Origin of the sequence: Rhodovulum sp. HP10, assembly GCF_047553435.1 — a bacterium.
GTDB lineage: Bacteria > Pseudomonadota > Alphaproteobacteria > Rhodobacterales > Rhodobacteraceae > Rhodovulum.
The window spans coordinates 453,714-510,444 of record NZ_CP180201.1; the positions used below are offsets into that span (position 1 = coordinate 453,714).

The following is a 56,731-nucleotide window of genomic DNA, read 5'->3' on the forward strand; positions in this document are numbered from 1 at the left end:
CGATCAATATCGGCACGCCCTCGCCCGGCTGGGCGACGGGGATGCGGGCCGCGGCAAGTGCGGCGCGGGCGGCGGGGCTGCCCTGGGTGCTCGACCCCGTCGCGGTCGGCGCCACCGCCTACCGGCAGGCGCTCTGCGGCGATCTCATGGCCTTCGAGCCGACGGTGATCCGGGGCAATGCCTCCGAGATCCTGGCGCTGGCCGGGGTCGAGGCACGCGGCCGGGGTGCCGACAGCGCCGACAGCGTCGAGGCGGCCGAAGCCGCGGCGCGCGCGCTCGCCGAACGAAGCTGGGCGGTGGTCGCGGTCACCGGGCCGGTCGATTACGTCACCGATGGCACCCGCGCCTGGCGCATCGCCAACGGCCATCCGCTGATGCCCAAGGTCACCGCGCTCGGCTGTTCGCTGACGGCCCTGGTCGCGGCCTTCCTCGCGGGCGGCGGCGACCGGGCCGGGGCCACCGTCGCGGCGCTGGCCTGTTTCGGGCTGGCGGGCGAACAGGCGGCCAGGGGCGCGTCCGGGCCGGGCAGCTTCGCAGTGGCGCTGATCGACGCGCTTCATGCGATGACTCCCGAGACGCTCGAGCGCGGCGCCCGGGTGAGCGCGGCATGACCCGCGACAGGCTTCCGGTCTATTTCGTGACCCCCGACGGCGCCTCGGCCGACCTGGTTCTGGCCGCGGTCCGGGGCGGCGCGACCATGGTACAGCTGCGCGACAAGCAGGCGGGGGACGCGGCGCTGATCGCGCTGGCGCGCGCGCTGAAACCCGAACTGGCGCGGCGCGGCGTTCCGTTGATCGTGAATGACCGGCTCGATGTGGTGCTGGCCTCGGGCGCGGACGGGCTCCATGTCGGCCAGTCCGATGGCAACCCGCTGGCGCTGCGCCGGGCGCTGGGGCCGGGGCGGCTTCTGGGCCTGTCGGTCGAGACCATGGCGCATCTCGGCGCGATACCTGCGGGCGTCGTCGATTATCTCGGCGTCGGGCCGGTGCGGGCGACCGCCACCAAACCCGATCACGCGGCCCCGCTTGGCTTCGGCGGACTGGCGCGGATCGCGGCGGCGAGCCCCCTGCCCTGCGTTGCCATCGGCGGCGTCGGCGCCACCGATGCGCGCGCGCTCAAGGCGGCCGGCACGGCCGGCATGGCCGTCGTCTCGGCGATCTCGGCCGCCCCCGATCCCGAGGATGCCGCCCGTGCGCTGGCCGGTGCCTGGAGAGCGGCATGAGCGCTAGCGGGGCCATTCCGGGGATGGCAGCGCCCTTCCCCCGGCATCCGGGGGGCGCAACCGGTCCGAGGCAAAGCGGGGTCGGCCTGCCGATGGTCTGAGCGTCGCCCCGGCCACGCCTTTGCCGCAAGGCGCCGTGGCGCCGCTGGCTCAGTCGAAACGACGGCGCAGCGCAGAGCCCCCGGCCGGCCAGTCGCCCGCCGCCACCACGGCGCCATCGACGAAGGCAGCATAGCTTCGGCCCGCCTGATAGCGCAGCGCTCCCAGCTCGGGCAGCAGATCTTCGGTGCGGTCGGCCGAGAGAAAACCGATCAGCCGCCCTTGGGCATCGCGCTCGACCCAGGCCCGGGCGCGACCGGCATCCATGCTCCAGGGGGCGGGCGCGGAAAGATGCGCGCGCCGCCAGGCCGCCACATCGGCACCCGAGCCGATCACGACCAGCACCGGCGCGGCCCCGGCCGCCGCCTCATCGACCAGCGGCGGTGCGCCCTGCAGAAGCCGCGCCCCAAGCGCCGTCGCCACCTCCGCAGCCCCCTCGCCCAGCGCCAGCAGCGCGGGTTCGGAACCGGCGAAGAGATCGCCCAGCATCGGCGGCACCTCGCCCGGCGCCAGCGCCCGCGCCAGCTCGAAATCGGGATCGACCGCGACCGAACGCGGCCGTGCCCCCAGCGCCAGCGTGACCTCGACCCGGCCGTCCTCGAGCGCCACCAGATGGCGCTCGGTCCCGGCCTCGGTCTCGACCATCACCGGCACGCGCAGCTGATAGGCGGGCGCGGACTGGCCCAGCACCAAATGCAGTGCGCGCTCTTCCGGTTCGACCGCCTCGATCCGCAGCGCGGGCAGACCGCTCCGGGTCAGCCACTGATCGAAGAACCAGCGCAGCTCGCGCCCGCTCGCCGCCTCGAAACCGGCGCGCAGATCGTGCCAGGCCGCCACCCGGTCGCGCCGTTCGGCATAGAATCGGCGCAGCCCCGCCTGCCAGTCCTCCTCTCCGAGCTCGGCCCGGAGCATGTGAAACAGGAAGGCCGCCTTGCCATAGCCGACCGCCTGACGCGCGCCATGCGCGGCGGCGCGGAACTCGGTCAGCGGCCGGTCTTCGGCGGCGGGCAGCATCGTGAGATCGCGCAGCCAGCCCAGCCGCATCTCGCGCGCCTCTGCAGCCCCTGCCTCCTCGGCCAGCGCGTAATCGGCCATGTAGGTGGTCAGCCCCTCGCTCCAGTTGCCGCGCCGGTAATCGACCGCCACCGCATTGCCCCACCAGGAATGCAGCACCTCATGCGCAAGCGAGCGGCCCCGCATGTAGCCATGGCCAAGGATCGCCTGGCTGACATAGGTCATCCCCGGCAGCCCGAGCCCCACCGGGATCGGCGCCGAAACCACCGAGAAGCCGTCATAGGGATAGGGACCGATCGCGGCCGAATAGCGGTCGATATAGGCTGCGGAAGCCGCGATATAGGCTGGCGAGAAGGCCGCATCGCGCGGCTCGAAATAGGTGCGCAGCCGCAGCCCGCGATGCATCGCCTCGTTCACCGCATAGCGCCCCGCGAAGACCCCGAGATCGCCGGCCCGCCCAGTGAAGACGAAATCGGCCCGGCGGCCATCGGGATGCGCCGTCTCGGCGGAAAGCGTGCCGGTCGCGGCCGGGCGCCAGCCCGTGGGCACATCGAGGCTCAGCTCGAACCGCACGCGGGGCGCCGCATCGACCGGCAGCCAGCCCGAGCCCATGAGATAACTGGCCGTCTCCCCGCGCGCCGCGGCCTCGATCCCGGGCGACAGCTCCGGCAAGGTGCCGCTCAGCCGGACCGTCACCGGACGCCCCATATGCCGCGCCGCCCGGATCACCCCCGAGGCGGGCAGCGGGCTCGGCTCGCCGCCGATCCGAAGCGTCTCGATGTTCAGCCAGTCCTGCCGCGGCAATGCCACATCGCCCTGCGGCGCGGGCAGCAGCGCCTCGAGCGTCATCGCACCGCTGGCCGGATCGAGGCTCAGCCGCACGGTCTCCGCGCCCAGCATCTCGCCATTCGGCCCGGCCAGTGCGGGGGTCCCGGACGGCCCGCTCAGCGCGGCGAGGACCGGCAGAGCGGCTAGGACAAGAGGGCGAAGACGCATCGGACAACCTCCGGACAGGGACATGCGGAAAAGACGTTAGGGCCGGTTCGGTCGCAGGGCCAGCGGATTGCGCGCCCGCCGCAGCCGGACCGCCATTCGCCCCGACCCGCAGAAACCGGGCAGGTTTCCGCACTTGCGGGCATTTCCGGAACATACGCCCAGCCATTACATCCAGACCGGAGATATGACCCTTTTCATTCGAGGTTATCGCCTTCCGCGGAGAATTTTGTTCTACTGCAGCGAAATCTTCAGGGAGTGCCCGATGCAGTTCTTCCCCATCTTCCTGCGCAGCGAGGGCGCGCGGATCGTGGTTTCCGGCGGCGGCGAGACCGCTTTGGCCAAGCTGCGGCTGCTGCTCAAGACCCGTGCCCGGATCGCGGTGCATGCGCCCGAGATCGACCCCGCCATCGCCGAATGGCAGGCCGAGGGCCGCCTCAACTGGATCGCACGGCCCGTCGCGGCGGCCGATATCGAGGGCGCGCGGCTGGTCTATGCCGCGACCGACGATGCGGCCGAGGATGCCCGCGTGGCCGGCCTCGCGCAGGCGGCGGGCGTGCTGTTCAACATCGTCGACAATCGCGAGGACAGCGCCTTCATCACCCCGGCCATGGTCGACCGCGACCCGGTGGTGGTGGCCATCGGCACCGAGGGCGCGGCCCCGGTTCTGGCCCGCAAGATCAAGGCCGGTCTCGAGGCCTCGCTTCCGGCCGCTCTCGGCGCCCGCGTGCGCGCCGCCGAGGCCTTCCGCCCCGAGGCCGAGGTCCTGCCGAAGGGCCGGGCCCGCCGCGGTTTCTGGGCGGCGGTGTTCGAGGGCGCGCTTGACGGCGGAACGCCCGAGCCGCTCGGGCAGCTGCTCGAAGCCCACAAGGCCGCCCGCCCGGCCGCGGGCGAGGTGCTGTTCGTCGGCGCCGGTCCGGGCGATCCGGACGATATGACCCTGCGCGCGCGCCGGGCGCTCGACCGCGCCGATGTGGTGATCCACGACCGGCTGGTCCCCGCGCCGATCCTGGAGCTTGCCCGCCGCGAGGCGAGGATCGTCGAGGCTGGCAAGACCGGCTTCGGCCCCTCGACACCGCAGGAGACCATCAACGGGCTGATCGTCGATCACGCCGCAGAGGGCCTCGTGGTGGTGCGGCTGAAGGCGGGCGATCCGTCGGTCTTCGGCCGGCTCGACGAGGAGATCGAGGCCTGCGAGGCCGCGGGCATCGCCTGGTCGGTGGTGCCGGGACTGACCGCCGCCTCGGCGGCTGCCGCGAGCCTCGGGCAAAGCCTGACCCGGCGCGGCCGGAATTCCGAGCTGAGGGTGCTGACCGGGCATGACGTGAAGGGGCTCGCCGATCACGACTGGGCCGCGCTGGCCCGGCCCGGCGCGGTGGCCGCGATCTACATGGGCAAGCGCGCCGCCCGCTTCCTTCAGGGGCGGCTGATGATGCATGGCGCCGAGGCCGCGACCCCGGTCAGCGTGGTCGAGAATGCCGGCCGCCCCGGCGAACGCATCCTGGCCGCGACGCTGGGCACGCTGGCGACCGAGATCGCCTCGGCCGGGCTGACCGGCCCCACCGTCATGCTGCTGGGCCTCGCGCCGCGCGCGGCCGCCAGGTCGCTTCCCCTCCTTCAGGAGGCCACCCTGTGAAACGCCGCTTCCATCCCAGCGTCGTCACCGCCAACGACCTGTTCGAGGGCCATCCGGTCTGGCGCACCGCCGAGGGCCGCTGGTCGGCCACGATCCGCGAAGCCGAGGTGCTGAACACCCCCGAGGCCGCCGAGGCCCGCCTCGCCGAGGCCGCAGCCGAGGCCGGTCAGGTCGTCGGCCCCTATCTGGCCGAGGTCGCGACCACACCCCGCGGCCCCGCGCCGCTGCATTTCCGCGAGGTTTTCCGCGTCCGCGGCCCCGCGCGCCCCCAGCCTGACAGCCACGACCAGCGCCCCGGAGACTGACCATGTACGCCTATTCCGATTTCGACGAGAGTTTCGTGCGCGACCGCGTGCGCCAGTTCCGCGACCAGGTCGCGCGCCGGATCGACGGCCGCCTTACCGAGGACGAGTTCAAGCCGCTCCGGCTGATGAACGGGCTTTATCTGCAGCTTCACGCCTACATGCTGCGCGTGGCCATTCCCTATGGCACGCTCGATGCGCGCCAGATGCGCCAGCTTGCGGCGATCTCGGAACGCTGGGACCGCGGCTATGGCCATTTCACCACCCGCCAGAACATCCAGTTCAACTGGCCCAAGCTCGGCGACGTGCCCGACATGCTCGACGCGCTGGCCGATGTCGGCATGCATGCGATCCAGACCTCGGGCAATTGCGTGCGCAACGTCACCTCGGATCATTTCGCGGGGGCTGCCGCCGACGAGATCGCCGATCCGCGCCCCTATGCCGAGCTGTTGCGGCAATGGTCGAGCGACCATCCCGAGTTCCAGTACCTGCCGCGCAAGTTCAAGATCGCGATCACCGGCGCCACCGCCGACCGCGCCGTGACGCGTGCCCATGATATCGGGCTGCGCGTCGTGGCACGCGACGGCGCCGTGGGCTTTCAGGTCAGCGTCGGCGGCGGGCTCGGCCGCACGCCGATGATCGGCCGCATCATCCGCGACTTCCTGCCCGAGGCCGATCTGGTGCCTTATGTCGAGGCGGTGCTGGGCGTCTACAACCAGCTCGGCCGGCGCGACAACAAATACAAGGCCCGGATCAAGATCGCGGTCCACGAGATGGGGGTCGACACCATCCGCGATCTGGTCGAGGCACGCTTTGCCGAGACCCGGTCCGAATTTCCCGGCGCCGAAGCCGCCCTGGCCGAAATCCGCGCGGCCTTCCGCGCGCCCGGGTTCCGCGCGGGCGGTACCGCGATCCCGTCGGGCAGCCCCGCCTTCCGGGCCTGGGCCGACACCAACCTTGCCGCCCACCGGCGCGGGGATCATGCCATCGTCACCGTCTCGCTGAAGACGCCGGGCCAGCAGCCGGGCGATGCCAGCGCCGATCAGATGCGGGTCATCGCCGATCTGGCCGAGACCTATGGCTATGACGAGATCCGGATCAGCCACCGCCAGAACGTGATCCTGCCCCATGTCCGCAAGGACGACCTGCCGGCGGTCTTCGAAGCGCTGGCGGCGGCGGGGCTGGCGGCGGCCAATGCCGGGCTGATCTCGGACATCATCGCCTGCCCCGGCATGGATTACTGCGCCCTGGCCACGGCCCGCTCGATCCCGGTCGCGCAGGAGATCGCGGTTCTGTTCGAGACCCTCGATCTGGCCCATGAGGTCGGCCCGCTCCGGCTGAACGTCTCGGGCTGCATCAATGCCTGCGGCCATCACCATGTCGCCGATATCGGCATTCTCGGGCTCGAACGCGCGGGCGCCGAGACCTATCAGATCACGCTGGGGGGCGATCCGACGGAGCGGATCGCCATCGGCGAGCGCACCGGTCCGGGCTTTGCCGCGGACGAGATCGTGGGCGCGGTGGAACGTATCGTGATGGCCTATCTGGAGCGGCGTGAAAGCCGGGACGAGACCTTTACAGACGCCTATCGGCGGCTGGGGCTCGCCCCCTTCCAGGAGGCGCTTTATACCGAGGGGAGCAAGGAAGATGCGGCCTGAGACCGGGTTCGAACGGGGGCAACCGCAACTTGCGGCGCTGAACCGCCATCTGGACGGCGCGACGCCGCAGCAGGTGCTGGCCGAGATGGCCGAAAGATATGCCGGCCGGCTGGCACTGGTCTCGTCCTTCGGGGCGGAATCGGTCGTGCTTCTGCATATGGTGGCCGAGCTCGATCCCGGCCTTCCGGTGCTGTTTCTGGAAACCGAGATGCTGTTCCCCGAGACGCTGGCCTATCAGCGTGAGGTCGCGGAGGCGCTGGGGCTGACCGGGGTGCGCGCCCTGCGGCCCGACGCCGAGGCGCTCGAGCTGCACGACCCGGCCGGCGATCTGCATCGCAGCGATCCCGATCTCTGCTGCCATCTGCGCAAGACCGAGCCGCTGGAACGCGCGCTGGCGGGCTTCGGCGCCTGGATCACCGGGCGCAAGCGCCACCAGACCCGCGAACGCCAGGCGATGCATGTCTGCGAGACCGACGAGGCGGGACGGGTCAAGATCAACCCGCTGCATGCCTGGGGCCGCGAGGATGTGGCCGCCTATATGGCGCGTCACGACCTGCCCCGGCATCCGCTGGTCTCGCGCGGCTATCCCTCGATCGGCTGCGCGCCCTGCACCAGCCGCGTCGCCCCGGGCGAGGACCCGCGCGCGGGCCGCTGGCGCGGTCAGGACAAGCAGGAATGCGGCATTCACCTGGTCAACGGCCGCTTCGTGCGGATGGGGGCGGAGGACGTGGCATGAGCACGGCAATTCTCGTCACCGATGCGGGCTTTACACCCACGGATCCCGCAGAGCACTGGCTGCCCCCGGCCGATCTCGACAGCAGCCCGGAGCTGTGCGATCCGGTCCGGGTCGTCCTGACCCCGGAGGCCGATCCGGACCTTCTGGGGCCGCATCTGACGCGAATCGCGGCGATCCGGATCGTCTTTCCGGCGGTTGCGGACGGGCGCGGCTTCACCCTCGCACGCAGGCTGCGGCGGATGGGCTTTGCCGGGCGGCTGCGTGCCGCCGGGCAGCTCATCCCCGAGCAATATCCTATGGCGCGGGCCTGCGGCTTCGACGAGGCCGAGATCGATGCCGACCGCGCCCTTCGCCAGCCCGAAGCCGACTGGCAGAAGGCCGCCGGACGGCAGGGCTATCTGGCGCGGCTCCGGCGCGCCTCGGCGGCGTAACCCGCGCGGAGGGCGGCCGCAGGAGGTTCCTGCGGAAGGATTCTACGAAGGGTTTCTGCGGCGGGCTCCATGTCTGCCGCAGCTCGCCAAGACAGAGATGACGGGCTCAGGGCTGGCGCAGCACCGCGGAAAGCGGGGCCAGCACGGCATCGGCGGGCCCCGACAACAGCGCCCAAGCATATACCGCCGCCACGGTCTCGGCACGGCTGTGCCCGACCATCACCGCATGTCCGTTCTGACGCGCCTCGGAGACCGCGCGGTCGAGCATATGCTGGATGGTCTCGGCCGTCTGTCCCGCATCGTCGAATGTCCGGAAGCCGACGGTCTCATGCAATCCGGCCCGCTCTGCCGCGCGCAGAGCCTCGTTCAGACCCTGTTCGGGGGTGACGAGCCCATAGCCGCTTTTCGCGAGCACATCCAGCACCGGCCCCGACAGATCGCGATCGTCCCGCCCCCCGCCCGGTCCGGGATCGAGCATGGCGATGCTGCCATCGATGCGGTCGAGCGCCGCGCCGACACGGGCGGCGGCGGCCCCGGGTGCCAGATCCGCAAGCCCGCTCCCCAGCACCGCCACCTCATAGCCCGCGGCGCGATAGGTCTCCATCGCCGCTTCGGCATCGGGCGCGGCGGGGTCGAGAACGAAGGTCACTGGAAAGGGAAAACTCAGAAGCGTCTGGCGGTCGAGCCCCTCCGCACCGACATCGATCAGGACCAGCGACAAGAGCGGCGACCCGGGCGGCGCCTTGAAAGGCACGGCATTGCGCGCCAGCGCTCCTGGCGCAGCAGGGCTTGCCGCATCCGGCCCGGACACCGCCGCACCCTCTGCGAGCGCCGGCGGCGGCGCCTCCGAAGCCGCCGGGCGTTCCGGGATGGCCGGGCCGTCGGGCTCCGGCGGCGGCAGAACCTCGGGCAGCACCTCAGGCAGAACCGCGGGCGCCCCGGCTGCAGCCTCAGGCTCGGTGGCAAGCTCGGCGGCAGGCTCCGTCACAGGCCCGGTCTCGGGGGCCGTCTCGGTAGCCGTCTCAGGGGCCGTCTCAGGGGCGAAGCCAGCCTCGGGAATTATCTCGGGGACCATCTCGGGGACGGATTCGGGTTCGGACTTGGGCGCGGTGTCGGGACCGGCCTCGGCGCCAGTCTCCGGGTCGAGGGCAGTCTCAGGGCCAGTCTCCGCGCCGGGCTCTGGGCCAGCGGCAGGGCTGGCGTCAGGGCCAGACTCCGGAACTGTATCGGGCACCGGACCGGCGGAGGCCGCCGGCATCTCCGGCACGGGCGGCGTTTCGTGCAGGGTTTCGGGGGCCTCAGGCTCGGGAACGGCCGCAGGAACAGCGACCGCATCCGGCGCGGAGGGGCCGCGCATGGATCGGGCGGCAGGCCGCGGCTCCTCGGCCGCAGGTGCCGCGGCCCCGCCCAGATCGAGCGCCGCATCCGATCCCATCGGCGGAGCCATCGTCTCGGGCATTGCCGAAACCGGCGCCGGCGCGGCGGCGGGCTCGGTATCGGGCAAGGGCGCCTCGGTCACGGCGACCGGCGCGGGCGCGCCCCTCACCGGGGCCTCGTCCGGCAGCTCTTGTTCGGGCGGCAGGGTCTCGGCCTCGGGCCGGGGCCGGTTGAATGCCGAACCCGGCGGCAGGTCGATATCGGTGGCGGGCCCGGCTTCGGGCGCGGCCGAGATCCCGGGACGCGAGGCCGGAGCCGCGACCCGGTCCGGGGCGCTGTCGGGTTCGGGCGCGGCCGGCGCCGCACGCTCGGGCCCCGCCGGGAAGCGCGGCGCCGGGGTCTCGCCCAGCGTCTCGCCCGGCGCTTCCCCCGACGGCTCGGTGCCGGGCGGCGTCACCACCGCCAAGGCGGCCAGCGCCAGACCGCTGGTCGCGGCCCCCCAGAGAAAGCCACCGAAAAACCCCCTGCCCATGCCTCTTACCTCCGACTTCCCGGCGGCCTGCCCGCGCCGCCCTGTCCGATGCGGGACCCTTTGCCCCGCCGCCGCCCCTTGACCGGGGCGCGTCGCTCTGGGCATGTATAGCCCGACCCGCGACCCGGTTCATCCCCTTTCGCGAAGGCGCTGACCATGCTGCTCTTGATCGACAATTACGACAGTTTCACCTATAATCTCGTGCACTATCTGGGCGAGCTCGGCGCCGAGACCAGGGTCGTGCGCAACGACAGGCTGAACGTGCAGGAGGCGATGGCGCTTCGGCCCTCGGCGATCCTGTTGTCGCCCGGCCCCTGCGATCCGGCCCAGGCCGGGATCTGCCTGCCCCTGACCCGCGCCGCGGCCGAGACCGGCACGCCGCTGATGGGCGTCTGCCTCGGGCATCAGACCATCGGCGAGGCCTTCGGCGGGAAGGTCGTGCGCGCCTCCGAGATCGTGCATGGCAAGATGGGCCGCATCGAACATGACGGCTCGGGCGTGTTTTCCGGGCTGCCCTCGCCCTTCGGGGCGACACGGTATCATTCGCTGATCGTCGAGCGCGCCAGCCTGCCCGACTGCCTGATCGCCAATGCCTGGCTGGAAGACGGAACGATCATGGGGCTGCGCCATCGCGAGCTGCCGATCCACGGGGTGCAGTTCCACCCCGAAAGCATCGCCTCGGAACACGGTCACGCCCTTCTCAGGACGTTCCTCGACAGCATGAAGGTACCCGCATGAGCGACAGCCTGAAACCTCTGATCGGCCTTGCCGCCGAGCGCCCGCTGACCCGGGAAGAGGCCGAGATCGCCTTCCAGGCACTGTTCGAGGGCGAGGCGACGCCCAGCCAGATCGGCGGCCTGCTGATGGCACTGCGCACCCGCGGCGAGACCGTCGACGAATATGCCGCCGCGGCCAAGGTCATGCGCTCGAAATGCCGCAAGGTGCGCGCGCCTGCGGACGCCATCGACATCGTCGGCACCGGCGGCGACGGCAAGGGCACGCTGAACATCTCGACCGCGACCGCCTTCGTGGTAGCCGGCGCGGGCGTGCCGGTCGCCAAGCACGGCAACCGCAACCTGTCGTCGAAATCGGGTGCGGCGGATGCCATGTCCCATATGGGCATCAACGTGATGGTCGGCGCCGATGTGGTCGAGAAGGCGCTGAAGGAGGTCGGCATCGGTTTCATGATGGCGCCCATGCACCATCCGGCCATGGCCCATGTCGGGCCGACCCGGGCCGAGCTGGGCACCCGGACGATCTTCAACATCCTCGGCCCGCTGACCAACCCCGCCGGGGTCACGCGCCAGCTGACCGGCGCCTTCTCGAAGGAACTGCTGCGGCCGATGGCCGAGACGCTCGACCGGCTGGGCAGCGAGGTCGCCTGGCTGGTGCATGGCGGCGACGGCACCGACGAGCTCTCGATTGCCGGCATCAGCCATGTCGCGATGCTGGAGGAGGGCACCATCACCGAGCGCGAGCTCCATCCCGAAGAGGCGGGCCTGCCGGTCCATCCCTTCGAGGCCATCATCGGCGGCACCCCCGAACACAATGCCCGCGCCTTCGCGGCCTTGCTCGACGGCGAGCCCTCGGCCTATCGCGACGCGGTGCTGCTGAACGCAGCCGCCGCGCTGGTGGTGGCAGGGCGCGTCACCACGCTGGCCGAGGGGGTCGAGCAGGCCCGCGCCAGCATCGACAGCGGCGCAGCCCGGGCCAAGGTCGAGGGCCTCGCCCAGATCAGTTCGGAGAAAGCGGTATGACCGAGACGATCCTGGACCGCATCAAGGCCTACAAGCTGGAGGAAGTCGCCGCCGACAAGGCCGCGCGGCCGCTCTCCGAGATCGAGGCGGCGGCCCGCGCCGCGCCGCCCGTGCGCGGCTTTGCCGAGGCACTGCACCGCGCCGCGCTGACAGGCTACGGGCTGATCGCCGAAATCAAGAAGGCCAGCCCGTCGAAAGGTCTGATCCGCCCCGATTTCGACCCGCCCGCACTGGCCCATGCCTATGAGGCGGGCGGCGCAACCTGCCTGTCGGTGCTGACCGACACCCCCTCCTTCCAGGGCGACAAGGCCTATCTCACCGAGGCCCGCGCCGCGGTGAAGCTGCCGGTCCTGCGCAAGGATTTTCTGTACGACACCTATCAGGTGGCCGAGGCGCGCGCGCTGGGCGCCGACTGCATCCTGATCATCATGGCCAGCGTCTCGGACGCCCAGGCCGCCGAGCTCGAGGAGGCGGCGACTTCCTGGGGGATGAATGCGCTGATCGAGGTGCATGATGCCGCCGAGCTCGATCGCGCCGCCCGGCTGAAATCGCCGCTGATCGGCATCAACAACCGCAACCTCAAGACCTTCGAGACCAGCCTCGAGACCACAAGGCAACTGGCCAAAAGGGTGCCCGAGGGCAGCCAGATCGTCAGCGAATCCGGGCTCAACACCCCGGCCGATCTGGCGCAGATGGCGATGTACGGGGTCCGCAGCTTCCTGATCGGCGAAAGCCTGATGCGCCAGGACGATGTCGCCGCCGCGACCCGCTCGCTGCTGGCCAACCCGGCGATGGGCGCGCATTGATGGCCGAGCTGACCCATTTCGACGCCGAAGGCCGGGCGCATATGGTCGATGTGTCCGAGAAGCCCGAAACCGCGCGGCTGGCCGTCGCGACCGGCTGGGTCCGGATGAGCCCCGAGACGCTCGCGCTTGTGGTCGCGGGCACCGCGAAGAAGGGCGACGTGATCGGCGTCGCGCGGCTGGCGGGCATCATGGGGGCCAAGAGGACATCCGACCTGATCCCGCTTTGCCATCCGCTGCCGATCACCCGGGTCGCGGTCGATCTGACCCCCGATGACAGCCTGCCGGGTCTGCGGATCGAGGCCACGGTCAAGACCGCCGGGCGCACCGGGGTCGAGATGGAGGCGCTGACCGCGGTCTCGACCGCCGCGCTGACGGTCTATGACATGCTCAAGGCCGCCGGGAAGGGCATGGAGATCGGCGGCATCCGGCTGAAGCTGAAAGAGGGTGGCAAGTCGGGCCGCTACGAGGCCGCCGAATGATCTCGGTCGAAGAGGCGCTTGGCCATGTCTTCGACCTTATAGACGCCCTGCCGGTCGAGGAGGTCCCGCTGGCCGAGGCCGCGGGCCGGGTGCTGGCCCGTCCGGTCGCCGCGCGCCGCAGCCAGCCGCCCTTCGCGGCCTCGGCGATGGACGGCTACGCAATCCGCGAGGAAGACGCGCGCCCGGGCGCAGAGCTGCGGGTCGAGGGCGAGGCCGCGGCCGGGTCTGGCTGGACCGGCAGCGTGGCGCCGGGCCAGGCGGTGCGGATCTTCACCGGCGCCCCCCTGCCCGAGGGAGCCGACCGCGTCGTCATCCAGGAGGATGTGAGCCGCGCGGGCGACCGCATCGTTCTGGGCGCGGGCTTCGATCGCGGCGCCAATATCCGCGCGGCGGGCGGCGATTTCCGCGAGGGCGAGCTTCTGTCCGCGCCGCGCCGACTGGGGCCCGCCGATCTGGCGCTGGCCGCCGCGATGAACCTGCCTGCCCTGCCCGTCCACCGTCGCCCCGAGGTTGCGCTGGTCGCGACCGGCGACGAGCTGGTGATGCCGGGCGAGACGCCGGGGCCGGACCAGATCGTGGCCGCGAACGGCTTCGGGCTGAAGGCGCTGATCGAGGCCGAGGGCGGCATCGCCCGGCTCTTGCCGATCGCCCGCGACAGCGAGGCCTCGCTGCGCAGCGTCTTCGCGCTGGCCGAGGGGGCCGATCTGGTGGTGACCATCGGCGGCGCCTCGGTCGGCGATCACGACATCGTCGGCAAGGTCGCGGCTGATCTCGGGATGGCGCCCTCGTTCTACAAGGTGGCGATGCGCCCCGGAAAGCCGGTGATGGCCGGCCGTCTCGGCGCAGCTGCGATGATCGGGCTGCCCGGCAACCCGGTCTCGGCCATGGTCTGCGGCCATATCTTCCTGCGCCCCGCGCTGCGCGCCTTCCAGGGACTGCCCAAGGCGCCGCTGCCCATTGCCCGCGCGCCGCTCGCCGCCCGTGTCGAGGCCAATGGCCCGCGCGCCCATTACCTGCGGGCCCGGATGACACCGGATGGCCTTCTGCCCTTCGAGCGGCAGGACAGCGCGCTTCTGTCGGTGCTGGCCGAGGCCGATGCGCTTCTGATCCGTCCGGCGGGCGACGGGCCGCAGCCCGCGGGCGCCCTGGCAGAGTACTTAACGTTGCGGTAACTAAAGCTTGACACAAAACGTGAACATGTGTAGAACAGGATGGAACGCGATCCTGTGGGGGGATGGACATGTTGACTCGAAAGCAACTTGATCTTCTTGAATTCATTCATAAAAGGATGCAGCGTGACGGCGTTCCTCCGTCCTTCGACGAGATGAAGGAGGCCCTGGACCTGCGCTCGAAATCGGGCATCCACCGGCTGATCACGGCGCTGGAGGAACGCGGGTTCATCCGTCGTCTGGCCCATCGCGCCCGCGCCATCGAGATCGTCAAGCTGCCCGAGGCGCTGGAGGCCAGGGGCTTCCGCCCGGTCGTCATCGAGGGCGATCGCCCCGAGACGCCTCCGCCGGCGGCGGCAATGGATGTGACGCCTGTTGATGCGCTGGAACTGCCGGTGATGGGCCGGATTGCGGCCGGCACGCCGATCGAGGCCATCTCGGAGGTCTCGCATACGGTCGCGGTGCCCGGCTCGATGCTGTCGGGGCGGGCACGGCATTACGCGCTCGAGGTCAAGGGCGACTCGATGATCGAGGCCGGGATCAACGATGGCGACGTGGTGGTCATTCGCGAACAGAACACTGCCGAGAATGGCGAGATCGTGGTGGCGCTGGTCGAGGGGTTCGAGGCCACGCTGAAACGCTTTCGCCGCAAGGGCGAGATGATCGCGCTCGAGGCGGCGAACCCGGCCTATGAGACCCGGATCCTGCGCTCGGACCAGGTCAAGGTGCAGGGCCGTCTGGTCGGTCTGATCCGCACTTACTGAGCCCAGAGCCTGTCGCCCGCCCGCGCGCGGGCGGTGACAATGCGCGGGCCATCCGCACCGGGGAAAAGCGCGAGCGCCCCGGTCCGGGCCAGCGCCGCGCGCTCGAATATCCGGCACCCCGCAGGCGGATCGTCGACATATTGCGGCACCACCACCCAGCCTTGCGCACAGGCCGACGCGATCCGGTCGGCCCAGCCGCGCCCGGTGATCAACGTCACCCGCTGTCCCGCCACCACCGCCTCTTGCGCGCCGCGCGCGCCCGTCAGCCCCGGCCGGGCGAAGGCCCCGGCCTGATCGGCTCCATCGCCGTCATTCTCGAGCCAGCTCAGCGCCACGAAGCCCTCGCCCGAGGGTTTCGACAGCGCCCGCCCCTCGGGGCCCATCGCGCCCATCAGCCCGCCGCTTTCGGCAATCAGCAGCGCCGGGCGCTCGGCCGCCGTCGTCCAAAGCGCAAAGGCCACGACGACAGGCACCAGCCCCAGCGCCCGTGCCCGCCCCGTCCAGAGCATGACGAACAGCGCCCCGAGTGCGATCAGCGGCAGCACCGCAGGCCCCGGCGCGGGCACCGGCCAGACCGCGCCGTCAAGCGCCGCGACCCGCTCGGCCACCCAGAGGATCCAGGCAATGCCCCAGCGCATCGGCTCGAGCCCCAGCCCCGCCAGCCCGAAGGGCGCGAGGCAGGCGGCGGCCACCGCGGCAGGCATGACCAGAAGCCCCATCAGCGGCACCGAGGCCAGATTGGCAAGAAGCCCGAATTGCGAGACCTGGTTGAAATGCGCCGCCCCGAAGGGCGCGGTCGCGGCCCCCGCCACCGCCGAGGAGATCACCACCGCCAGCGCCCCCTGCGCCCAGCTGGGCGGCCGCCAGCGGTCTGCTGGCCGGTCCCGGAGCGCAGCGAAGACCGCGATCAGCGCCGTCGTCGCGGCAAAGGACATCTGGAACCCCGCGCCGGTCAGGCTTTCGGGGGTCAGGACCAGCACGATCAGCGCGGCCAGCGCCACCGCGCGCAGGGTCAGCGCCCGGCGATCGGCCATCACCGCACCCAGCACGACCGCGACCATGATGAAGGCGCGCTCGGTCGCGACATTGCCGCCTGACAGCGCCAGATAGACCGCCCCGACCGCCAGCGCCCCCGCCGCCGCGATCTTCTTCGTCGGCAGCCGCAGCGCCAGCCGCGGCCAGAGCGCCAGCGCGAAGCGCAGCGCGGTGAAGACCACCCCGGTCAGCAGCCCCATATGCAGCCCCGAGATCGCCAGCAAATGCGCGAGGTTCGAATCGCGCAGCGCCTGGATCGTGTCGCGCGACATGGCCGAGCGGTCGCCGGTCAGGATCGCGGCGGCAAAGGCGCCCTGATCGCCCGGGAGGCGCGCCCGAAGCGCCCCGGACAGCGCCATCCGCATCCGGTGCACCAGAAGCGTCGCACCGCCTTCGGGCGCGCTCAGCGTCACCGCCGGGCTGTTGGCATACCCCACCGCGCCGATCTGCTGGAACCAGGCATGGCGGCGGAAATCGAAACCGCCGGGCTCGGCCGGCGCGCTTGGCGGCGACAGATGCGCCATCATCGCGATCCGGGCACCGGGCGGCGGCGCCATGACACCGCCCTCGCCATGCAGCGCCACGCGCAGCCGGCGCGGCGTCTCGCCGGGGGGGACGCGCTCGATCCAGACCCGGTCGAGCGTGATCCGCGGCGCATCCGAAATCGAGCGGTCAAGCACCAGCACCCGGCCCTCGAGCGCGCCATAGACCCGGTGATCGAGCTTGGGTGCCGCGACCAGATGGGCACGCGCGCCGGCAAGCGCAGTGCCTCCGGCCACCAGAGCCAGCGCGATCAGGACCGGCGCCCAGAGCTCCGGCACCCGCCGCGCGGCAAGGGCCAGTCCCGCCGCCGCCCCGGCACAGGCCCAGAGTGCCCAGACCGCCGGTTCCGTGGCCTGCGCGAAATAGAGGCCGATGCCCAGCGACAGGAAGACCGGCGTCCAGGGGAAGAGATGGCCGCGCCGGGCCTCGACCGCTGTCAGCAGCGCCGACATCGCCCGGGCCGGCATCCGCGCCAGCCGCGCCGGTCGCCGAAGCGTGACCGGCCCCGTCAGCAGCAGCCCCACCGCTTGTCCTCTCCGCAGCGATCTCCTAGACAGGCGGAGACGCTATCTCCATCATGGTGAACAAAAGGTTAAGGCTCATGACCGACTTGTCGGACGGCCCTGTCGTCACCCGTTTCGCGCCCTCGCCGACCGGGTTTCTGCATATCGGCGGCGCACGCACGGCGCTGTTCAACTGGCTTTACGCGCGCGGCCGGGGCGGTCGCTTCCTGCTGCGGATCGAGGATACCGACCGCGCCCGCTCGACCCCCGAGGCGACGGCCGCGATCCTGAAGGGGCTGACCTGGCTCGGTCTCGACTGGGACGGCGAGGCGGTCAGCCAGTTCGAGCGCGCGCCCCGTCATGCCGAGGTCGCACGGGAAATGCTGGCAAACGGCACCGCCTACAAGTGTTTCGCGACCCAGGACGAGATCGAGGCCTTTCGCGAGGCCGCGCGCGCCGAGGGCCGCTCGACGCTGTTCCAGAGCCCGTGGCGCGAGGCCGATCCGGCCACCCATCCCGATGCCCCCTATGTGATCCGGCTGAAGGCGCCCCGCGAGGGCGTGACGGTGATCGAGGACAAGGTGCAGGGCAATGTGAAGATCGCCAACGACCAGCTCGACGACATGGTGATGCTGCGCTCGGACGGCACGCCCACCTACATGCTGGCAGTGGTGGTCGACGATCACGACATGGGCGTGACCCATGTGATCCGGGGCGACGACCACCTCAACAACGCCGCCCGGCAGATGCAGATCTACCACGCCATGGGCTGGCCGGTACCGGTCTGGGGGCATATCCCGCTGATCCACGGGCCGGACGGAAAGAAGCTTTCGAAACGCCATGGCGCGCTCGGGGTCGAGGAATATCAGGCCATGGGCTACCCGGCCGCCGCCATGCGCAACTATCTCGCCCGGCTCGGCTGGTCGCATGGCGATGACGAGTTCTTCACCGACGACCAGGCCAGGGCCTGGTTCGCGCTGGAGGGAATCGGGCGCTCTCCGGCCCGGCTCGACTTCAAGAAGCTCGAGAACCTTTCGGGGCGGCATCTGGCGGCGTCGGAAGATGCTGCACTCCTGCAAGAAGTGGCGGATTATCTGGCCGCAACGAAACAACCGCCGCTTTCGACCACGCAGCAAGAGGGTTTTGCACGCGCCCTGCCCTGCCTCAAGCAAAGCGCGAAGACCATCCCGCAACTTCTTGAAAAGGCACATTTCGTTCTGGGAGAACGCCCCTTCGAACCGGATCAGAAAGCGGCAAAATCTCTCGATGATGTATCCCGTGGTATACTGGCAGAATTGACGCCGCAGCTGCAAAGTGCTAGCTGGACGCGTGACGCACTCGAGGCGGCCGTGACCGGAGTTGCCGAGGCCCATGGCATCGGTCTCGGCAAGTTGGCCCAACCGCTTCGCGCCGCACTTGCCGGGCGGACGGTTACGCCCAGTATCTTTGATATGATGCTTGTCATCGGCCGGGAGGAAACGCTTGCCCGGCTGGCTGACAGCCAGGGCTGAGGCATCCCCGCCGAAAGCCCTCTGCACGCCACCGACCGGCGCCGCGAACAGGGAGCGCGGCCCGGTCTCTCAAGAAGAGGGACTTTTATGGATGACAGCAAGAAATCTGCGACACTGACCCTGGGGGAAACCTCGCTCGAACTGCCGGTCCTTAGCCCGAGCTCCGGGCCCGACGTGGTCGATATCCGCAAGCTCTACGGCCAGATGGGGATCTTCACCCACGATCCGGGCTTCACCTCGACCTCGTCCTGCGAAAGCAAGATCACCTTCATCGACGGCGACAAGGGCGAACTTCTGCATCGCGGCTACCCGATCGACCAGCTCGCCGAGAAATCCCACTTCCTCGAAGTCTGCTACCTGCTGCTCTACGGCGAATTGCCGACCGCGCCCCAGCTTGAGGATTTCGAGAACCGCGTCACCCGCCACACCATGGTGCATGAACAGATGCACCGCTTCTTCACCGGGTTCCGCCGCGACGCCCACCCGATGGCGGTCATGGTGGCCGTGGTCGGCGCCATGTCGGCCTTCTATCACGACTCGACCGACATCTCGGACCCCTGGCAGCGCGAGGTCGCCTCGATCCGGCTGATCGCCAAGGTTCCGACCATCGCGGCGATGGCCTACAAGTATTCGATCGGCCAGCCCTTCATCTATCCGCGCAACGATCTCGACTATGCCTCGAACTTCCTGCGCATGTGCTTTGCCGTGCCCTGCGAGGAATACGAGGTCGACCCGATCCTGACCCGCGCGATGGACCGGATCCTGACGCTGCATGCCGATCACGAGCAGAACGCCTCGACCTCGACGGTGCGTCTGGCCTCGTCCTCGGGCGCGAACCCCTTTGCCTGCATCGCGGCCGGGATCGCGTGCCTCTGGGGCCCGGCCCATGGCGGCGCCAACCAGGCCTGTCTGGAAATGCTGCGCGAGATCGGCACCGTCGACCGCATCCCGGAATTCATCGCCCGCGCCAAGGACAAGAACGATCCGTTCCGCCTGATGGGCTTCGGCCACCGGGTCTACAAGAATTTCGACCCGCGCGCCAAGGTGATGAAGCAATCCGCCGACGAGGTGCTGGAGCTGCTGGGCATCGAGAACAACGAGACCCTGAAGGTCGCGATGGAGCTCGAGAAGATCGCTCTGGAGGACGAGTATTTCGTCTCGAAGAAGCTCTACCCGAATGTCGATTTCTACTCGGGCATCATTCTCGACGCGATGGGCTTCCCGACCTCGATGTTCACGCCGATCTTCGCGGTCAGCCGCACCGTCGGCTGGATCTCGCAATGGAAGGAAATGATCGCCGATCCGACGATGAAGATCGGCCGTCCGCGCCAGCTTTACACCGGCGCCACCCGCCGCGATTACGTCGACGTCGAAGACCGGGGCTGATCGCGCGGGGCCAGCGCCCCGCCAATCGAGAGAACGGGTCCGCAGGCAGATGCCCTGCGGACCCGTTTCAATTCAGGGCGGCGCGCGCCCGGGCCGGTCCCGTCACTTGGTCAGGATCCCGGCCCCGGCCCCGATTGCCGCGCTGGTGCCGATATCGTTGCCGGTCGCGGCACCGACGCCCGCACCAATGCCGGCCCCGGTCAGCGCGCGTTCGCCATAGCTGTCGCCGCAACCGGCCAGAAGGGCCGCGCCCAGAAGGGAAACCGCAGTGATCGTATGAAGACGGGTCATGGCTGATCCTTTCCGTTGGGTCATTCCCCATCCGAACGCATAATCCGGCGTCCTCGTTCCCTGCCCCGCGCGGTCGCCCGCACCGATCGGCAGAAACCGGCCGGGCGCGGGTCTCAGCGCCCCTCGAATTTCGCCATGCGCTTCTCGAGGAAGGCCAGCACCCCCTCCCTGAAGTCGCGCGACGCGCCGCAGCGGCCCTGAAGCTCGGCCTCGAGCGAGAGCTGGGCCGCGAAATCGTTCGAGGCCGAGCGCCGCAGCGCGGTCTTGAGATTGGCATAGGCGACGGTCGGACCGGCGGCGAGCTGCGCCGCACGGGCACGCCAATGCGCCTCGAACCCGTCCTCGGGTACGGCCTCCCAGATCATGCCCCAATCGGCAGCCTGGCGCGCCGGGACCGGCTCGGCGAAGAGGGCCGCCCCCATCGCGCGGGCAAAGCCCACCTGCCGCGGCAGCCAGTAGGTGCCGCCCGCATCGGGGATCAGCCCGATCCGGGTGAAGGCCTGCAGGAAGACCGCCGCCTCGGAGGCGATGACCACGTCTGCCGCCAGCGCCAGATTGGCCCCGGCCCCGGCCGCCGCACCGTTCACAGCCGCGATCACCGGCACCGGGCAATCGATGATCGAGCTCAGCATCGGTTCGTATTCGTCGCGCAGCATGCGCTCGATATCGATCTCGGCGATGCTGGCGCCGTCGCCCAGATCCTGCCCCGAGCAGAAGGCCCGCCCCGCCCCGGTCAGCACCACCACCCGCGCCGTTCCCGCAGCCCTGCGCATCGCATGGGTGATCTCGGCCCGCATCCGCGCGCTGAGCGCGTTCATCACCTTGGGTCGGTTCAGCGTCACAACCGCCACCCCGTCCGCGCACTCATATCCGATGGTCGTGTAATCCGTCATGCCGGCACCCTCCCTTGTCCCCGTCTCAGGCCAGACTAGCGGCCACGCGCCCGGGGAAAAGGGAGACGCGAGGTCAGCGCCCTATTTGCCGAGGATCTCTTTCAGCCGGGCCTCTTCCTCGGCGTTCAGCGGCTCCGAGCCCGTATCGCGCCCGCCCTTGCGGGCACGGATGTAGAAAAAGGCAACGCCGAGCCCCAGTACCAGCATCAGGGGACCGGCAACGTAAAGCACGAGGGTCGAGCCGGTCGCCGTCGGCTTCAGCAGCACATATTCGCCGTAACGCGCGACCAGATAGTCGACGACCTCGGTATCGCTGTCGCCCGCCTCGATCCGCTCGCGCACCAGAAGCCTGAGATCGCGCGCGAGATCGGCATTGGAATCGTCGATGCTCTCGTTCCGGCAGACAAGGCAGCGGATCTCCTTCGAGATCTCGCGGGCGCGGGCCTCCTCGGCGGGGTCGGCGAGAACCTCGTTCGGCTCGACCGCGCGCAGCGGTCCGCTCAGGACAGGGGTCAGGCTCAGGGCCAGCAGCAGGGTGGTCAGCGCGCGTCTCGGCATCGGCATCCTCATTCGGCAGGCTGCGGCATGGCGGGGACGCGCTCCTTGCGCGCGCCGGCCGCGACGCGGACGCGGCGGTCCGACAGGCTGAGAAGCCCGCCCAGAGCCATCACGATGGCGCCCATCCAGATCCAGTTGGCGAAGGGCTTGATATAGGTGCGCACCGCCCAGCCGCCATTCTCCTGCGGATCGCCGATGGCGACATAGAGATCGCGCAGCAGGCCGCCATCGATCGCGGCCTCGGTGGTGGGCATGCCCGCGACCGGATAGACCCGCTTTTCGGGACGCATCTCGGCGATCTGCTTGCCGCCGCGCCAGACGCCGACCGTGGCCGTGGTCGAAATGTAGTTCGGGCCTTCCAGCTTCTGCACCCGGTCAAGCTGGAAGCCGTAGCCGCCAAGCTCGTAGCGCTCGCCGATCTGGGCGACGCGGATGTCCTCCTGGTTCCAGGCCAGCATCGCCGAGATCCCGATCATGGTGATCCCGAGCCCGGCATGCGCGACCGCCTTGCCCCAGTCGGCCCGCGGCAGCCGCGCAAGCCGCCCGGCCCGGACCAGAAGCCCCTTGCCTCGCCCGGCGCGCATCAAAAGATCGACGAGGGCGCCTGCGATCAGCCAGATGCCAAGCGCCACGCCGACGGGACCCAGCGCGCTGCGACCGGTCTGCATCGCCCAGATCAGGGCACCAAAGGCAACCGCCAGTACCGCCGCGGGAAGCACAGTCCTGGCCGCACGGCCCAGCCGCGCCCGCTTCCAGGGCAGGATCGAGCCCAAAGGCAGCAGCAAGGCCAGCGCCACCATGAAGGGCGTGAAGGCCATGTCGAAGAAGGGCGCGCCGACCGAGAGCTTGCGGTCGAAGGCCATCTCGGCGACCAGCGGCCAGATCGTGCCGACGAATACGACCAGCGCAGCGACCGCCAGCAGGATATTGTTGAAGACCAGCGCCGATTCCCGGCTGATCGAGCCGAAGACGCCCTTGGCCTCCATCGCGCTGGCACGTACCGCAAACAGCGTCAGCGCGCCGCCCATGAAGACCAGCAGGATCATCAGCAGGAAGACGCCGCGCTCGGGGTCGTTGGCGAAGGCATGGACGCTGGTGATGATGCCCGAACGGGTGATGAAGGCCCCGACCAGCGAGAAGCCGAAGGCGACGATGGACAGAAGGATCGTCCAGCTCTTCAGCGCCTCGCGCTTCTCGACCACGATCGCGGAATGCAGCAATGCTGCGGCGATGAGCCAGGGCATGAAAGAGGCGTTCTCGACCGGGTCCCAGAACCAGAAGCCGCCCCAGCCCAGTTCGTAATAGGCCCACCAGGACCCCAGCGCGATGCCGACGGTCAGGCAGATCCAGGCCGCGAGCGTCCAGGGCCTGACCCAGCGCCCCCAGGCGGCATCGACACGGCCCTCGATCAGGGCGGCGACCGCGAAGGAGAAGCAGATCGAAAGCCCGACATAGCCGAGATAGAGGAAGGGCGGATGGAAGGCGAGGCCGGGATCCTGCAGCAGCGGGTTCAGGTCCTGGCCGTCGAAGGGCGCCTCGGGCAGGCGCTCGAACGGGTTCGAGGTGAACAGGATGAAGGCGTAGAAGGCCGCGCCGATGGCCCCCTGAACCGCCAGCACCCGCGCCTTCAGACCGGGCGGCAGGCCGCCGCCGAACCAGGCCGCGAGCGCGCCATAAAACGCCACGATCAGCACCCAGAGCAGCATCGAGCCCTCGTGATTGCCCCACACGCCCGACACCTTGTAAAGCATCGGCTTCAGCGTGTGCGAGTTATCGACCACGACCCGAAGCGAGAAATCCGAAACCACGAAAGCGTAGGTCAGCACCCCGAAGCTGAAGGCGGTCAGCAGGAACTGCGCGATGGCGGCCGGTTCGGCCATCGCCATCCAGCCGCTCCAGCCCTTGTGAGCGCCGATCAAAGGAATGATCGCCTGCACCAGGGCAATGGCGAAGGCGAGGGCGAGGGCAAAGTGGCCGAGCTCGATAACCATGCCGCTGTCTTACCCGGCCGACGCGACTGCGCCAATGGGTTTTGCGTCGCGCCCCCCGGAGCCTTACGCAATCGTGAGCCCCTGGAGGCGCGGCGCGCGGCTGAACGAGTACGATCCACACCAGCGGCGGCGCGCGCCGGACCGCCGCGAATGCCCGGATCAGACCGCAGCCGCCGACAGGACGCGCGCCTCCGGCCAATCCGGGCGCGCGCTCAAAGCCCTGCCCTCCAGTCCTCCAGCGCCGGGTTCGGCCCCTGCGACCGCGGCATCGTGCCACTGTTTTGCAGGCCGGCAGGCTCGGCCCTCCCCGCGTAGGCCCCCACATCGGACCCCGCATCGGACAAGACGCGCAACTGCTGCAGATTGCGCGCCACCACCGGCGCCATCGCCATCGTTCCGGCGATAGAGCGTTGAAACTCCTGCCCCTTGGCCTGATAGCGCGCGCCGAAATAGAAGCTGATGATCGCCCCCATCAACCACCAGAGCGGCTCTGGCACCAGCGCCATGCCCTGCATCCGCGCCGCGAACCAGACCGGATCGACCATCGCCGACACGGCCAGCCCCACCGTGCCCAGGGCCATCAGCGGGCGCGGCAGGCGGTTGGCGCCGTCGATCAGCCGGTCGAAGGTCGTCGCGCGCGGCTGCGCGAACTCATGGGAGAATTCCTCCAGAACCGCGCGCCGCAACTCGAGATCACGCCTGTCGGCCGCCTCGGCATTGACGCGGAACAGCTCGGCCGCCTCTCGGATCGCGGTCGGTCCGCCGGAAAACAGCATGCTCAGAACCCCGTTCATCATCCCCATACCGCGACCCTCTCGCGATGCTCTTCCTCGCTCAGCCGATAGCGCGGCGAGATGAATTCCTCGGCCCGGAGGATCCAGCCGCCCTTGCCGCCATCGCGGCGGCAGGCATATTTCCGACTGGCCGGGCGGCGGTCTGCCAGCGCGTAATAGTAGTTGCGCCGGGCGATGCCATAGGCATCGGCGATATGCCCCGGTGCGGCCTCGGCCGCGATGCGCGCCGCATGCACCGTCTCGGGACCGACCGACCCGTCGACCGCGCAGGGCTGGTCCATCTCGTTCAGCAGGCGCTGCAGGATCCGCACCGCATTGGCGCCCGCATTCACATACATGTCGAAGACGGACGGATGCAGCAGCTCGGGCAGCGCGTCGAGCCTGGGACGTCGGAAATAATGCTCGATGTAGATCGCGGCCGCCCGCCCGGGATCGAGCCCCCGGACATCGTCGGTATCGACCCGCCCATCGCCGGTCAGGTCGAGCCCGAGCCGCCTCAGCGTGCCGAGCGTGACCCCATGCTTGGTCGGCCCGCCCGGATCGTCGGGATCGTCGACAAAGCCCCCCTCGCGCAGGACGATCTCCTGCGCCAGCTGTTCGACTGTCTTCATGACGGAAACTCCCTCGCTTCACATCGGAACCGGGGGAGATTGGGTCACAAAGGTTAGGGTCGGGCTTAGCTGCCGCTCGCGCCCTCAACCTCCGGGTCACGATAGACGCCCTGCTCCTTCAGCGCGTCGACCACTTCCTTCGGCATGTAGCTTTCGTCATGCTTGGCAAGGATCTCGCGCGCCTCGAACACGCCGTCGACCAGGCGCCCGGTGCCGATCATGCCCTGGTTCTCCTTGAACAGATCGGGCAGCACGCCGGTATAGGTGACGGGCACGCTGGCGCCGCCATCGGTGACATTGAAGCGGATGGTCTCGCCCTGCCCGCGCTTCAGCGTCCCGGCCTCGACCAGGCCGCCGATGCGGAAGGTCTCGGTCGGCGGCGGCGGCGCCTCGGTCACCTGGCTCGGCGAGCGGAAGAAGTTGATGCCGTCGCGCATCGCATAGCCGATCAGCCCGGTCGAGAGCCCCAGTGCCACGAAGGCCAGAACGATGATCTGTATCCGCCGTCTCTTCTTCAATCCGCGCATCTTGCGTTCTCCCTCAGGGGAAGCAGGGGGCCAGCATCAGGCCGGTTTCCTCGGCGATCCCGAGCATCAGGTTGGCGTTCTGCAGCGCCTGCCCGGACGAGCCCTTGGTCAGGTTGTCGAGCGCCGCGATCACCATGGCCCGGCCCGGTCGCCGGTCCGCCACAACGCCGAGATGCACGAAGTTCGAGCCGCGGATATGCCGGGTCGAGGGATGCTCGCCGAAGGGCAGGACCTGAAGGAAGATTTCATCGCCATAGGCCTTTGCCAAGGTGGCGTGAATGTCGCGGGCCTCGCCCCTGACATAGACGGTGGCCAGAATTCCCCGGTTGGCGGGGATCAGATGCGGGGTGAACTGCACCTCGACCGGCCGCCCGGCGATCTTCGAGAATTCCTGGTCGAACTCGCCCAGATGCCTGTGAATACCGCCTGCCGAATAGGCATGGAAGCCTTCCGACAGCTCGGCATGAAGCAGGTTCTCCTTCAGCGCCCGGCCCGCCCCCGAGACCCCGGCCTTGAGATCGATCACAATCTCGTCAAGGTCGATCACGCCCGCCTCGATCAGCGGCCGCAGCGCATATTGCCCGGTCGCGGCGTTGCAGCCGGTGCCCGCCACCAGCCGGGCGCGGCGAATCTCGTCACGATAGAATTCGGTGAGGCCATAGACGGCCTCCTTCTGCAGCTCGACCGCAGAATGGGGCTTGCCATACCATTTTTCATAAGCAGCCGGGTCGCGCAGCCGGAAATCGGCCGAGAGATCGACGACCTTCAGATCGCGGGGCAGCTCCCGGATCACAGCCTGGCTGGTCGCATGCGGCAGCGCGCAGAAGGCCAGATCGACGGAGCCGAAGTCGATCTCCTCGATCTTCATCAGATCGGGCAGGTCGAGATGGCGCAGATGGGGAAACACCGACGCCATCGCCATGCCGGCCTTTCGCTCGCCCGACAAGGCGGTGATGCGAAGGTCGGGATGGGTCGCGATCAGCCGAACGAGCTCTGCCCCGGTATAGCCCGAGGCGCCGAGGATGGCGACGGATTGTGTCATGGCTTCTGCCCCTGCCGGAAAACGGACCCGCAAGATGCGGGCCCGGCGTTCTTACCTGTCGCGGGGAGCCGAACGCAAGAGAGGGACGATCCCCGCTCAGGCCGCCTTCCGCGCGCTCTGGCGGTTGCGCAGCAGCGCCGCCGCACCCAGGGCCGACAGCAGCAGCAGACCGCCCGCGGGCAGCGGAACGGGTGCGATGTCGGACCCGCCGGCACTGCCATCCTCATAGGACACCGAGCCCTTGCCATAGGTCGGGCGGATCCAGACATAGACTGTCTCGAGCGTCTTGCCGAAATCGAGTTTCAGATCGGTGCTGGTCGTGTTCGATCCGCTATAGGGATTGTAGCTCAGCGCCCAGTCGCCGCCGGCATAGCCGCATTCGAGGCAGTCGCCCCAGGCGCCATCCCAGTCCTGGCGACCGTCTTCGCGGGTGGACCACTTGATGTAGCCGCCCCAATTCGTATAGCCAGCGGCGCTGTCATCGATCAAGAAGGACAGCGAGAGATCGCTGATATCGTTCAGAGTCAGCCGGATTTCCTTACTGCCATCCAGCGTGATCGTGGCGGCGGACGCAGCCCCGCCCATAGCGAAGGTTGCCGCAAGGGCAGCCGCGGCAAGTACAGGTTTCATTCCATTCCCCAAGATATAATACAGGCTCGCCTTAGCATAATCCCAAGATTTTCCAAGCCCTTATTTCCCGGGGACCATGGAAACAAGGTGTTTCCAGGCCCTTCTGCGCACTCGTGACGCGGCAGGAAAGACCGCACCGGTTGCGAGCGCGGTTCAGGCAGACCGAAACGCGATGCGCCTGCGCAGGAACTGGGTTGCCTTGTCCGACACGAAGCCCGGATCGCCGGTGGTCAGGAACATGGTCTCGGTGCCCGGCCCTTGCATCTCGGGATGCCGGCCCAGATAGTCGGCAAGGCTCTCGGCGACCAGATTGGCCTGGGAATAGACCCTGACCCCCTCGCCCAGCGCCTCCTGGAAGACGTCCTGCAGGAGCGGATAATGGGTACAGCCGAGGATCGCGGCCTCGGGATGCGGCATCCGCCGCTTCAGCGCCTCGACATGGGAGCGCACCAGCGCCTCGGCCAGCATCTCGTCCCCCGCCTCGATCGCATCGACAAGCCCGCCGCAGGGCTGGGCCTCGACATCGACACCGATGGCGCGGAAGGCCAGTTCGCGCTGGAAGGCGCGGCTGGCCACGGTCGCGGGCGTCGCGAACAGCGCGACATGCTTGACCGCGACCTCGCGCGGCGGAGAGTTGTCGCCCCATTGCCGCTCGGTCAGCGCTTCGATCAGCGGCACGAAGACCCCCAGCACCCGCTTGTCCTTCGGCACCCAGCTTTCCTGCATCCGCCGCAGCGCGGCGGCCGAGGCCGTGTTACAGGCAAGAATCGCAAGATCGCAGCCCGCATCGAACAGACGCGAAACCGCTGCGGTGGTCAGCTTGTAGACATCCTCGGCATCGCGGATGCCATAGGGTGCATGGGCGTTGTCGCCGAAATAGACGAAGGGCATATCGGGCAGCCTGCGCGACACCGCGTCCAGAACCGTCAGACCGCCAAGTCCGGAATCAAAGACACCAACCGCCATGCTCTCATGCCCTGCGTTTCTGATCGAATTCGCAGCCGCAATCGAATGGCTTCGATGGCTGCGGAGACAACTCATAGGTCGAGTTGCAGGGAAAATCCATCATCGCTTTGACATCGCCCGAGGGCGTACAGACGCAGCCGCCCGCACGCGGCTCTCGGGCAGGCCTCTCGGACGGACCGGCGCCAGTCGCGGCCTTTGCCGGGGCGGATGGCGAAGGCTGAAACCGGCGAGATCCGCCTTCCCCACCGCCCGCCCTGACGCGGCGCCGCGCAACACGGCCCGCTCTTCCCGCCATATCCTGTGGGCGAGGCGGCGCCCGCCCGAGCCGACAAGCGAACAAAGCACAGCCGCGACCGGCCTCGGCCCGCGCCGCTACTCGGCGGCCGTGTCGAGCGCCGCCCCGCCCGCCCGGATCTCGGCAAGAAGCGCCCCCCGCCGGTCTTCGGCCAGCCGTTCGGCCTCGGCCCTGACCGGCCCGAAGCCGCGCACCGACAGCGGCAGTTCGGCCAGTGCCGTCGTCGCCGCAAGCGTCGCGGGCGAGAGCCGCGCCAGAACCTCCTCCATATCGGCCTCGTAGCGCCGGATCGCCGCGCGTTCGCGCCGCCGTTCCTCCTGCCAGCCGAACGGATCCAAGGGCGTGCCGCGCAACCGCCTGAGCGCCGCAAGCACCCGGAAGCCCCGTTCCATCCATTGCCCGAAGGCGCGTTTCTTCGGGCGGCCATCCGGGCCGCTTCCCCTGAGGAAGGGCGGCGCAAGATGCCAGGTGATCTCGAAATCGCCCTCGAATTCGGCGCGCGCCCTCGCGGCAGTGTCCAGATGCAGCCGGGCGACCTCGTATTCGTCCTTGTAGGCCAGAAGCTTGTGATAGCCCTTCGCGACGGCAGCGCGCAGGACCGGGTCCTCGAAGCGCCCGACCATCCGGCGATAGCGCCGGGCCAGCCGCTCCGACTGATAGGCCAGCAGATGCGCCTCGCGGAAGGCGATCCGTTCATGAAGCGCGCGGGGCTTCGCGACGGCCCCTGAGGCCAGCGCCCGGTCCGCGTCGGCGGGCTCGGCCGCGGCCCAGCGCCCGATCTCGAAGGCGCGCCGGTTGCCCGCGACGCCCGCCCCGTTCAGCTCGATCGCCCGGTCGATGGCCTCATGCGAGAGCGGGATCAGCCCCTGCTGCCAGGCGGCGCCGGTGACGATCATGTTGGCGTAGATCGTGTCGCCCATCAGCCGCCGTGCCAGTTCGGTCGCATCGAAAAGCTGCAGCCGGTCCTTCAGCCGCGCCTTCAGCGCCAGTTCCAGCCGGTCCGAGGGCACCCGGAATTCCGGATCGCGGGTGAAGGCGCCGGTCACGATGTCATGACTGTTGACCACGGCCCCGGTGCGGCCCGGCGTCATCAGCCCGACGGTCCTGGCCCCCGCCGTCACCACCAGATCGCCACCGATCACCGCATCGGCCTCGCCGGCCGCAACCCGGATCGCCGAGATGTCTTCGGGCCGCGCGGCGATCCGGCAGTGGATATGGACCGCGCCCCCCTTCTGGGCGAGCCCGGCCATCTCCATCATCCCCGCGCCCTTGCCGTCGACATGGGCGGCCATGGCCAGGATCGCGCCGATGGTCACGGCGCCGGTGCCGCCAACCCCGGTAATGACCAGGTTCCAGGTGCCCTCGATCGCGGGCAAGACGGGCGCGGGCAGCGCACCGATCTCGACCTCGGCCGAAGCCTGTCTGCGCGGCCGCGCGCCCTTCAGCGTCACGAAAGAGGGGCAGAAACCGTTGAGGCAGGAGAAATCCTTGTTGCAGGCCGACTGATCGATGGCGCGCTTGCGGCCCAGTTCGGTCTCGACCGGCACGATGGCCACGCAATTCGACTGCAGCCCGCAATCGCCGCAGCCCTCGCAGATATCGGTATTGATGAAGACCCGCCTGTCGGGATCGGGGAAGGCCCCCTTCTTGCGGCGCCGGCGCTTTTCGGCGGCACAGGTCTGGACATAGACCAGCGCGGTCACGCCCGCGATCCCGGACAGCCGCTTCTGCACCTCCATCAGATCCGCGCGCGGCTGGCAGGCAACCCCGGCCGGAAAGCCCTTAGGGTCGAGATCTTCCTTCTCGTCATAGACGACCTCGACCCGCGCCACCCCGGCCGCCAGCAATTCGTCGACGATCTGGCGCGCGGTCAGGCAGCCATCATTGCCCTGCCCGCCGGTCATGGCGACCGCGTCATTATAGAGGATCTTGTAGGTGATATTGACGCCCGCCGCGATGGCGGCATGGATCGCGAGCCGCCCCGAATGGTTGTAGGTGCCATCGCCCAGGTTCTGGAACACATGGTCCCGGGTCGAGAACGGCGCCTCGCCGATCCAGTTCGCCCCCTCGGCCCCCATATGGGTGAAGCCGCTGGTGTCGCGATCCATCCACAGCGCCATGATATGGCAGCCGATCCCGGCATAGGCGCGCCCGCCCTCGGGCACCCGGGTCGAGCTGTTATGCGGACAGCCCGCGCAGAAATAGGGAAGCCGGGCCGCCAGGTCCTCGGCATTGTCGCCGCGCCGCGCCGCGCGGATGCGCTCAAGCGCGGCCTGGAGCCGGTCGCTGCCGCGCCCCTCCTCGATCAGGATCCGGCCCAGCGTCTCGGCGATCATCACCGGGTCGAGCGCGTAGCGGGTCGGGAACAGCTCTTCGCCGCGATCATTCTTCCAGCCATAGATCCGGCGACCGCGTCGGTCATGGAAGATCGCCTCCTTGGCCTGCACCTCGATCAGCTTGCGCTTTTCCTCGACGGTGACGATCAGATCGAGCCCTTCCGAGAATTCGGCAAAGCCCGTCATGTCCAGCGGCCAGACCTGCCCCACCTTGTAGGTCGAAATCCCCAGCCGCTCGGCCTCGGCCTCGCCGATCCCCAGCAGATCCAGCGCATGGACCAGATCGAGCCAGGTCTTGCCCGCCGCCACCAGCCCGATCTTCGCCCCCGGCCTGCCCCAGACCCGCCGGTCGATGCGGTTGGCGCGGGCGAAGGCCTCGGCCGCAAAGCGCTTGTGATCGATCATGCGCGCCTCCTGCGGCACCCAGTGATCGTTCAGCCGGATGTTCAGCCCCCCCGGCGGCAGCGGATAATCGGGAGACACCACCTGCATCCGCCCGGGGCGGCCATCGACGACCGAGGTCACCTCGACCGTGTCCTTCATCACCTTCAGCCCGACCAGCACTCCGGCAAAGCGCGACAGGGCATAGCCGTAGATCCCGTAATCGAGGATCTCCTGCACGCCCGCAGGCGAGAGCACCGGCACATAGGCATCGACCATCGCCCAGTCGGACTGGTGGCAGGTGGTCGAGGATTCGCCGGTATGATCGTCGCCCATCGCCAGCAGCACCCCGCCCCGGGCCGAGGTTCCGGCAAGGTTGGCATGGCGGATCGCGTCGCCCGAGCGGTCGACCCCCGGCCCCTTGCCGTACCAGAGCCCGAACACCCCGTCCCGCGCCCCCTCGCCCCTCAGCTCGGCCTGCTGCGTCCCCCAAAGCGCGGTCAGCGCCAGATCCTCGTTCAGCCCGGGCTGAAACAGCACCCCCGCCGCCCCGAGCTCGGCCTGCGCCCGCATCATCTGCAGATCGACCGCACCCAGCGGCGAACCGCGATAACCGGTGACATAGCCGCCGGTGTTCAGCCCCGCGGCCCGGTCGCGCGCGGCCTGCATCAGCATCAGACGGACCAGCGCCTGCGTTCCGTTCAGCAAAATCGTGGGTTTCGACAGATCGTAACGGTCCTGAAGGCGGACATCGGCTCTGGTCATGGCGCCCCTCCCCTGGCGTCTGTTTGGACCAGCTTAGGTCAAGCTATGTGACCTACAAAATGAAATCGGCGGCACTTCCCGTTTGCAAACCCGGATCGGCGCCCTGTAGGTAATGGCCGAAACCGGAATACCGGCCTTGCGGGAATTGCATGATGGATTGGGACAAGCTCAGGATATTTTATGCGGTCGCCGACGCGGGCAGCCTGACCCATGCCGGCGAAAGCCTGCATCTGTCCCAGTCGGCCGTGTCGCGTCAGATCAGGGCTCTTGAAGAAAGCCTCGGCTCGACGCTCTTCCACCGCCATGCCCGCGGACTGATCCTGACCGAACAGGGCGAATTGCTGTTCGATGCGACCTCTGCCATGGCACGGCGTCTCGACACCGCGGTCGCGCGCATCCGCGACAGCGTCGAGGAGGTCTTCGGCGAGCTTCGGGTGACCACGACCACCGGCTTCGGCTCGCTCTGGCTCGCCAAGCGGCTGCCGATCCTCTATCAGCGCTATCCCGAGCTCAAGATCGACCTGATGCTGGAAGAGCAGGTGCTCGACCTGCCCATGCGCGAGGCCGATGTCGCGATCCGGATGAAGGAGCCGAGCCAGGCCGACCTGATCCGGCTCCGGCTGATGAACATCAAGATGCGGCTTTATGCGACCAGGTCCTATCTCGAGGCGCGCGGAACCCCCGCAACGCCCGAGGATCTCTCGGATCACCGGCTGATCTGCCAGAATACCTCCTCGGCCCAGGTCGCGGCCGGTGCGCGCCTCGTGCGCGAGCTGATGACCTACAACATCCCCTCGACGCTGACCGTGAACAACTATTTCGGCGTGCTGCAGGCGGTTCTGAACGGGCTCGGCATCGGCGTGCTGCCTGACTACGTGACCGAGGACCATCCGCATCTGGTGCGGGTGCTCGACGACATCGAATCGCACGACGTGCCGGTTTTCCTCGCCTATCCAGAGGAATTGCGCGCCTCGCGCCGGATCGCCGCCTTCCGCGAATTCATCACCGAGCAGATCATGGAGAAGCGGCAGCGCGACAAGGACATGCCGTAAATCCGAGATATGCACCATGCGCATGGCGCATATGCTACCCTGCGGCAAGTTTGGGGTTGAACCAGCGCGACAGGGTTCATACTTCCTAGGACGAAGACGGAAGCATCGCTTCTGTCTTTACCTCCCTGTTGGACTTGGGCCGAGCTTAGTGCTCGGCCTTTTTTTGCGCCTTCCGCAGTTGCCGCATTTTCGTGCAAGCTGACGCAGCGTCCGCATCCGATATCACCACGAACCGGATGGCAACAGCGGCCGATCTGCCCGGGATCCATCGCGTCACGCCCCGAATCGACGCCGCCGCCCTCCGTCAAGATCGCTCCCGGGCCCATCCGCCCTCTTCCCACCACCGCTCTCCTGTCGTAGGACGGCGACAAACTGCCCGAGGGGAACCAGACCGCCATGGACGAGCCGCAGATCACCGAGGACCTCATCGCCGCGCACGGGATCAAGCCGGACGAATACGACCGTATCCTGCAGCTTCTGGGCCGGGAGCCGAGCTTCACCGAACTCGGCATCTTCTCGGCGATGTGGAACGAACACTGCTCTTACAAGTCGTCGAAGAAATGGCTGCGTACCCTGCCCACCGAAGGGCCCCAGGTGATCTGCGGCCCCGGCGAGAATGCGGGCGTCGTCGATATCGGCGACGGTCAGGCCGTGGTGTTCAAGATGGAGAGCCACAACCACCCCTCCTATATCGAGCCCTATCAGGGCGCGGCCACCGGCATGGGCGGCATCCTGCGCGATGTCTTCACCATGGGCGCGCGGCCCGTCGCCGCGATGAACGCGCTCAGCTTCGGCCAGCTCTCCCATCCGAAGACGCGGCAGGTCGTGCATGGCGTGATCGAGGGGATCGGCGGCTACGGCAACTGCTTCGGCGTGCCGACCGTGGGCGGCGAGGTCCGCTTCCATCCCGCCTATGACGGCAACTGCCTCGTCAACGCCTTCGCCGCCGGTCTGGCCGATGCCGACAAGATCTTCTACTCGGCCGCCTCGGGCGTCGGCATGCCCGTCGTCTATCTGGGCGCCAAGACCGGCCGCGACGGCGTCGGCGGCGCCACCATGGCCTCGGCCGAATTCGACGAGGGCATCGAGGAGAAACGCCCCACCGTCCAGGTCGGCGACCCCTTCACCGAAAAGCGCCTGATGGAGGCCTGTCTGGAACTGATGGCCACGGGCGCGGTGATCTCGATCCAGGACATGGGCGCCGCCGGTCTGACCTGTTCGGCCGTCGAGATGGGCGACAAGGGCGATCTGGGGGTGCGGCTGGATCTCGACCGCGTGCCCTGCCGCGAGCCCAACATGACCGCCTATGAGATGATGCTGTCGGAATCCCAGGAACGGATGCTGATGGTGCTGCGCCCCGAGAAGGAGGCCGAGGCCAAGGCCATCTTCGACAAATGGGATCTCGACTTCGCCATCGTCGGCGAAACCATCGCCGAGGACCGTTTCCTGATCGTTCATGGCGGCGAGGTGCGGGCCGATTTGCCCCTGAAGGCGCTGTCGGGCAATGCCCCGGAATATGACCGCCCCTGGGTTGCGACGCCAGCCCCGGCACCGATGGACGACGTGCCCGGCATCGACCCGATCGACGCGCTCAAGGCGCTGATCTCGTCGGTGAACTACTGTTCCCGGCAATGGGTCTATGAACAATATGACAGCCAGGTCATGGCCGACACCGTCATCCGTCCGGGCCTCGGCGCCGGGGTGATCCGGGTGCATGGCACCGGAAAGGCGCTGGCCTTCACCTCGGACGTCACGCCCCGCTATGTGCGCGCCAACCCCGTCGAGGGCGGCAAGCAGGCCGTGGCCGAGGCGTTCCGCAATCTCTGCGCGGTGGGCGCACGGCCGCTGGCCAGCACCGACAACATGAATTTCGGCAATCCCGAAAAGCCCGAGATCATGGGCCAGTTCGTCGGGGCGATCGAGGGGATCGGCGCGGCCTGCATCGCGCTCGACATGCCGATCGTCTCGGGCAATGTCTCGCTTTACAACGAGACTGATGGCGAGCCGATCCTGCCGACGCCGACCATCGGCGCGGTCGGGCTTCTGGACAGCCTCGACGATCTGATCGCGGGCGTCCCGGCCGAGGGCCAGCTAGCCCTGCTGATCGGCGAGAGCGCGGGACATCTCGGACAATCGGCCCTGCTTTACGAGGTCTTCAACCGCGAAGACGGCGACGCGCCCGTGGTCGATCTCGAGGCAGAGCGCCGGAACGGCGACTTCGTCCGCGCCAATCGCGCCTTGATCTCGGCGGCAACCGACCTTGCCGATGGCGGGCTCGCGCTCGCGGCCTTCGAGCTGGCCGAGGCGGGCGGGATCGGCATCAGCCTCGACATGGCCGATACCCCGCTGCTCTTCGGCGAGGATCAGGGCCGCTACCTGATCGCGGTCGGCTTCGACGCGGCCGAGGCGTTGATGGTCGAGGCCGCCAGGGCCGGCGTGCCGCTGACGACTGTGGGCCGCTTCGGCGGCGATCAGGTCTCCTTCGGGGGCCAGTCGGCGCCGCTCTCCGATCTGATTGCCCTCTATCGCTCGGCCTTCGCCGAAGCGCTGGCCTGAGCCCCAGCCGGACGGGACAGGACGACTGCGCAGGGGCGCGCGGGGCCGCAAGGCGCTGCGCCCCGATGGCCGCGGCGCCCGCGCCGCGGCTGACGGCTTGCAGCCGGACGCCCTCGCCTCTACATCTTGTTCGGCAAGCAGAAAGGACGCCCGCCCATGGCGATCACGCCCGAAGAAATCGAAAGCCTGATCCGCGAGAAGTTTCCCTCCGCGAAGATCACCATCACCGACATTGCCGGCGACGGGAACCATTATGCGGCCGAGGTGATCGACGAAAGCTTCCGCGGGATGAACCGCGTTCAGCAGCACCGCGCCGTCAACGCCGCGCTCAAGGCGCAGATGGAGGGCTCCAACGGGGCGCTGCATGCGCTTGCGCTGACCACCAAGGCCCCGGACTGACCGATGCAGGGCCGAGCGGCGCAACATTGACCGCCGCAGGGCTCCGGACGCCCGCACTAGACGCAACAGGGGCCACCACCCGCCCCCCAAGCACACAGGACAGCAGATCATGACCGACGCCGCCAAGGACCGCATTCAGCAGCTGATTTCCGACAATGACGTGGTACTTTACATGAAAGGCACCAAGGCCGCGCCGCAATGCGGCTTTTCCAGCCGGGTCGCGGGCGTTCTGAACTTCATGGGCGTCGACTATGCCGATGTGAATGTGCTGGCCGACGAGGAAATCCGCCAGGGCATCAAGGATTTCTCGGACTGGCCGACGATCCCGCAGCTTTACGTCAAGGGCGAATTCGTCGGCGGCTGCGATATCGTCACCGAGATGACCCTCTCGGGCGAGCTCGACAAGCTCTTCGACGACAAGGGCGTCACCTATTCCAAGGACGCCGCCGACAAGATCCGCGCAGCGAACGCCTGAGGCCGCTGCCATGATCAGGGCGCGCCTGTGGTACGGTCCGGCCGGGGACCGGCTGCCGCCCGAGCGTATGGCGCAATATCTGCGCGGGCCGCTGGCCTGTACGCTCGGCCTGCGCGAATGCAATCTCGACGGGGCCTGGCATTCGGAGATCCAGCTGACCGCGCCGGTCCCGGCGCGGCTTTATCTCGAACGCGGCCCCGAGGTCTCGGGAGAGGCCGGCGATCTGGTCAGCCGGCTTCCGGCCAGCGCGCCGCCCGCGCTGGCGCGGCGGCTCGCCCGCTGTACCGCGAGGCTCGTCGTGTCCGACCCCGCACCGGACACGCCCTTCGCACCCGCCGCGCCGCTGTCGCGCAGCGTGCTGCTGCCGCTTGCCTTCGCGATCGACGCCATCGTCGAGGATACCGAGGCCGGACGGCTGTCATTCTTCGCGCCGCCTGCCGCGCCGCGGGTGCCGCTGACCGCGCGGATCGGACGTCTGCTGTCGGAGCTCTCCGAACTCATGCGCCCGCACCGACACCCGTCCTGACCGGCCGAATGAAAACGCCCGGCCTGCCAGGGGCCGGGCGTTTCCTTGAAGCCGCCTTGCCTGCCGGGGCGCGATCACGCCCCCGCCAGCTTGTCCTCGACCTGCGCCGCCAGGGCCTCGGCCCGCGCCGCGAGATCGGCGAGGCTCTCGCCGACAGAGGGCGGAATGACCGGCACCTCGATCCGCTCGGGCTCCGGGCGCGGCGCGGTCTCCATCGCCTCGATCCGGGCGGAGGCCTCGGCAAGCTTCGCCTCGAGCCCCTTCAGGCGTTCCTCGAGCCCGACCGTCTTGTCGGCCAGCATCAGCCCCGACATCAGCAAAAGCCGCGCCTCGGGCAAACGGCCATTCTGTTCGGACAGCACCGAGGCCTCGGCATCGAGCGTCCGGGCCGCAGCCGCCAGATAGGGCTCTTCGCCGGGCTGGCAGGCCACCTCGAAGCTGCGCCCGCCGATGATGATCTCGATATTAGGCATGCGCGCCCCCTTCCTCGGCGACGGGCATAAGTTCGGCGAGGATCGCGTCGATCTCGGCCCTGTCGCTGGCGCGCAGCGCGGTCAGCGCCTCGAGCTCGGCCAGCAGCGCGGCGTCGATCGCGGCCGGATCGCCCAGCCCCTGGGCATTGGCCTCGCGCAGCGCCACGCTGGTCTCGCGCAGCTTGGCATTCACCGCCCTCAGCCGGTCGACATCGGCCTCGGCCGCCTCGGCCCGCGCGGTCAGATCGGCCGCCCGCTGTTCAAGCCGCGCCACCTGGGTTTCCTGGCGTTCCTGGATCGCCTTGACCCGCTCGTTCAGCTGCGCATTGACACCGCGCTCGGTCTCGAGCGCCTCGCGCAGCTTGTCGAGTTCCGCGGCATCCGCACTCTCCTCGGCATCGCCGCCCGAACCAAGCGCATCGAGCCCCTGCCCGATGCGGTCAAGCGCCGCGACGATCCGGCGCTCCAGTTCCACGATATCGCTCATCTCCGCCTGCTCTCCGGCCTGTCTTGTCCGGGCCCTGTCGCAGCCGCATTCCGAATCGCGGTGGCGGGCCATTGCCGGAAGTGTATCGCAAGGCGCGGCGGAATGCGCCCCCCCGAGACGACCGCCGGGGCCCCGGATCCGGCCCGCGCCTGTCGGCGCGACCGGACGTTCAGCCGAACTTTGCGACCAGCCGGTCCCGCACCCCCGGGGTCACGAAGCTCGACACATCGCCGCCCAGCCGGGCGATTTCCTTCACGAGCTTCGAGGCAATCGCCTGACGCCTGGCGTCGGCCATCAGGAACACCGTCTCGACACTGGCATCGAGCGCCCGGTTCATGCCCACCATCTGGAATTCATATTCGAAATCGGCGACCGCCCGCAGCCCGCGCAGGATCATCGTGGCACCGACATCCCGGGCACAGTCGATCAGCAGGTTCTCGAAAGGATGAACCACGATCTCGGTCCCCGACCGCTCGCCCAGCGCCGCGCATTCGCTCTCGATCATCTCGACCCGCTCTTCCAGCGAGAACAACGGTCCCTTGTCGCGGTTGATGGCGACGCCGATCACAAGCCGGTCGACCAGCGCACAGGCCCGGGTGATGATGTCGATATGGCCAAGCGTCACCGGGTCGAAAGTCCCGGGATAGAGACCGATGCGCATCGGGAAACCTCCTCCACATTCCCGGCGCACGCAACATTATTATCGCTCATTTTGCAAGCGCAGCATGGGCTTGGCCGACGTTTTTCGGCGCATCGCGGGCCTAGTAACCCTTGATCATGCCTTCGAGCGCTTCCTTTTCCATCGACAGTTCCGAGAGCCTCGCCTTGACCACGTCGCCGATCGAGATGATCGCCACCATCCGCCCATCCTCGAGGACCGGCATGTGCCGGAACCGGCCTTCGGTCATTCGCGCCAGCACCACATCGGCCCCGTCCTCGAGCGCGCAGAACTGGATGCGGCGGGTCATGATCGTCGTCACCGGCTCTGTCAGGCATTTCGGCCCGCAGCGCCCCAGCTCGCGCACGATGTCGCGTTCCGACACGATCCCCTCTATCCGCTCACCGCTGTCGCTGCCACTGACCACAAGCGATCCGATACGGCGGGCCGACAGCTCGGCTGCGGCATCGGCCACCGAAGTCTCGGGCGGGATCGTCGCCACCCCCGGCACCAGCTTCTCGCGCAGGATCTGATGAACTTGCATGCTCTCCTCCCCAGGATGGCGGCTTTGTCTGACCCAGCGTCACCCGAGCTGCGACATCCTGTCAAGCCAAGCCTTCGAGGCGCTGCAATTCTTCGCGCAGACCGTCGAGCAGCAGCCCGGCGAACCGCGTCAGCCGCGCCTGCTTGCGGTCGTCGCCATGGCGGATCAGGTAGAAGCTGCGCCGGAGCGCCAATGCGCCCGGCAGCACCCGGACCAGCCCCGGCGCGGCCGGGAGCGCAAAGTCATGGACGATCCCCAGCCCCGCCCCGGACCGCAGCCAGTTGAGCTGCACCGAGACCGAATTCGAGCCCAGCGCCACCCGCTCGACCCCGGTTGTCGCCAGATAGTCGAGCTCGCTGTCGAAGATCATGTCGGGGATGTAGCCGACGATCCGGTGCCCGGCTAGATCGTCCAGATCGCGGATCGGCGGATGCGCTGCCAGATAGTCGCGATGGGCGGCAAGGTGCAGCTGGTAGTCGGCGATCCGCTGCACCGTCAGCCGGCCGGTCTTGGGCGGGCTGACCGCGATCGCCATGTCGGCCTCGCGGCGGCTGAGATTGAACACCCGCGCCAGCGCCACGATCTGCACCTCGAGCCCCGGATGGCGGTCGCAGATCGCAGCCGCCACCTGCGGCAGCAGATAGTTGGCAACCCCGTCCGGCGCGCCGATCCTGATCGCCCCGGTCAGTTGCCCCTCCTGCCCGCGCAGCTCCTCGATGCCCTCGGTCAGCGCCTGTTCGGCCTCGGCCGCGCGGCTCATCAGCCGCTCGCCCGCCTCGGTCAGCCCGTAGCCCCGGGGCGAGCGCGCGAACAGCGCCGCCCCGAGCCCCTCTTCCAGCCGCGCGATCCGGCGCCCCAGCGTCGCCGGGTCAAGCCGCAGGACCTTGCCCGCCCCGGTCAGGCTTTCGGCCCGCGCCACGGCCAGAAACAGCCGCATGTCATCCCAGTTCATTCGCCCATACCTGCATTTTCGCAAAACGCTTTTGGAATTCTGAGGCTTTTCGCCACAATTTTGCAAGACTAAGCTCGCCTCGAGAAGCATTCAGGGAGATGGACATGAAAGATCTCACTCATTTCGTGAACGGCCAGCAGGTTGCGGGCGGCTCGGGCCGGTTCGCCGATGTCTTCAACCCCGCGCTCGGCGAAGTGCAGTCGCGGGTGCCGCTGGCCTCGAAGGACGAGGTCGATGCCGCCATCGCCGCGGCCGCCGAAGCCCAGCCGAAATGGGCCGCCACCAATCCGCAGCGCCGCGCCCGGGTGCTGATGGAATTCGTGCGGCTCCTGAACCGCGACATGGACAAGCTGGCCGAGGCGCTGTCGGCCGAACATGGCAAGACCGTTCCCGATGCCAAGGGCGACGTGCAGCGCGGTCTCGAGGTGATCGAGTTCTGCATCGGCGCGCCGCATCTTCTGAAAGGCGAGTTCAGCGACAGCGCGGGCCCCGGCATCGACATGTATTCGATGCGCCAGCCGCTCGGCGTGGTCGCGGGCATCACGCCCTTCAACTTCCCCGCCATGATCCCGATGTGGAAGCTGGGCCCGGCGCTGGCCTGCGGCAATGCCTTCATCCTCAAGCCCTCGGAACGCGCCCCGACCGTGCCGCTGATGCTGGCCGCCCTGCTGCAGGAGGCAGGCCTGCCCGACGGCGTGCTGCAGGTGGTGAACGGCGACAAGGAGGCGGTCGACGCGATCCTCGACAACCCGGTGATCCAGGCCGTGGGCTTTGTCGGCTCGACCCCGATTGCCGAATATATCTATGGGCGCGGCTGTTCGAACGGCAAGCGGGTGCAGTGCTTCGGCGGCGCCAAGAACCACATGATCGTGATGCCCGATGCCGACATGGATCAGGCGGCCGATGCGCTGGTGGGCGCGGGCTACGGCGCGGCAGGCGAACGCTGCATGGCGATCTCGGTCGCGGTGCCGGTGGGCGAGGAGACCGCCGACCGGCTGATCGAGAAGCTGCTGCCGCGGATCGAGAAGCTGAAGGTCGGTCCCTATACTGCCGGGGCCGATGTCGATTACGGCCCGCTCGTCACCGCCGAGGCCAAGGCCCGGGTGCTGGGGCTGATCGACAAGGGTGTGGCCGAGGGCGCCGAGCTTGTGCTCGACGGCCGGAACTTCGCGCTGCAGGGCTACGAGAAAGGCTTTTTCGTCGGGCCGACGCTGTTCGACCGGGTCACCACCGATATGGAGATCTACCGGACCGAGATCTTCGGCCCCGTGCTCTCGACGGTCCGGGCGCAGACCTATGAAGAGGCTCTGGGCTATGCCATGGACCACGAATATGGCAATGGCACCGCGATCTTCACCCGCGACGGCGACACCGCGCGCGACTTCGCCAGCCGGATCAATATCGGCATGGTCGGCATCAACGTTCCGATCCCGGTGCCGCTGGCCTATCACACCTTCGGCGGCTGGAAGAAATCGGGCTTCGGCGATCTGAACCAGCACGGCCCCGATGCCTTCCGCTTCTACACCCGCACCAAGACCGTGACCTCGCGCTGGCCCTCGGGCCTGAAGGAAGGCGGCGAGTTCCACTTCAAGCAGATGGACTGATCCGCGCGCCTCGCGCCCCCGGAGAGGCGGCCACCGCGCCGCCTCTTCCCCACAGCCCTCCGGCCGCCTACATGTCAGCCATGACAGAGCAGACCGAACCTTCCGCCGATCGCCTCTGGGGCTTGCCCGACCCGGTGCTCCAGCCAGATTTCTATGCCGGCGTACCGTCCAAGCGCCTGGCCGCCTGGGTCATCGATGTCGGGCTGATCCTGCTGATCACGCTGCTGGCGCTGCCCTTCACCGCCTTCACCGCGCTGTTCGTCCTGCCGCTCTTCTTCACCATAATCGGCTTTGCCTACCGCACGGTCACGCTGGCCCGCGGCTCGGCCACATGGGGCATGCGGATCATGGCGATAGAGATCCGCAGCGCGCGGGGCGAGAAACTCGACCTGACCACGGCGGCGCTGCATACCCTGGCCTATTCGGCCTGCATCACCTTTGTCTTGCCACAGGTGGCCTCGGTGATCCTGATGCTGACCGGCGCACGTGCCCAGGGATTGCCTGATTTCCTCCTTGGAACCGCCGCCATTAACCGACCTGCAAATCCGTGACAACAATCCCTTGGCGCCTCGCGGGACGAGTGTTAGCGTATCTGTAACCAAGATACGACAGCCCCGATATGCGCCACACCCTACCGCTTGCGCCACAATTCTATGTGACGGCCCCACAGCCATGCCCCTATCTGCCCCGGCGGATGGAGCGGAAGCTGTTCACTGCGCTGCAAGGCGACACCGCCGAGACGCTGAACGATTCCCTGTCCAAGCAGGGCTTCCGGCGGTCGCAGAACGTGCTGTACCGTCCCGCCTGCGCCGAATGCACCGCCTGCCTCTCGGCCCGGATCCGGGTCGCCGATTTCCAGCCGACCCGCAGCCAGCGCAAGGCGCAGAACCGCAATTCCGATCTCAGGCGGCAGGCCAGTTCGCCCTGGGCCACCGAAGAGCAATACACGCTGTTTCGCCGCTATCTCGACAGCCGCCACGCCGATGGCGGCATGGCCGACATGGACATCTTCGAATTCGCGGCCATGATCGAGGAAACCCCGGTGCGGTCGCGGGTGGTCGAATATACGGCCGAGCCTGCCGATGGCGGACGGCATCGGCCGCTGGCCGCCGTCTGCCTGACCGATCTCCTCGATGACGGGCTGTCGATGGTCTATTCCTTCTACGAGCCCGAGCGCACCAATCGGTCGGTCGGCACCCATGTGATCCTCGATCATATCGAGATCGCGCGCGAGGCCGGGCTGCCTTACGTCTATCTCGGCTACTGGGTGCCGGGCAGCCCGAAGATGGGCTACAAATCCAACTTCTCCGCGCTCGAGATCTACAAGAACGGCCGCTGGCAGGATATCGGCTCGCCCGCCGCGCATGACTGCGAGACCCATCCGCTCTCGGTCGCGCCGATTGCCGAACAGGTCGCCCGGATCCAGCTTCCCGACAGCCGGTCTCGCCGCGACTGAGCCGCCCGCCCCCAGCCGGAGCGGGGCCGCCTGCATCCTTGCGACAGGAAAGAGCAAGCCCGCGCCATCATCGGCGCGGGCTTTTCTCCGGATCGGCCCCGGGCCATCGCCCAAGGGGCGCGATCAGCCGTTCGGCAGCAGGTTCGGCACGATGGTCACAATCCCGGGCATGAACCACAACAGCGCCAGCCCGATCACCTGGATCACCACGAAGGGCGCGACGCCGCGATAGATATGCCAGGTCGTGACCTCCTTCGGCGCCACGCCGCGCAGATAGAACAGCGCAAAGCCGAAGGGCGGCGTCAGGAACGAGGTCTGCAGGTTCACCGCGATCATGATCGTCACCCATTTCGGATCGAAGGTGCCGCCATAGATCACCGGCCCGACGATCGGGATCACGATGTAGATGATCTCGAGGAAATCCAGCACGAAGCCCAGGATGAACAGCACCAGCATCACCAGCAGGAAGACGGTCAGCTCGTTGTCGAAGCTGCGCAGGAATTGCTGGATGTAATGCTCGCCCCCGAAGGAGATCACCACGAGGTTCAGAAGCTGCGAGCCGATCAGGATGGTGAAGACCATCGAGGTGACCTTGGCCGTCTCGCGCACCACCGGCCCCAGCACGCCCGAGCGCAGCAGCACCCAGCAGGCGTAAAGGATGCCGAACATCGCGAAATGATAGGTGCCCTGCGCCACGAAGAAGGCGAGCCAGTCCTCGAGCGGGACGCTCTCGCGGCCCAGCCTCAGATCGAAATTGGTGCCGGCCAGAAGCATGATGACGATGGCATAGGCGGCCCAGAGGATCAGCTTGCCGGTCCGGTGCTCTTCCTGCAGCTTGCGATAGGCGGCCAGCATCAGCGCGCCGCCCGCGCCCAGCGCCGCGGCAGGCGTCGGGTTGGTGATGCCGCCCAGGATCGAGCCCAGCACCGCGACGATCAGCACCAGCGGCGGGAAGACCACCCGCAGCAGGTCCGAGCGCGACAGGCAGGCCACGGCATAGCGACAACCGTAAAGCGTCAGCGCGACCGGCAGCGCCAGCATCAGCAGCACCGTGCCGGGCGAGGCCAGCGGCCCGATGAAGAGCGCATCGACCAGCAGGCCCAGCACGATCCCCGCGCCCCCGATCAGAAGCGGCGCGGGCCGGGCCGTGGGTACGACGCCCCGCGCCGTGACCAGCGCCAGCCCGAGCAGGGTGAAGCCCAAAAGGACGCCCCCCGAGACAGGCGGCGCCGCGGCGAGCCTGGCGGCACGCGCTGCGGCCAGCTCTTCGTCGCTCAGCTCCTGCGTTCCGATCTGGCCGCCCGCCGCCGCGATCTCCTTCTGCTGGGCGACGGCACTGTCCCATTTCGACTGCCCGTGCAGCGCGATCATCGCGGCCTTGCACTGGCCGGACACATTGGTCCTGAGGCTCGCGGATTCGGCCGTGTTGGTATAACGCGACACGCCAACATCCTGGCTGCCTGCGATCCCCGTCGCCTCGAGCAGAAGCGCCAGTCCGATCACCCCGGCCGGCGCTGCCAGAAACCAGGTCAGCGCCGCGCCCTTGCGCCCGGCCCGCCGCGCCCCGGCCTCGATCACCGGCGGCGCCTTCGACGGGTTCAACAGCGCATAGCCGAAGGCATAGGCCGCATAGAGCAGCGCCAGGAGCACCCCCGGCAGGATCGCGGCCTGAAACAGCGTGCCGACCGAGACCACCGCCGCCTGCCCGAGATAGGTCAGCGCATCGGGACAGCCCGCCAGCTGGGCGCGCGTCTCCTGCGCGGTGGCGTAGATGTCGCCCGCCAGCGTGCCCAGAAGCACGATGATGATCGAGGGCGGGATGATCTGGCCCAGCGTGCCGCTGGCCGCGATGACCCCCGTCGCCAGCTCGGGCGAATACTTGTTGCGCAGCATCGTGGGCAGCGACAAAAGCCCCATCGTCACCACGGTCGCACCGACAATGCCCGTCGAGGCGGCGAGGAAGGCGCCCACCACCACCACCGAGACCGCCAGCCCGCCCGGCATCGGCCCGAAGACCCGCGCCATTGTGGTCAACAGGTCATTGGCGATCTTCGAGCGTTCCAGCGTGATCCCCATCAGCACGAACATAAGCACCGCCAGCAGCGTCTCGATCGACTGCCCGGCAAAGACCCGTTCATTCATCCGGTTGACGATGAAGCTGATATTGCGGTCCATCGCCGTCTCCCAGCCCTGCGGAAACAGCGCCGTGGTGACGGTGGGCAGCTCGGGATAGCGGAAATGCGAGATCGCATCGGGATGGATCCCCCGGGCCACGAGCGCGCCATAGGCCGCGCTGCCGGTATCGATGGCCTGGGCCACCAGGATACCCGCATTGTCCAGCGCCGCGATGATCCCGAAGGAGATGACCGCCGCGCCGCCGATGGCGAAAGCCACCGGAAAACCCGAGAGAATGCCTCCGAAGAGGCAGAGAATGACGATGATCAGACCGATCTCGACGCCGTCAAGTCCGAATAGCATATACCTGTCCTGCCCCTTTAATGCGTGCCTTCATAGGCTTCTTCGCCGGCGCCGAGGCTGTCCCGGTCGAGGTATTTTCCGGCGCTCTGCTCGCCTTCGACGCATTCGAGGAAGGATCGGTAGAAGAACGCGACAGCCTGCAGGAACACGAGGCCGGTAAAGGCCACCAGAAGCACCTTGAACAGGAAGTATCCGTTGAAACCGTTGGGCGAAAAGCCGATGGTCTCGACATTCCAGCGCACCGCGCGCGCTTTCATCAGAAGCCGCTCGAGCGTGTCCGAGGCCGAGGGCTTGGGCGTGATCAGATGCCGCCACATGAAGAACCAGGAATACATCCAGACCAGCACCGCGACCGGCATCATGAAGAACAGCGCGCCCAGCATGTCGATCGCCCGCTTGGCGCGGAAGCCCACCGCCGAATAGACCAGATCGACCCGCACATGGCCCGACTGCACGAAGGTATAGGTCGCGCAGAGCGCCACGATGGCGGCGTTGTACAGCTTCAACTCCTCCGACCACCACGAGAGATCCTTGGTGAAGCTGTAGCCGAACGGCCCGACACTGATTTCCGAGACCCGGAAGACCCGCTGCAGGAACACGATCATGATCTGCTGCAACACCATCAAGAGCCCGAACCAGGCGACCGTGCGCCCGATCCCGTTGGCCATCCCCTCCAGCAGCCGCACCGCGCCCCACATCACCTGCCGCCGCCAGAGCCCGATCCCGGTCAGCACCAGGAAGGCGGCGATGACCACGAAGAAGAACTCGGCCGAACCGCCGTAATAGACGAAGCGCATGATCGCCTGCTTGTCGGACCAGTCCAGCCACAGCCCCGGATGGGACAGCGCATAACCGAAATTGTAGAAGGCCAGCAGGAGGTTCCTGCCGACCCACAGAATGCCGTCGAGCATCCGGGTCTCCCCTTTTGCACCGCCGTCCGTCGCGGCGGGATCGGTGAAGCGTGGACGCCCCGGCCCGTGACCGGAGCCGGGGCGCGCGCACGCGCGTCAGATGGTCGGGACGCGAGCGGGCTCAGCCCAGAACGCGGTTCCGCTGGCGGGTGAAGACCCCCTCCGAAATCTCGATCCAGGCAGCGGAATCGCGCATCGAGGCGATATAGCTGTCATAGATCTTCTTGTAGAGATCGTCGTCCATGTACTGGGCGAAGACCTCCTGGGCGGCGGCCCCGAAGGCGTCCCACACATCGTCGCTGAACTCGCGCACCTGAACGCCGCCCGCCTGCAGCCGCCGCAGCGCCGAGGCGTTGTTCTTCATGAAGAGCGCATGCGCCCATTGGTTGGCCGAGGCGGTGACCTGCTCGACCGTGGCCTGCTGCGCAGGCGTCAGGCTTTCGAAGACGTCGAGATTCATCGCCAGCGACAGGCCCGGCCCCGGCTCGTGGAAGCCGGCGGTGTAGTAGATCTTGGTGATCTCCTGGAAACCGGCCTTCTCGTCGGCCCAGGGGCCGATCCATTCGGTGCCGTCGATCGCGCCGGAGGACAGCGCCTGATAGACCTCGGAGCCGGGCAGGTTCTGCACCGAGGCGCCGAGCCTGCCGAGGATCTCGCCGCCCTGCCCCGGCATCCGGAACTTCAGGCCGTTGAAATCCTCGGGGCTCCTGATCTCCTTGCGGAACCAGCCGCCCGATTGCGGCCCGGTATTGCCCGCAAGGAAGCTCTTCAGCCCGAAGATCTGGCCCAGCTCGTTATGCAGCTCGTGCCCGCCCGAATGGTAATACCAGTTGTGCAGCTCCTGCGCGGTCATGCCGAAGGGCAGCGAGGCGAAGAACTGATAGCCGGGATGCTGGCCGACGAAATAATAGTCGACCCCGTGATACATGTCGGCCTGGCCCGAGGTCACCGCGTCGAACACCTCGAAGGCGCCGACAAGCTCGCCCGCGGCCTTGAGATCGACGGTGAGCTGGCCATCGGTGACGGCGGTGATCTGGTCGGCGCAATATTGCGCCGCGTCATGCACGCCCGCGAGCCCGCGCCCCCAGGTGGTGACCAGCGTCAGCGTGCGCTTGCCCTGGGCATAGGCCGGAGCCGCGAGCGCGCCCGCTGCCGCGGCCGACCCGCCCAGCGCAGAGCTGCGAAGAAAGGAACGGCGGTCCATTAAAATCTCCTCCCTGTTTCCCGCCCGCCATCTCGACGGGCGGATCGTATAAACGCTTACAATCTAGCGGGAGGGTCAGGTCAGATAAATAGCCGTATGGGCGAGTGCGAAGTTTTCTTGCTCGAGCGGCCCGATATCTGCCCCAAAGTTGTGCGGCCACCCCATGCAACCTGCGGAAAACCATCCGGAAACGGCCGCGTCTCGACGACCTCCGGCCCGGAAGGACCAGAGGCCGCCTTGCCCGGCTCAGCCGATCACGCGGTCGCGCTGGGCGCGATAGGTGCCCTCGGAGGCCTGCAGCCAGCTCGACGAGGTCCGCATCGAGGCCATGTAGCTGTCCAGCATGCGGTCGTAGATGTCGCCGTCGCGGCTTTCTTCCAGGGCCTCCTGTGCGGCCTTGCCGAAGGCGTCCCAGACCGGATCGGGGAAGGTCATGATGCGCACGCCTTCCGAGGCCAGCCGGCTCAGCGCCGCACTGTTCTGCGACAGGAACATCGACAGCGTCCACTGGTTGCACTCGGCCGCGGCCGTCTCCATGACCTGCTGCTGGAACGGCGTCAGGCTGTCGAAGAGATCGCGGTTCAGCGCCAGGCTGAGCCCGGCGCCCGGCTCGTGGAAGCCCGCCGTGTAGTAGATCTTGGTGATCTCGTAGAAGCCCGCCTTCTCATCGGCCCAGGGACCGACCCATTCGGTGCCGTCGAGCGCGCCGGTCGACAGCGCCTGATAGACCTCGCCGCCGGGAATATTCTGGATCGAGGCGCCGAGCTTGCCCATCGCGACCCCGCCCAGACCCGGCATCCGGAACTTGAGCCCCTGGAAATCCTCGGGCGCGTTGATCTCCTTGCGGAACCAGCCGCCCGACTGGGCGCCGGTATTGCCGACAAGGAACATCTTCATGCCGAAGATCTCGCCCAGCTCGTCATGGAAGGCCGCGCCCTCGCCGTGATAATACCAGTTGATCTGCTCTTGCGCCGTCATCCCGAAGGGCACGGTCGAGAAGAAGGCGAAGGCCGGGTGCTGGTTGACGAAATAGTAGTCCGACGAATGATACATGTCGGCCTGACCCGAGCTGACCGCGTCGAACACCTCGAAGGCACCGACCAGTTCGCCCGCCGCCTTGACCTCGACCTTGATTTGCCCGTCGCTCAGCGCCTCGATGCGGTTCTTGCAGAACATCGCGGAGTCATGCACCCCGGCCATGCCGTTCGGCCAGGAGGTGACCATGGTCAGCACCCGCTTACCCTGCGCCAGGGCGGGGGCGGCCAGCGTCGCGCTGGCGGCGGCGGCCGATCCGCCAAGGGCGGAGGTCTTCAGGAATGAGCGGCGATCCATGGTCAGCAGTCCCTTTCATTGAACCGCGGCCCCTCTCCGGCCGTCGCTCGGACCGGCCGGGACCTGCGGCATGGCAAAACGCGCGCGACCCTAGCCGCAGCCGAAGGCCCCGGCCAGCCGCCTCGTATTGCTTTTTTCGCATACCCGCATTGCGTTCTGCACAATGTCGATTTCAGACTTATGCGCAAATCCCACAGAAACACGCAACAAACGTAAAATATTTTCGACCCGCGCGAAGGATTCTTTACGCTTTTTGCAGTTGACCCCCTCCGGGCAGCCACCTAATGTGCCCGCGCACGCAACGCCAAAGGAGCCCCGCGGCAATGATGCTCGTACTCGTAGTGACGGAAGACAGGCGCATGGGCCGGTAACGGCGGACCCAGGGTCATCCCCATGCGCCCCCGCAACAACGGGGGCTTTTTTATGCGCGGAAGCAGGCGGACAGCACGGAGAACGAAAAGATGACACAGCCCATGACCGGCGCGAAAATGGTGGTTCAGGCGCTCAAGGACCAGGGGGTCGATGTAATCTTCGGCTATCCTGGCGGGGCCGTGCTTCCGATCTATGACGAGCTGTTCCAGCAGAACGATATCGAGCATATCCTGGTGCGCCACGAACAGGGCGCGGTTCACGCCGCCGAGGGCTATGCCCGCTCGACCGGCAAGCCGGGCGTCGTGCTCGTCACCTCGGGCCCCGGCGCGACCAATGCCGTCACCGGCATCACCGACGCGCTGATGGATTCGATCCCGCTGGTCGTGCTGTCGGGCCAGGTCCCGACCTTCCTCGTTGGCAACGATGCCTTCCAGGAGGCCGATACCGTCGGCATCACCCGCCCCTGTACCAAGCATAACTGGCTGGTGAAGGATCCCGACCAGCTGGCCCAGACCATCCATCAGGGCTTTCATGTCGCGACCTCGGGCCGCCCCGGCCCGGTGCTGATCGACATCCCCAAGGACGTCCAGTTCGCCGAGGGCACCTATGTCGGCCCGGTCAAGGCGGGCCAGGGCCACTACCACCCGCGCGTCAAGGGCGACCGCGAGACGATCACCCGTCTCGTCGAGGCGATGGAGACCGCCGAGCGGCCGATCTTCTATACCGGCGGCGGGGTCGTCAATTCGGGCGAGGCCGCCACCCAGCTTCTGCGCGAGCTGGTCGAAGCCACGGGCTTTCCGATCACCTCGACCCTGATGGGGCTGGGCGCCTATCCGGCCTCGGGCGACAAGTGGCTGGGCATGCTGGGCATGCACGGTCTCTACGAGGCCAATCTGGCCATGCATGACTGCGACCTGATGATCTGCATCGGGGCGCGCTTCGACGACCGCATCACCGGCCGGGTGGCCGATTTCAGCCCGGGCTCGCTCAAGGCCCATATCGACATCGATCCCTCGTCGATCAACAAGACGATCCATGTCGAGCTGCCGATCATCGGCGACGTGGCCCATGTGCTGGAGGATCTGCTCAGGATCTGGAAATCGCGCGGGCGCAAGGTCAACAAGGAGGCGCTGAAGCCCTGGTGGGCGCAGATCGCCGAATGGAAGGCCGTCAACTGCCTGCGCTACGAGAACTCCGACAAGATCATCAAGCCGCAATATGCGCTGCAACGGCTCGAGGCGCTGACCAGGGACCGCAAGGACCGCTTCATCTGCACCGAGGTCGGCCAGCACCAGATGTGGGCCGCGCAATTCCTCGGCTTCGAGGCGCCGAAGCACTGGATGACCTCGGGCGGGCTCGGAACCATGGGCTACGGCCTGCCGGCCTCGGTGGGCGTGCAGGTCGCGCATCCCGATGCGCTGGTCGTCAACGTCGCAGGCGAAGGGTCCTGGCTGATGAACATGCAGGAGATGGGCACCGCGATTCAGTACCGCCTGCCGGTCAAGCAGTTCATCCTCAACAACGAGCGGCTGGGCATGGTCCGGCAGTGGCAGACGCTGCTGCATGGCGGGCGCTATTCGCACAGCTGGTCCGAGGCCCTGCCCGATTTCGTCAAGCTGGCAGAGGCCTTCGGCGCCAAGGGCCTGCGCTGTTCGGACCCGGCCGATCTGGACGACGCCATCGCCGAGATGCTGGCCTATGACGGGCCGGTGATCTTCGACTGCCTGGTCGAGAAGCACGAGAACTGCTTCCCGATGATCCCCTCGGGGCGGGCGCATAACGACATGCTGCTGGCCGCCGATGCCGAGGCCTTCAAGGAAGGCGCGGCGCTGGTCTAGAGGAGCGATGATGCGGAAGGAATTCCGGTTCGCAGCCCTCACGGCCGGGGGTCGGTGGGAAAGCGCGGCGGCGCCCGGCCCCGACACCCCCGGCGGCAATGTGTATCTGCCGCTCGGCCGGCATGGACCGGCCGCGGCGGGACGTCTGCGCAGGATCCGGGACAGCGAGGATCCGCAGGGCATCCGGAGGGCCGGGCGCGGCTCTGAACCGCCCCTGCCCGGCGGATCGGGGATCGGCGGATGCGATGGCGGGCACGGGCCCTGTCCAGGCATTGCTGCCGGACGGCGGAAACCGGCTGAAATCTGTCGCGCCGACGCCTTCGGGCCTGGCGTCAACCGCGAACCGCGCGCCCGGATGAAAACGACCCGGAGGGCCGCGGCGCCCTCCGGACGACATGCAAGGCGGAACTGGGAACAAGAAGTACGGACATGGCACAACTGAACATTCAGCAAGGCACCTCGAAACACTCCGCCTATGACCTGCGCGACCCCAATGCCGAAGTCAGCGAGCGGCACACCCTGGCGGTGACCGTCGACAACGAGGCAGGCGTTCTTGCCCGCGTCATCGGGCTGTTCTCGGGGCGCGGCTACAATATAGACAGCCTTACCGTGGCCGAGGTCGACCATGCCGGGCACAAGAGCCGGATCACCATCGTCACCACCGGCACGCCTGCGGTGATCGAGCAGATCAAGGCCCAGCTCGGCCGGATCGTCCCGGTCTACGAGGTCCATGACCTGACCGTCGAGGGCCCCTCGGTCGAACGCGAACTGGCGCTTTTCAAGGTCGCCAGCACCGGCGAGAAGCGGGTCGAGGCGCTGCGGCTTGCCGATATCTTCCGCGCCAACGTGGTCGATTCGACGCTCGAGAGCTTCGTCTTCGAGATCACCGGCACGCCGCAGAAGATCGACGCCTTCGGCGAGCTGATGCGACCGCTCGGCCTGACCGAGATGGCGCGCACCGGCGTCGCGGCCCTGGCCCGCGGCATCTGAGCCCCGATCCCGCTCGCAGAGGCGGCCCGCAAGGGCCGGGACGCGACCGGAACCGCAAGATCGATCGGGGCCGCAAGATCGAAGAAGGCCTCCGGCGGGGTTCGTGCCGGAGGCCTTCGACGCCGGGGGATGGTCCGGCAGAGGGTATTCAGACGGCTTCCGGCCAGGAATGCCCGGACGGATCCCGCCACGACCCGCGCTATGCGCAACACGAGTCGCCCTCCGAAGCTAACACCGGCTATCCTGCCGCAAACAGGCGCTTTCGCCTAGCCCGGAAACCGGCGGCACTCTGCCGATCTTGTGCTGCGCAAGGCTGCCTTTCCAGACCCGGTCTCAGCAGATAGACTGCACCGCAATATCGTGACGACGTATTCGGGGCCGGGCACGGCCCTTGGGAGGAGATATGGTCGCACGCGGACGTTTCGTCCGGAAGGCGGACTGGGCCCGCTTTCTGGAGACCGGTCTTTTGCCGGGGGATCTCGATCCCGATCTCGCGGCCTCCTGGCTGCGCTCGCGGGATTGCGGGGTGCTTCCCGACAGGCTGTCGGCACCTCAGGTCCCCGACGAGATCCTGCTGCGCAAGCGCAAGGAAACCGCCGAGCTGCGGCGGCTGGCACGGCCGGCCCTTCTGCGCGCGCGGGCGATGCTGAAAGAGACCGGGTTGATGATGATCCTGACCTCGCCCGACTGCATCATCACCGAGACCGAGGGCGATCCGGGCGCGATCGACACCGGCCGCGAGAACCGGCTGCAGATCGGCGGCGACTGGCAGGAGACCAGCATCGGCACCAATGGCATCGGTACCGCCGCGGCCTCGGGCCGACCGGCCCTGGTCCATGGCATCCAGCATTTCTGCGAGGAGATCCAGCGCTGGAGCTGCGCCGCCGTGCCGGTCCTCGACCCGGTCGACGGGACGCTGCGCGGCATCGTCGACATCTCGGGGCCGACCGACGTGTTCCAGCCCCAGAGCATGGCGCTGGCGATGGCGGTCGGGGACGAGATCACCCAGGCGCTGGCGCGACTGATCGGCGAAGAGCGCGAGGCGCTCTACCAGCAATTCATGGACCGTCGCGCCCGCTGGCAGAATACCCATATGATCCTGATCGACCGGCGCGGCGCGGTGCTGCACGACACCCGCGCGGTCTGGTCCAACCAGGCGATCCGGGGCGGCGCCATCGGCGAGCGCGGCGAAGAGGACTGGGCAGGCGAGATGTCCGACCGTTTCTCGGGCATGGATAGCGAGATCCTGCGGCGCGACGGCCTGCCGATCGGGATGGTGCTGACCGCCTATCGCGGCCGTCGCCGCCCTCTCGAAAGCCCCAGCGGCGACCCGTTCGACGCGTTCCTGGGCACCGACCCCGCAATACTGAAGCTGCTCGAGCATGCGCGCTGCGTGGCCGGATCGAACGTCCCGGTGCTGATCAGCGGCGAGACCGGCACCGGCAAGGAGTTGCTGGCCCGCGCGCTCCATGACGCCTCGTCCCAGCGCCACGGCCAGTACGTGCCGGTCAATTGCGGCGCGCTGCGCGCCGACAGCGCCGCGAGCGTGCTGTTCGAGACCGAGGGTCACGGCAGCGGCGCGGTGGCCGCAGCCCATGGCGGCACGCTCTGTCTCGACGAGATCGGCGAGATGCCGGGCGACGTGCAGCCCTTCCTGCTAAGGGTGCTGGAAGACGGGCTGCCCGGGGCGCGCAACGCCGATGCGCCGGAACGCTCGGAGTTTCGGGTCGTCGCGCTGACCCATCGCGACCTGCCCCGCGACGTCGCCGAGAACAGGTTCCGGCGCGACCTTTTCCACCGCATCTCGACGATCCAGTTCCGGCTGCCGCCGCTGCGCGACAGGGCCGCCGACATTCCGCTTCTGGCCCGGCACTTCCTGGCCAAGGCCGCCGCCGAAGCCGGGCGCCCGGCCCCGGCGCTGAACCGAGCCGCACAGCAGGCGCTGATGGGCTATCCCTGGCCGGGCAATGCGCGCGAGCTTCGAAACGACATGCAGGCCCTGGTGCTGTTCTGCGACCGCGGCGTGATCGACGTCCCGGACCTGCCCGACAAGATCCGCGCCCCGGACGCCCTGCCCGCCGCCCCGACCCGCGCCACCGAAACGGACGAGCGCAGCCGCATCCTCCAGGCGATGGCGGCAAGCGACGGCAACATGTCGGCCACCGCCCGCCGTCTCGGCATCGCGCGCTCGACGCTTTATACCAAGATCGCCGCCTACGGCCTCGCCCGGCCCGAGGACTGAGCGCCGGCAAGCGCCGAATCATCCGCATCCAGAGCCCCGCAGCCCCGTCCGGATACTGTCCGGCCCCTGTCCGACACCTGTCCGGACAGTCGGACAGATCCTGTCCGGCGGCAGCCTGTCCTCGCTCCCGGACAGCCCGCCCCGCATCGGACGATCTGGCGCCCGCCTCCCTGTAACGCCACGCCAGGGCGGCCTCCCGGCTGTCCGGACAGCGCCCGGCCCGCCCGGACAGCACGGCCGCGCGGCCCGGCCCGCTACTCTGTCGGCACGGCGCCTCGAGACGGCGCTGAAACGGGAGGAAACACGCATGACACAGACCGGACGCAACGCGCGGTCGGTGCAGGTGCTCGGCATCGACGCCGGGGGCACCATGACCGACACCTTCTTCGTCGATGCCGAGGGCGACTTCGTCGTCGGCAAGGCGCAGACCACGCCCGCGAACGAGGCCCAGGGCCTTCTGGAATCGAGCCGGGAGGGGCTCGAGCACTGGGGCCTCACGCTCGAGGACGCGCTGCGCAACATCCAGACCGGGGTCTATTCCGGCACCGCGATGCTGAACCGGGTGGTACAGCGCAAGGGGCTTCGGGTCGGGCTGATCGTGAATGCCGGGATGGAGGATTTCCACCGCATGGGCCGCGCGATCCAGGCCTATCTGGGCTTCGCCTACGAGGACCGCATCCATATCAACACGCACTACTACGACGATCCGCTGGTGCCGCGCGACCTGACCCGGGGCGTGGCCGAGCGGATCGACATGATGGGCACGGTGGTGATCCCGCTGAACGAGGACACGGCCCGGACCGCCGCGCGCGAGCTGATCGCCGAGGATGTCGAAGGCATCGTGATCTCGCTTCTGCATTCCTACAAGAACCCGACCCATGAGCGCCGGGTGCGCGACATCGTCGAGGAAGAGGTCAAGGCCAGCGGCAAGACGATCCCGGTCTTCGCCTCGACCGATTACTACCCGGTCCGCAAGGAGACCCACCGCACCAATACCACCGTGCTCGAGGCCTATGCCGCCGAACCTTCGCGCCAGACGCTGCACGGCATCTCGGGCGCCTTCAAGGAGCACGGCTCGCGCTTCGACTTCCGGGTGATGGCCACCCATGGCGGCACCATTTCCTGGAAGGCCAAGGAACTGGCGCGCACCATCGTCTCGGGTCCGATCGGCGGCGTGATCGGTGCCAAGTATCTGGGCGAGAAGCTGGGCTACAAGAACATCGCCTGTTCCGATATCGGCGGCACCTCCTTCGACGTGGCGCTGATCACGCAAAGCGAGCTGACGATCCGCAACGATCCCGACATGGCGCGGCTGGTGCTGTCGCTGCCGCTGGTGGCGATGGACTCGGTCGGCGCGGGTGCGGGCAGCTTCGTGCGGCTCGACCCCTATACCAAGGCGATCAAGCTCGGCCCCGACAGCGCGGGCTACCGGGTCGGCGTCTGCTGGGCCGAAAGCGGCATCGACACGGTCTCGATCTCGGATTGCCATGTCGTGCTGGGCTATCTGAACCCCGACAACTTCCTCGGCGGCCAGGTCAAGCTCGACCGGCAGCGTGCCTGGGACGCGGTCAAGGTGCAGCTTGCCGATCCGCTGGGGCTGTCGGTCGAGGATGCCGCGGCCGGGGTGATCGAGCTGCTCGATGCGGAACTCCGCGACTACATGCGCGCGATGATCTCGGGCAAGGGCTACAGCCCGGGCAGCTTCACCTGCTTCAGCTATGGCGGCGCGGGGCCGGTCCACACCTATGGCTATACCGAGGGGCTTGGCTTCGAGGACGTGATCGTGCCGGCCTGGGCTGCGGGCTTCTCGGCCTTCGGTTGTGCTGCGGCCGATTTCGAGTACCGCTATGACAAGTCGCTCGACATCAATATCGACACCGAGGCCCATGAGGCCGACAAGGCCTCCCAGGCCAAGGTGCTGCAGGCCGCCTGGGACGAGCTGACCGAACGCGTTCTGGAGGAATTCGAGCGCAACGGCTATGCCGCCGACAAGGTCACGCTGCAACCCGGCTTCCGGATGCAGTATCGCGGCCAGCTCAACGATCTGGAAATCGAAAGCCCGATCGCCGCGGCCCGCGATGCCGAAGACTGGGACCAGCTGGTCGACACCTTCAACGACACCTATGGCCGGGTCTATGCCGCCTCGGCC

At 68.2% G+C, this 56,731-nt stretch carries 50 protein-coding genes (2 of these 50 only partly in view); 27 read left to right on the top strand and 23 right to left on the bottom strand.

Annotated elements, in window-relative coordinates; translation table 11 throughout:
• Both thiM and thiE read left to right on the top strand, forming a co-directional pair.
• On the top strand, nt 1-611 hold the 3' portion of the coding sequence (thiM, locus tag ACK8CO_RS02020; RefSeq protein ID WP_414897990.1) for a hydroxyethylthiazole kinase. 214 nt of this gene lie to the left of the window's left edge; only the last 611 of its 825 coding nucleotides appear in the window; its start codon lies off the left edge, out of view; the stop codon is at nt 609-611.
• Nucleotides 608-1,222: a thiamine phosphate synthase gene (thiE, locus tag ACK8CO_RS02025; RefSeq protein WP_414897991.1), complete on the top strand. Its 615-nt coding sequence runs from the start codon at nt 608-610 to the stop codon at nt 1,220-1,222. Before thiM ends, thiE begins: the two co-directional genes overlap by 4 nt.
• Nucleotides 1,223-1,372: 150 nt before the next feature.
• Here thiE and ACK8CO_RS02030 read toward each other — a convergent pair whose 3' ends face one another.
• Nucleotides 1,373-3,331 carry a M1 family metallopeptidase gene (locus ACK8CO_RS02030; RefSeq protein ID WP_414897992.1) on the bottom strand — a complete coding sequence of 653 codons (1,959 nt, stop codon included), beginning with the start codon at nt 3,329-3,331 and terminating at the stop codon, nt 1,373-1,375.
• A 262-nt stretch (nt 3,332-3,593) separates the two neighbouring features.
• Here ACK8CO_RS02030 and cysG point away from each other — a divergent pair, with 262 nt between their 5' ends.
• Genes cysG through ACK8CO_RS02055 form a run of 5 tightly spaced genes read left to right on the top strand, consistent with a single transcriptional unit; the run spans nt 3,594 to nt 8,091 of the window.
• Nucleotides 3,594-4,964 (top strand): siroheme synthase CysG, encoded by a 1,371-nt coding sequence (cysG, locus tag ACK8CO_RS02035; protein WP_414897993.1) that lies wholly within the window; start codon nt 3,594-3,596, stop codon nt 4,962-4,964.
• Entirely contained in the window at nt 4,961-5,269 is a 309-nt protein-coding gene (locus ACK8CO_RS02040) for a DUF2849 domain-containing protein (RefSeq protein ID WP_080616032.1), read from the top strand. Before cysG ends, ACK8CO_RS02040 begins: the two co-directional genes overlap by 4 nt.
• A 2-nt stretch (nt 5,270-5,271) precedes the next feature.
• Nucleotides 5,272-6,924, top strand: coding sequence for a nitrite/sulfite reductase (locus tag ACK8CO_RS02045; protein ID WP_414897994.1), 1,653 nt, complete (start codon nt 5,272-5,274; stop codon nt 6,922-6,924).
• Entirely contained in the window at nt 6,914-7,660 is a 747-nt protein-coding gene (locus ACK8CO_RS02050) for a phosphoadenylyl-sulfate reductase (RefSeq protein ID WP_080616030.1), read from the top strand. The genes ACK8CO_RS02045 and ACK8CO_RS02050 overlap by 11 nt, the downstream gene beginning before the upstream one ends.
• Nucleotides 7,657-8,091, top strand: coding sequence for a DUF934 domain-containing protein (locus ACK8CO_RS02055; protein WP_414897995.1), 435 nt, complete (start codon nt 7,657-7,659; stop codon nt 8,089-8,091). Before ACK8CO_RS02050 ends, ACK8CO_RS02055 begins: the two co-directional genes overlap by 4 nt.
• A 106-nt stretch (nt 8,092-8,197) precedes the next feature.
• Here the strand turns inward: ACK8CO_RS02055 and ACK8CO_RS02060 are convergent, their stop codons facing one another.
• Nucleotides 8,198-10,000 carry a divergent polysaccharide deacetylase family protein gene (locus ACK8CO_RS02060; RefSeq protein WP_414897996.1) on the bottom strand — a complete coding sequence of 601 codons (1,803 nt, stop codon included), beginning with the start codon at nt 9,998-10,000 and terminating at the stop codon, nt 8,198-8,200.
• Nucleotides 10,001-10,156: 156 nt separating this feature from the next.
• Here ACK8CO_RS02060 and ACK8CO_RS02065 point away from each other — a divergent pair, with 156 nt between their 5' ends.
• The 6 genes from ACK8CO_RS02065 to lexA all read left to right on the top strand — a co-directional run bounded on the left by ACK8CO_RS02065 (nt 10,157) and on the right by lexA (nt 14,975).
• Entirely contained in the window at nt 10,157-10,738 is a 582-nt protein-coding gene (locus ACK8CO_RS02065) for an anthranilate synthase component II (protein WP_080616027.1), read from the top strand.
• The gene (trpD, locus tag ACK8CO_RS02070; RefSeq protein ID WP_080616026.1) at nt 10,735-11,757 is read left to right on the top strand and encodes an anthranilate phosphoribosyltransferase; all 1,023 of its coding nucleotides are present in this window, start codon (nt 10,735-10,737) and stop codon (nt 11,755-11,757) included. Before ACK8CO_RS02065 ends, trpD begins: the two co-directional genes overlap by 4 nt.
• Nucleotides 11,754-12,563, top strand: coding sequence for an indole-3-glycerol phosphate synthase TrpC (gene trpC / locus ACK8CO_RS02075; protein ID WP_414897997.1), 810 nt, complete (start codon nt 11,754-11,756; stop codon nt 12,561-12,563). Before trpD ends, trpC begins: the two co-directional genes overlap by 4 nt.
• On the top strand, nt 12,563-13,042 hold the full coding sequence (gene moaC / locus ACK8CO_RS02080; protein WP_414897998.1) for a cyclic pyranopterin monophosphate synthase MoaC: 480 nt from the start codon (nt 12,563-12,565) through the stop codon (nt 13,040-13,042). Before trpC ends, moaC begins: the two co-directional genes overlap by 1 nt.
• Nucleotides 13,039-14,214 carry a gephyrin-like molybdotransferase Glp gene (gene glp / locus ACK8CO_RS02085; RefSeq protein ID WP_414897999.1) on the top strand — a complete coding sequence of 392 codons (1,176 nt, stop codon included), beginning with the start codon at nt 13,039-13,041 and terminating at the stop codon, nt 14,212-14,214. The genes moaC and glp overlap by 4 nt, the downstream gene beginning before the upstream one ends.
• Nucleotides 14,215-14,282: 68 nt before the next feature.
• The gene (gene lexA, locus ACK8CO_RS02090) at nt 14,283-14,975 is read left to right on the top strand and encodes a transcriptional repressor LexA (RefSeq protein ID WP_080617984.1); all 693 of its coding nucleotides are present in this window, start codon (nt 14,283-14,285) and stop codon (nt 14,973-14,975) included.
• Here the strand turns inward: lexA and ACK8CO_RS02095 are convergent.
• On the bottom strand, nt 14,969-17,077 hold the full coding sequence (locus ACK8CO_RS02095) for a ComEC/Rec2 family competence protein (RefSeq protein ID WP_414898000.1): 2,109 nt from the start codon (nt 17,075-17,077) through the stop codon (nt 14,969-14,971). The two genes, lexA and ACK8CO_RS02095, sit on opposite strands and share 7 nt — an antisense overlap.
• 77 nt (nt 17,078-17,154) lie before the next feature.
• Between ACK8CO_RS02095 and gltX the strand changes: the two genes are divergently transcribed.
• The gene (gene gltX / locus ACK8CO_RS02100) at nt 17,155-18,567 is read left to right on the top strand and encodes a glutamate--tRNA ligase (RefSeq protein ID WP_414898001.1); all 1,413 of its coding nucleotides are present in this window, start codon (nt 17,155-17,157) and stop codon (nt 18,565-18,567) included.
• Between the two features lie 87 nt (nt 18,568-18,654).
• Complete coding sequence (gene gltA, locus ACK8CO_RS02105; RefSeq protein WP_414898002.1) at nt 18,655-19,953, top strand: citrate synthase; 1,299 nt, start codon at nt 18,655-18,657, stop codon at nt 19,951-19,953.
• Nucleotides 19,954-20,055: 102 nt separating this feature from the next.
• Here gltA and ACK8CO_RS02110 read toward each other — a convergent pair whose 3' ends face one another.
• The 11 genes from ACK8CO_RS02110 to ACK8CO_RS02160 all read right to left on the bottom strand — a co-directional run bounded on the left by ACK8CO_RS02110 (nt 20,056) and on the right by ACK8CO_RS02160 (nt 32,033).
• Nucleotides 20,056-20,244 carry a hypothetical protein gene (locus tag ACK8CO_RS02110; protein WP_414898003.1) on the bottom strand — a complete coding sequence of 63 codons (189 nt, stop codon included), beginning with the start codon at nt 20,242-20,244 and terminating at the stop codon, nt 20,056-20,058.
• A 113-nt stretch (nt 20,245-20,357) separates the two neighbouring features.
• A complete protein-coding gene (locus ACK8CO_RS02115) occupies nt 20,358-21,137 on the bottom strand; it encodes an enoyl-CoA hydratase-related protein (RefSeq protein WP_414898004.1) in 780 nt (259 codons plus the stop codon).
• 81 nt (nt 21,138-21,218) lie between these two features.
• Complete coding sequence (locus ACK8CO_RS02120; protein WP_414898005.1) at nt 21,219-21,695, bottom strand: cytochrome c-type biogenesis protein; 477 nt, start codon at nt 21,693-21,695, stop codon at nt 21,219-21,221.
• 8 nt (nt 21,696-21,703) lie between these two features.
• The gene (locus tag ACK8CO_RS02125; RefSeq protein ID WP_414898006.1) at nt 21,704-23,686 is read right to left on the bottom strand and encodes a heme lyase CcmF/NrfE family subunit; all 1,983 of its coding nucleotides are present in this window, start codon (nt 23,684-23,686) and stop codon (nt 21,704-21,706) included.
• Nucleotides 23,687-23,898: 212 nt separating this feature from the next.
• Nucleotides 23,899-24,489: a holin family protein gene (locus tag ACK8CO_RS02130; RefSeq protein ID WP_414898007.1), complete on the bottom strand. Its 591-nt coding sequence runs from the start codon at nt 24,487-24,489 to the stop codon at nt 23,899-23,901.
• Nucleotides 24,480-25,091: a holin-associated N-acetylmuramidase gene (locus ACK8CO_RS02135; protein ID WP_414898008.1), complete on the bottom strand. Its 612-nt coding sequence runs from the start codon at nt 25,089-25,091 to the stop codon at nt 24,480-24,482. Before ACK8CO_RS02135 ends, ACK8CO_RS02130 begins: the two co-directional genes overlap by 10 nt.
• Before the next feature lie 65 nt (nt 25,092-25,156).
• Nucleotides 25,157-25,618: a cytochrome c maturation protein CcmE gene (gene ccmE / locus ACK8CO_RS02140; protein WP_414898009.1), complete on the bottom strand. Its 462-nt coding sequence runs from the start codon at nt 25,616-25,618 to the stop codon at nt 25,157-25,159.
• A gap of 13 nt (nt 25,619-25,631) precedes the next feature.
• Nucleotides 25,632-26,660: an N-acetyl-gamma-glutamyl-phosphate reductase gene (argC, locus tag ACK8CO_RS02145; RefSeq protein WP_414898010.1), complete on the bottom strand. Its 1,029-nt coding sequence runs from the start codon at nt 26,658-26,660 to the stop codon at nt 25,632-25,634.
• Between the two features lie 96 nt (nt 26,661-26,756).
• Nucleotides 26,757-27,290: a VPLPA-CTERM sorting domain-containing protein gene (locus ACK8CO_RS02150; protein WP_414898011.1), complete on the bottom strand. Its 534-nt coding sequence runs from the start codon at nt 27,288-27,290 to the stop codon at nt 26,757-26,759.
• A 153-nt stretch (nt 27,291-27,443) separates the two neighbouring features.
• Complete coding sequence (murI, locus tag ACK8CO_RS02155) at nt 27,444-28,256, bottom strand: glutamate racemase (RefSeq protein ID WP_080616014.1); 813 nt, start codon at nt 28,254-28,256, stop codon at nt 27,444-27,446.
• Between the two features lie 372 nt (nt 28,257-28,628).
• A complete protein-coding gene (locus ACK8CO_RS02160) occupies nt 28,629-32,033 on the bottom strand; it encodes an indolepyruvate ferredoxin oxidoreductase family protein (protein WP_414898012.1) in 3,405 nt (1,134 codons plus the stop codon).
• 152 nt (nt 32,034-32,185) lie between these two features.
• Here ACK8CO_RS02160 and ACK8CO_RS02165 point away from each other — a divergent pair, with 152 nt between their 5' ends.
• From ACK8CO_RS02165 to ACK8CO_RS02185, 5 genes are all read left to right on the top strand, one after another.
• Nucleotides 32,186-33,085 carry a LysR family transcriptional regulator gene (locus ACK8CO_RS02165; RefSeq protein WP_080616012.1) on the top strand — a complete coding sequence of 300 codons (900 nt, stop codon included), beginning with the start codon at nt 32,186-32,188 and terminating at the stop codon, nt 33,083-33,085.
• 396 nt (nt 33,086-33,481) lie between these two features.
• Complete coding sequence (gene purL, locus ACK8CO_RS02170) at nt 33,482-35,641, top strand: phosphoribosylformylglycinamidine synthase subunit PurL (RefSeq protein ID WP_414898013.1); 2,160 nt, start codon at nt 33,482-33,484, stop codon at nt 35,639-35,641.
• A 156-nt stretch (nt 35,642-35,797) separates the two neighbouring features.
• On the top strand, nt 35,798-36,040 hold the full coding sequence (locus ACK8CO_RS02175) for a BolA/IbaG family iron-sulfur metabolism protein (protein ID WP_042461347.1): 243 nt from the start codon (nt 35,798-35,800) through the stop codon (nt 36,038-36,040).
• A gap of 109 nt (nt 36,041-36,149) precedes the next feature.
• Nucleotides 36,150-36,515: a Grx4 family monothiol glutaredoxin gene (gene grxD / locus ACK8CO_RS02180; RefSeq protein ID WP_414898014.1), complete on the top strand. Its 366-nt coding sequence runs from the start codon at nt 36,150-36,152 to the stop codon at nt 36,513-36,515.
• A 10-nt stretch (nt 36,516-36,525) separates the two neighbouring features.
• The gene (locus tag ACK8CO_RS02185) at nt 36,526-37,041 is read left to right on the top strand and encodes a hypothetical protein (protein WP_414898015.1); all 516 of its coding nucleotides are present in this window, start codon (nt 36,526-36,528) and stop codon (nt 37,039-37,041) included.
• Nucleotides 37,042-37,115: 74 nt separating this feature from the next.
• Here ACK8CO_RS02185 and ACK8CO_RS02190 read toward each other — a convergent pair whose 3' ends face one another.
• The 5 genes from ACK8CO_RS02190 to ACK8CO_RS02210 form a co-directional block, all read right to left on the bottom strand.
• Nucleotides 37,116-37,514 carry a cell division protein ZapA gene (locus ACK8CO_RS02190; RefSeq protein WP_414898016.1) on the bottom strand — a complete coding sequence of 133 codons (399 nt, stop codon included), beginning with the start codon at nt 37,512-37,514 and terminating at the stop codon, nt 37,116-37,118.
• Entirely contained in the window at nt 37,507-38,001 is a 495-nt protein-coding gene (locus ACK8CO_RS02195; protein WP_414898017.1) for a hypothetical protein, read from the bottom strand. The genes ACK8CO_RS02190 and ACK8CO_RS02195 overlap by 8 nt, the downstream gene beginning before the upstream one ends.
• A 169-nt stretch (nt 38,002-38,170) precedes the next feature.
• Nucleotides 38,171-38,662, bottom strand: a complete 492-nt coding sequence (gene coaD, locus ACK8CO_RS02200) for a pantetheine-phosphate adenylyltransferase (protein WP_080616006.1) — start codon at nt 38,660-38,662, stop codon at nt 38,171-38,173.
• A gap of 100 nt (nt 38,663-38,762) precedes the next feature.
• A complete protein-coding gene (locus ACK8CO_RS02205) occupies nt 38,763-39,203 on the bottom strand; it encodes a CBS domain-containing protein (RefSeq protein ID WP_080616005.1) in 441 nt (146 codons plus the stop codon).
• Nucleotides 39,204-39,264: 61 nt separating this feature from the next.
• Entirely contained in the window at nt 39,265-40,155 is an 891-nt protein-coding gene (locus ACK8CO_RS02210) for a LysR family transcriptional regulator (RefSeq protein ID WP_414898018.1), read from the bottom strand.
• 104 nt (nt 40,156-40,259) lie between these two features.
• On the opposite strand from ACK8CO_RS02210, the gene ACK8CO_RS02215 reads away from it, so the two are divergent.
• The 3 genes from ACK8CO_RS02215 to ACK8CO_RS02225 all read left to right on the top strand — a co-directional run bounded on the left by ACK8CO_RS02215 (nt 40,260) and on the right by ACK8CO_RS02225 (nt 43,215).
• Nucleotides 40,260-41,759: a CoA-acylating methylmalonate-semialdehyde dehydrogenase gene (locus ACK8CO_RS02215; RefSeq protein ID WP_414898019.1), complete on the top strand. Its 1,500-nt coding sequence runs from the start codon at nt 40,260-40,262 to the stop codon at nt 41,757-41,759.
• A 71-nt stretch (nt 41,760-41,830) separates the two neighbouring features.
• Entirely contained in the window at nt 41,831-42,310 is a 480-nt protein-coding gene (locus tag ACK8CO_RS02220; RefSeq protein ID WP_414898020.1) for an RDD family protein, read from the top strand.
• Nucleotides 42,311-42,378: 68 nt separating this feature from the next.
• On the top strand, nt 42,379-43,215 hold the full coding sequence (locus ACK8CO_RS02225; protein ID WP_414898021.1) for an arginyltransferase: 837 nt from the start codon (nt 42,379-42,381) through the stop codon (nt 43,213-43,215).
• A gap of 123 nt (nt 43,216-43,338) precedes the next feature.
• Here the strand turns inward: ACK8CO_RS02225 and ACK8CO_RS02230 are convergent, their stop codons facing one another.
• The 4 genes from ACK8CO_RS02230 to ACK8CO_RS02245 form a co-directional block, all read right to left on the bottom strand.
• Nucleotides 43,339-45,693 carry a TRAP transporter large permease gene (locus tag ACK8CO_RS02230; RefSeq protein ID WP_414898022.1) on the bottom strand — a complete coding sequence of 785 codons (2,355 nt, stop codon included), beginning with the start codon at nt 45,691-45,693 and terminating at the stop codon, nt 43,339-43,341.
• 17 nt (nt 45,694-45,710) lie between these two features.
• Nucleotides 45,711-46,604: a TRAP transporter small permease subunit gene (locus tag ACK8CO_RS02235; protein WP_414898023.1), complete on the bottom strand. Its 894-nt coding sequence runs from the start codon at nt 46,602-46,604 to the stop codon at nt 45,711-45,713.
• 121 nt (nt 46,605-46,725) lie between these two features.
• On the bottom strand, nt 46,726-47,808 hold the full coding sequence (locus ACK8CO_RS02240; protein WP_080615998.1) for a TRAP transporter substrate-binding protein: 1,083 nt from the start codon (nt 47,806-47,808) through the stop codon (nt 46,726-46,728).
• A gap of 246 nt (nt 47,809-48,054) precedes the next feature.
• The gene (locus ACK8CO_RS02245; RefSeq protein WP_080615997.1) at nt 48,055-49,140 is read right to left on the bottom strand and encodes a TRAP transporter substrate-binding protein; all 1,086 of its coding nucleotides are present in this window, start codon (nt 49,138-49,140) and stop codon (nt 48,055-48,057) included.
• Nucleotides 49,141-49,601: 461 nt separating this feature from the next.
• Between ACK8CO_RS02245 and ACK8CO_RS02250 the strand changes: the two genes are divergently transcribed.
• The 4 genes from ACK8CO_RS02250 to ACK8CO_RS02265 all read left to right on the top strand — a co-directional run.
• The gene (locus ACK8CO_RS02250) at nt 49,602-51,350 is read left to right on the top strand and encodes an acetolactate synthase 3 large subunit (RefSeq protein ID WP_414898024.1); all 1,749 of its coding nucleotides are present in this window, start codon (nt 49,602-49,604) and stop codon (nt 51,348-51,350) included.
• Between the two features lie 429 nt (nt 51,351-51,779).
• On the top strand, nt 51,780-52,340 hold the full coding sequence (ilvN, locus tag ACK8CO_RS02255; protein ID WP_080615995.1) for an acetolactate synthase small subunit: 561 nt from the start codon (nt 51,780-51,782) through the stop codon (nt 52,338-52,340).
• A gap of 403 nt (nt 52,341-52,743) precedes the next feature.
• Complete coding sequence (locus ACK8CO_RS02260) at nt 52,744-54,582, top strand: sigma-54-dependent Fis family transcriptional regulator (protein ID WP_414898025.1); 1,839 nt, start codon at nt 52,744-52,746, stop codon at nt 54,580-54,582.
• 307 nt (nt 54,583-54,889) lie between these two features.
• Nucleotides 54,890-56,731, top strand: partial view of a hydantoinase/oxoprolinase family protein gene (locus tag ACK8CO_RS02265; protein ID WP_080615993.1) — the 5' portion only. It continues 312 nt past the right edge of the window; the window shows 1,842 of its 2,154 coding nt (coding positions 1-1,842); its start codon is at nt 54,890-54,892; the stop codon falls past the right edge of the window.

Coding starts and splice junctions, on each gene's coding strand:
- gltA (WP_414898002.1), top strand. CDS start 18,655: ATGGATGACAGCAAGAAATCTGCGACACTGACCCTGGGGGAAACCTCG.
- ACK8CO_RS02115 (WP_414898004.1), bottom strand. CDS start 21,137: ATGACGGATTACACGACCATCGGATATGAGTGCGCGGACGGGGTGGCG.
- ACK8CO_RS02260 (WP_414898025.1), top strand. CDS start 52,744: ATGGTCGCACGCGGACGTTTCGTCCGGAAGGCGGACTGGGCCCGCTTT.
- ACK8CO_RS02230 (WP_414898022.1), bottom strand. CDS start 45,693: ATGCTATTCGGACTTGACGGCGTCGAGATCGGTCTGATCATCGTCATT.
- ACK8CO_RS02110 (WP_414898003.1), bottom strand. CDS start 20,244: ATGACCCGTCTTCATACGATCACTGCGGTTTCCCTTCTGGGCGCGGCC.
- ACK8CO_RS02060 (WP_414897996.1), bottom strand. CDS start 10,000: ATGGGCAGGGGGTTTTTCGGTGGCTTTCTCTGGGGGGCCGCGACCAGC.
- ACK8CO_RS02125 (WP_414898006.1), bottom strand. CDS start 23,686: ATGGTTATCGAGCTCGGCCACTTTGCCCTCGCCCTCGCCTTCGCCATT.
- argC (WP_414898010.1), bottom strand. CDS start 26,660: ATGACACAATCCGTCGCCATCCTCGGCGCCTCGGGCTATACCGGGGCA.
- ACK8CO_RS02250 (WP_414898024.1), top strand. CDS start 49,602: ATGACACAGCCCATGACCGGCGCGAAAATGGTGGTTCAGGCGCTCAAG.
- purL (WP_414898013.1), top strand. CDS start 33,482: ATGGACGAGCCGCAGATCACCGAGGACCTCATCGCCGCGCACGGGATC.
- ACK8CO_RS02205 (WP_080616005.1), bottom strand. CDS start 39,203: ATGCAAGTTCATCAGATCCTGCGCGAGAAGCTGGTGCCGGGGGTGGCG.
- coaD (WP_080616006.1), bottom strand. CDS start 38,662: ATGCGCATCGGTCTCTATCCCGGGACTTTCGACCCGGTGACGCTTGGC.
- ACK8CO_RS02050 (WP_080616030.1), top strand. CDS start 6,914: ATGCGGCCTGAGACCGGGTTCGAACGGGGGCAACCGCAACTTGCGGCG.
- ACK8CO_RS02235 (WP_414898023.1), bottom strand. CDS start 46,604: ATGCTCGACGGCATTCTGTGGGTCGGCAGGAACCTCCTGCTGGCCTTC.
- ACK8CO_RS02055 (WP_414897995.1), top strand. CDS start 7,657: ATGAGCACGGCAATTCTCGTCACCGATGCGGGCTTTACACCCACGGAT.
- lexA (WP_080617984.1), top strand. CDS start 14,283: ATGTTGACTCGAAAGCAACTTGATCTTCTTGAATTCATTCATAAAAGG.
- grxD (WP_414898014.1), top strand. CDS start 36,150: ATGACCGACGCCGCCAAGGACCGCATTCAGCAGCTGATTTCCGACAAT.
- ACK8CO_RS02150 (WP_414898011.1), bottom strand. CDS start 27,290: ATGAAACCTGTACTTGCCGCGGCTGCCCTTGCGGCAACCTTCGCTATG.
- ACK8CO_RS02175 (WP_042461347.1), top strand. CDS start 35,798: ATGGCGATCACGCCCGAAGAAATCGAAAGCCTGATCCGCGAGAAGTTT.
- ACK8CO_RS02120 (WP_414898005.1), bottom strand. CDS start 21,695: ATGCCGAGACGCGCGCTGACCACCCTGCTGCTGGCCCTGAGCCTGACC.
- trpD (WP_080616026.1), top strand. CDS start 10,735: ATGAGCGACAGCCTGAAACCTCTGATCGGCCTTGCCGCCGAGCGCCCG.
- ACK8CO_RS02225 (WP_414898021.1), top strand. CDS start 42,379: ATGCGCCACACCCTACCGCTTGCGCCACAATTCTATGTGACGGCCCCA.
- ACK8CO_RS02245 (WP_080615997.1), bottom strand. CDS start 49,140: ATGGATCGCCGCTCATTCCTGAAGACCTCCGCCCTTGGCGGATCGGCC.
- ACK8CO_RS02030 (WP_414897992.1), bottom strand. CDS start 3,331: ATGCGTCTTCGCCCTCTTGTCCTAGCCGCTCTGCCGGTCCTCGCCGCG.
- ACK8CO_RS02135 (WP_414898008.1), bottom strand. CDS start 25,091: ATGAAGACAGTCGAACAGCTGGCGCAGGAGATCGTCCTGCGCGAGGGG.
- ACK8CO_RS02045 (WP_414897994.1), top strand. CDS start 5,272: ATGTACGCCTATTCCGATTTCGACGAGAGTTTCGTGCGCGACCGCGTG.
- gltX (WP_414898001.1), top strand. CDS start 17,155: ATGACCGACTTGTCGGACGGCCCTGTCGTCACCCGTTTCGCGCCCTCG.
- moaC (WP_414897998.1), top strand. CDS start 12,563: ATGGCCGAGCTGACCCATTTCGACGCCGAAGGCCGGGCGCATATGGTC.
- ACK8CO_RS02065 (WP_080616027.1), top strand. CDS start 10,157: ATGCTGCTCTTGATCGACAATTACGACAGTTTCACCTATAATCTCGTG.
- ccmE (WP_414898009.1), bottom strand. CDS start 25,618: ATGCGCGGATTGAAGAAGAGACGGCGGATACAGATCATCGTTCTGGCC.
- ACK8CO_RS02165 (WP_080616012.1), top strand. CDS start 32,186: ATGGATTGGGACAAGCTCAGGATATTTTATGCGGTCGCCGACGCGGGC.
- ACK8CO_RS02160 (WP_414898012.1), bottom strand. CDS start 32,033: ATGACCAGAGCCGATGTCCGCCTTCAGGACCGTTACGATCTGTCGAAA.
- cysG (WP_414897993.1), top strand. CDS start 3,594: ATGCAGTTCTTCCCCATCTTCCTGCGCAGCGAGGGCGCGCGGATCGTG.
- ACK8CO_RS02215 (WP_414898019.1), top strand. CDS start 40,260: ATGAAAGATCTCACTCATTTCGTGAACGGCCAGCAGGTTGCGGGCGGC.
- ACK8CO_RS02130 (WP_414898007.1), bottom strand. CDS start 24,489: ATGGGGATGATGAACGGGGTTCTGAGCATGCTGTTTTCCGGCGGACCG.
- glp (WP_414897999.1), top strand. CDS start 13,039: ATGATCTCGGTCGAAGAGGCGCTTGGCCATGTCTTCGACCTTATAGAC.
- ACK8CO_RS02185 (WP_414898015.1), top strand. CDS start 36,526: ATGATCAGGGCGCGCCTGTGGTACGGTCCGGCCGGGGACCGGCTGCCG.
- trpC (WP_414897997.1), top strand. CDS start 11,754: ATGACCGAGACGATCCTGGACCGCATCAAGGCCTACAAGCTGGAGGAA.
- ACK8CO_RS02220 (WP_414898020.1), top strand. CDS start 41,831: ATGTCAGCCATGACAGAGCAGACCGAACCTTCCGCCGATCGCCTCTGG.
- ilvN (WP_080615995.1), top strand. CDS start 51,780: ATGGCACAACTGAACATTCAGCAAGGCACCTCGAAACACTCCGCCTAT.
- ACK8CO_RS02190 (WP_414898016.1), bottom strand. CDS start 37,514: ATGCCTAATATCGAGATCATCATCGGCGGGCGCAGCTTCGAGGTGGCC.
- ACK8CO_RS02195 (WP_414898017.1), bottom strand. CDS start 38,001: ATGAGCGATATCGTGGAACTGGAGCGCCGGATCGTCGCGGCGCTTGAC.
- ACK8CO_RS02240 (WP_080615998.1), bottom strand. CDS start 47,808: ATGGACCGCCGTTCCTTTCTTCGCAGCTCTGCGCTGGGCGGGTCGGCC.
- ACK8CO_RS02210 (WP_414898018.1), bottom strand. CDS start 40,155: ATGAACTGGGATGACATGCGGCTGTTTCTGGCCGTGGCGCGGGCCGAA.
- thiE (WP_414897991.1), top strand. CDS start 608: ATGACCCGCGACAGGCTTCCGGTCTATTTCGTGACCCCCGACGGCGCC.
- murI (WP_080616014.1), bottom strand. CDS start 28,256: ATGGCGGTTGGTGTCTTTGATTCCGGACTTGGCGGTCTGACGGTTCTG.